The following is a 53,494-nucleotide window of genomic DNA, read 5'->3' on the forward strand; positions in this document are numbered from 1 at the left end:
CGGAAATACAGGGTTACTTCAGACCTTCCCTAGGGATTCATAAGCAAAAACGCTGTTGTTACTCGTATCGACAATGGGTTGGAACGCCATCGTGAAGTCGAAACCGATGTGTGAATTATCCCGGCAGCTGCGGCAACCATGGGGCCTTTGAGGTTCGACAGGTATGCGTTGTATAGACATCTTGGGAGCCTCACAGGTAGGGGAACGGGGGTAGGGCTCCATGCCGGCATCTTGGAGAGCTCAAAAGCGCTTCTCAGTGTCGGCAGTATTGCGCCAATACCTATACAAAAGGAAGCCAAGTGTATAGATATTTTCACATTTTATGGGGGTGATTATGACAAACAAGGCAGTGAAAATGCCGCTTATAGCTTTTTTTGTTGTACTTCAGTCGGTTGTTGTACAAATCGGCCCGACTGATGCCTGGTGACCCAAGGCGCTTTGCATAACCGCTGGCGAGTCGGCAGCAAAGCGCCGTCGTTGATCAGGCGAGGCGATTCTTCTCTCAAGCATCAATGTCTTGGTCTTCCCAGCCACGTGGGTTTTCTTCCACCAGCTTGGTCGAGTTCTCGCGTTATGGGCGGTAATGGGGTGTCTGGTCCATTGCCATGAGCATCCTCCTTCAATCCACTGGGCGGCATGTGGACATGCAGTTGGTGGCGCCGCTGCTGCGCCAGTTTGTTCAGAGGTCTCATGATGGGCCTCCCTCTATAGGCGGTTTATTGGTGAGCCAGAGGGCTTGATCACCAGTAAATCCCTAATTGCATGACGTCTGCCCCGAGGCTGACCAGTGGACGTGGCCCTGATGGGCGGAGCCGGTCACACCGACGACCGTTGCGCTTTCCTGCCGATCTCTGATTTAGAAACCGTGCTGCTTGGCGACAGCGTTCTTCAATCATCTCAGCGCGACCATGCACCGTTTTTCCTTAGCTCAGGCGGCAGGGCGCTCTGACAACCTTCCCGCCCATCCAGCATGGATGGAAAGCCAGTAGCGACCTCCGCCGGGCCGTAGTACGGTCCGCCTTCAACAGACCACCCGGTTCGTTGCGTTCACGCCCATGGACCGGGGCGCTCATGACCTGGAGGGTCGAATGGAAGTCGCTCGAAAGATCAATCAAACAGAATTGGATGCTGCCCTGGTAGCGTTTGCCCGCTACAAGATTGGAGAGATAAAGATCTTCGATCTAGAGCAGGCCATGAGCTTCGAAGCGGGTGAAGCGCTTTCCAAGAGCGGGCTGGTCAGGTTCTCCATTACCAAGATGGTGTCCGGTCGTTATCGCATCAGCGATGAAGGGGAGCATGCGATTACAGAGGTTGGCCGGGAGCGGCTGCAGGCGATCCGAGGGTAACGCGGTCGTCGGGCGGTCGCCGGGCAACCCAATACGGTGTGCCGCCAGATGCGACACGTTGGCCCCACGACAATATTAGGTACCTACACAGTGATCCGTGGGACCGAACGTGGTTGAAGCCACTCGTCTAACGCGGGGCACTCTATGCGCACCGATCATTCTCAGTTTTAGGCACAGGCTTCCTGTGCGCCAACGGGAGAATGACCATGGCAATCGAAAGCAACGATCCAGACGTGACACGTCCACCTGTTTCCAACAGCGTTCCCGACTCGGGAGAAGGCCATGGATCGGGTTTGGAGAAGGCCAAATCTGAGCCCAAGCAAGAGGTGGGCGAAGCATGGTCGGATAACCGGCCTGAAGATTGGAATCCTCCCCCTGGCGACCCTGGGACTGGCCAAGGTGTTGGGGCTGCGCAGGATGACGACACGGCGAAAGTCGACGAAAAGCAGAGCGGCGCCGCGCCGCGAAGCAGCGATTCAATACCGCTGGCGGCGGACGACGATGCTCCGGTAGAGCAAGAGATGAAGGATGTGGACGCTAACAATGCGGTGTCCAGTGAGCATCCGAAGCCATAGCCTAAGCGGCTCCTGATTTTTCAAGCGAGTGTCCGGCGGACTTGGAATGCGAATTGCTCCTTCTCGAACACACCTTGCCGTGGGGGCTGCGCGATGCTTCGGGAGGAGATCTATTTCACTGTCGTGGTGGTCTCGATCGTACTGGCCATCGACCTAATGGCTCTGTACGTCTATTTCAAGCGCAGACCGTAGGGACTGTTCGTTCAATGAACCTGGGTATCCCATTACCCAGGTCCGGGGAAAGATCCAAACCATCGGCCGTCAAAAGGTGGGGCAGTCATCACACAGGCCTGGCAGTAACTTAGCGCGTCACTATACCTTTGGTGAAAATCGCCCGGCGCTCCAGTCGATCAATCACCTGATGCTTGGCAACTCCATAGGTCTGGTCAAATGCCTTGCGGTCCACGTGTGGAAAGTACTTCTCAAGGCATTGCGCTACGAGGTCGTCAAAAGCCGATTCTGTGATGTAGCGATAGATATGGCGCAGATACAGGAAGCCAAACTGAAAGCCCAGGGTTTCACTGAAGTATGCAGTCGGTGTGAAGAAGCCGTTTTCCAGATCGATCGCCTGGGCGGGCCCAGAGCCGTGCAAGGGCAGCATGACGTTAGCCGCCCATAGGTCCATGTGGGAGATGCCGTGGCTGTGTAATTCATGCAACAGCTCGGCGGTGGCCTCGATGACGGTGCGAACGGCTTGTGGGTTGGCCCGGATGAGCGCCATGCCATCGATATGGTTGGCCAGGGATCGGCTGATGATGAAAAAGTCCTTCATCAGGCCCAGCTTGCAACGACTGAAGCCGTAGCCAATCAAAGGCGGAACCCGGGCGCCGCGACGGGATGCCTCGCGGGTGTTGATCAGCTCTTCCAGCGGCCAGTCGTACATGCCATTGCGTTTGGCCGTGAAACGTTCCATGCGCCACTTTTTCTTGAGCGAATCAAGCGGCTCGCGCTTGAAGAACAACGCGCTATCGGTGCATTCGAGCGGGGCGCTCATCCGTTTGGCGCCAGAGGGTTGCTCAATCAGGCGTATCAGCGCTTGTCGAGTGGATGACGGGACGGGTGATCGAAAATACAGCGTCGTGCGCTGATGTTTCACGCTGTGGCAGAACTCGTTGAAACAAAACTGAGCATTGCGTAACACGCTTCTTCCTTGATGGTGTCAATAGGCTATCAATTTTCGATTTTCACATTTCTTTCACATTTTTCCTATCCCTGGAACACCTTGGTTTTACCTGTCTAGCCACAACCCAGCCAGGCCATGGATAATCCGGCCGTTCAACGACAAGGTGTTGTATCCGTGGAAACGAAAAGCTTGATGGCCGAAGTGTTCTTCAGCCTGCCAACGCATATCTGGGTTCTGCCAGTGGCGGCTGTTATCGCCTATTTCGGATTGAAAATGGCCGAGGCTTCCACTGAGCGAACGAATGCGCTTCGGCTCGCCACCTATGCAGCCCTGGTGCTGCTGGCAGTGGTCCCCAACGGCATTCATGCCGTCGCTGCTCCTCCTTTGCAAACCACTGGCGGAGCATTGCTACCCAACTATGCAGGGCTGTTCTATCTCGATGCCTTTTTCGTGTTCGCCGGCTGGGCCATCAGTGGCGTGATTCGCACCCGGACGTGAGCCGTGACAAGTGCGATACTGGCTCTTGACGGGTGGCTCACAACGCGGCGCGAACCTTTTCGAGCCGTTGGAGGTCCAGACCCAGGAAGCCGTCAAATCCATTACATAAGGCTTCGTATTGCCCTGTCGTGCACCGCTGGAAGACAAAGCCATGCCTGAAAGAGAAAAGCGCTACCGTGCCTACCACCTTTTGAGAGAACTCGATTCCTTGACCTCCTCGACCATGAACCAGATCGCCTATGGTCGTGTGGGCGGCGCCGAGTGGAAAGGGATGTGCCAGGCGCACCGCAAAGCCTTCGAGGATTGGATGGCGTTCGCCGAATCGTTGCTCGAACCGGGCAGCGACAAAACCCCGGACTCTTCCTGACCTTCACGGCAGGTGCAGCACCGGTTGTCCGATTCTCACCCTTGACCAGTCGCACGTGGTTGCGTGCTGGCAACCATCCGCTATGGTGCCACTACCAACACACATAAGACTAAAGTCGTAGGAGGCGGCATGAGAATTCGCGGTGACGTGTTCTGGTCTTGGGCAGACCCCACTCTTCATCATCGAACGCATGACGAAACGCTCGACAGCGGTTCGTGTATTGACGTGCAGGTTCGATTGTCACGAACCGGTGCGACGCAAATGTTCATCGGCCTTTACGCACCGTCCGGCATGGCCTTGCATGAGGAGGCGTTCGACTCGCGTCCAGGCGAATCGATGACCCGTGCGCTGGCCTGGGGTGTCGGACGCGCCAGGAGGGTGGCAAGCGACCCGGCATTGCAGTCCGGTGGGCGCGCCAGCAAGCCCGCAGTCGTAGCGGTCTGCGGGGGGCGTTGAGTGGTCCTAGCGCATTGGGAGCGTCACCGTTTTAGGGCAGACGGTGACGTCCCGTCACGCATGTCAGTACAACAGCACATTCACCGTGGCGATCACGGTGACCAGAAACAGCACGCCCGCCGCTATTTGTAGCAGCGTCCCCACCACGCGACCGATCCAGGCACTGAGCGTGCCTTCAATGGCCGGACCGGGCGGCACGTGCGATTCACCGCTTGGCAGGGTGCCCAGACGCTCGGTGCGTCCGGTAAGCCTGCTACCGATCTTGCTCATCAGCAACGCCAGGATGAATGCGACCACGCAACCGGTCAGGCCATGGCTTTGGATGGTCTGGTAGAGGCTTAGTAGCAGAAACCAGCATTGACGCAGAAACTCAGCCATGGCGGCCACGTCTGTCGGCATACGGTGGGTTTCGGTTTGCCTTGGGCCAGGGCGCCTTTCTGCCGATGACCCTGCAACAACAAACGCGATGTTTAACCCAGAATAGCTATTACTTTGGTATGTGCCAGTTTTCAGGCAGCGGCCATCGGGGTTTGTAATTGTCTGATGTCATTACAGATAACCGCGTAACCCGTCCAGCGGTAATTCCAAGGCAAGAAAGCTGATGCACCAAGCAGCCTCGAAGGGTAGAGTGCCTTGCACCGGTTTTTTCAAGCGAGCAGCTCCGATGTCCTGCGCCTTTACCTTCATACAGTCTCCCGTTGGGACCCTCACGCTGGTCGCCCGAGGCGATTGCCTGGCTGCGGTGTTGTGGGAGCAGGAGCGGGAAAACCGTGTGCGTCTGGGCGCGCTGCACCGGGACGATGGACATCCGACGCTACGGGAGACAGCTCGGCAGTTAGGCGAGTACTTTGCCGGCAGCCGTCAGGGTTTCGAGCTGCCGCTTGATTTTGTCGGCACGGACTTCCAGCGCCAGGTCTGGGCCGCTCTGCTGACCATCCCCTTCGGGCAGACCCGCAGCTACAGCGATATTGCCCGGCAGATCGGCAACCCAAGCGCCGTGCGGGCAGTGGGAGCGGCCAACGGGCGCAACCCGATTTCGATCATCGCTCCGTGCCACCGGGTGATCGGCGCATCTGGCGGTCTGACCGGCTTCGCCGGTGGGCTGCAGGCCAAACAGTACCTGTTGGCCCTGGAAGGACGAAAGAGCCTCGCGCTGGATCTTTGAGCCCGTTCAACTCACCCAGAGGACGATCAGGCAACCAATCACCGCTGCCGCCGTCCCGACCATCAGGCTGTACTGCCGATGAGCACGCCGGGCGTAGGGTTGTGTTTCTCGCAGGAACTCGCCAGGTGTAGGGGCGTCCGGTCGGTGGCGTAGTCCTTCGGCCATCTCGGCCACTCGGCCATGAATCAACAGACCGACCAGATAATGAGTGCAGGCGTAGCAGGCCAGCGCCGTGGCTAAGTACTTCATGCCGCCAGCGCGCCCAAGGTTATGGCTTGGGCAGTCATCGACGTGGTGTCCAGCAGCACCAGTCCCTGGGCGTGCTCATCCAATGCTGCCAAGAGATTCCCTTGGCAGTCCCAGGCCGCGGTATGGCCGGCGCCGACGAAGGTATCGGCCGGCCCTACACAGTTGGCGAGCAACACCGGCATGCCCAGACGCCGGGCAACGTCTGGGTAATGCCGAAAGCCTTCGTCTATGCCCTTGGTTGTCTTGGCCACGCTGACCATATAGATGTCTGCCCCTGCCGAACGAGCCTGCTCGGCATGCTCGATGAACATCGATTCGTAGCAGATGGCCGGTGCGATGCGCTGGTTGCCCACCGTGAACACCAACGGATGCTCGCCAGCGATGAAGAATGGCAGCTCATCATTGTGCAGGCGTTGTTTGGCATAGAAGTGGGGCGGGGCGCCAGGGCGCAGGATGGGCATGCCAATGCAAATCCCGGTGGGAGCCAGCAACGGTAGACCGACGGCCACCGCGATGTCATGGCGGTCACAGAGCGCTTGCAGCGAATCGAGCAGGGAGGTGTCCGATGGTTGCGCCAATTGTTGGGCCAGGGTGGGTTCATAGCCGCTCAAGGACAGCTCGGGGAATACCACCAGCTCCGCCCCGCGTGCGACTGCCTGCTCGACGCAGTAGCGGTGACGGTCCAGGTTGCCCGGCAGGTCGCCCTTGCCGGAGGCCAGTTGTACAGCACACAGTTTCATGGCGATTCCATCCATGGAGAAAGCGGGAAGGCTGAGAATACTATCGGCCAGCCCGCCCAGGCCACCCCGCGCTGAAGTGATTCAGGAGGCCGGGTGCGGGGCGAAGCGCTGACGGAACCAGTCGGTGAGCATGGCTTTTTCCGCATACAGGCGATCGCTGCTGCTGGCCTGGTGGCCGGGGCGGCTGAGGTACATCTTGTCGCTGACGCGCTCCTGGGCGTGTTGTTCCGGTTGCCCGGGCTGGACGAGGGTGTAGCTCAGGTCGATGCTGGGCCAAGTGATCTCGCGCATGAAGCGCACATCGTAGGCCCGGCTGTGCCACGGCTCGAAGCGCCCTGCCAGGTCGATGTCGCGCACATCGATGCGCAGTTGCTGCCCAGGTTGCAGATAGCGCTGGCCGAGCCTGTGCAGATGCTCGGTGAGGGCCTTCATGACATACGCATCCGCGCCCCGTTCGTAGCCGTGGCTATCGAGGCTCGCATCCCGGAACTGCTCGGGATGATCGAAATGCACGTCCACCTGCGCGGTTGGTGCGCCTTGTGCCATGCTGTTGGAGGCCAGCAGCATCAAGACATAGGAGAGGGTGGTACGCATGATGCACCTCCACGGGCACAGACGGATCGCCCCTCCATTTTACGCCTGCCGCTGGGACAGCAGCAGAGGGTGGAAACAATGAGCCGTTTTCGGCGGGTGACTGCAAATACCCGTGGCCGCGATCTGGCCGTGGGCGACATCCATGGCCATTTCGACCGCTTGCAGCGATGCCTGGACGAGGTGGGTTTCGATCCTGAAGTGGATCGACTGTTCAGCGTGGGCGATCTGGTGGACCGGGGGCCGGCCAGCGAGCAGGCGCTGGACTGGCTGGCGCAACCCTGGTTCCACGCGGTACAGGGCAACCACGAGGCGCTCGCCATCGCCCACCTGCGCGGTGGCAGAGTCGATCTGGAGATGTACCGCTCTGCAGGCGGGGGCTGGTTTCTCGACCTTCCTCGTGCCGAACAACAACGCTACGTCGAAGGCTTCGCGCAGATGCCATTGGCGATCGAGGTGCAGACGTCGCTTGGACTGATCGGCCTCTTGCATGCCGATAGCCCATTTCCCGAATGGTCGACGCTCAAGGCTTTTCTAGAGGCTATGGACGATCCTGAAGTCCGAGAAGTCTGCCAATGGTCGCGTCGACGCCTGCGTGAGGGCGACACCGAGCCGGTCGGTGGCTTGCGCGCCTTGCTGGTCGGCCATACCCCAGTGCTGCGGGTCAAGCAGTTGGGCAACGTCTGGCACCTGGACACCGGCGGCTGGGCCAGCGGCTTTTTCAGTGTGGTGGACCTCAGGACGCTGAGCGTGATCAACCCCAGGCCAGGCGCATGAGCACCGCGCTGGCCAGCAGGATCAACAGCACACCCGAAGCACGCTCCAGCCACGGCAAGACCTGGGCGAAGCGCCGCAGCACCCGTCGATTGCCGATGGCCACCGCCACCAGCAGGTCCCAGCCCAGCACGATCGTGAACATCCACACACCATAGGCGAGCTTCCAGCCTGCACTGCTGGCGGCGAGCATGCTTGCCAGGCTTGCATAGAACAGGGCGTTCTTCGGGTTGAGGATGCCCGAGGTGAAGCCCATTCCCAGGTTTTGTACCCAACCATGGCCAACACCGACCTCGGCCGATTGCAGGTTGCTGCGTCCGGCATGGCGCAGGAACAGCCCGCCGATGTAAAGCAAGTAGGCACACCCGGCCAGTTGCAAGGCGATGAACAGCGCGCTGTCCTCCTGCAGAACGGAGACGCCGGTAAAGGCTGTGGCGATGAACACGCCATTGGCCAGGGCGATCCCCAGGCAAGCACCGCTCGCGGTACGCCAGCCGGCGGTGGCCGAGGCGCGAGCGACGAGGAAGAAATCGGGGCCCGGGGAGAGCAGGGCCAGGAAATGGGCAGCGGCGACGACGAGAAATTGCTCCATGGGTAGGCTTCTGTGGCAAGGAAAGCCGCAGTCTGTCGTCTCAAGCTTTGGGCGGTATTGAAGATAATTGCGCGGCGTGTGCTCCAGAGCGCGGAGCGGGTGGGCGGGTTTACCCGCGCGCTCCGGCGCCGTGTCGATATTGTCCAGGGGTCATACCCGCGTGCGCCTTGAACACCCGCTGGAAATGGCTCTGGTCGGCAAAGCCCAGGCGATAAGCAACCTGTGCAAGGTCCTGGCCTTGACCGAGCAACCCCCGCGCCCGGTTGACCCGCTCATTGAGCAGGTAGGCGTGTGGTGTGAGCCCCGTCGCGGCCCGGAACGCCCGGATCAGTTGGTAACGACCCAATCCAACGCGCCCGGCCAGATGCTCCAGGCTGATTTCTGCCAGCTCGCACGTCTGCAGCATGGCAATCAGCTCGCGCAGGGCGGGGGCGCTCAAGGCAGGGGGCGGGGCAGCATCCAGCGTCGCATGCGCAGCAAAGTCGTGGTCACCGATGAAGGCCACCAACGCGGCTTCCTTCTGCGATGTATCCGCGTCGGAAAACAACAATGCATTGAGCTGGCAGAACTGCCGATACACCTCAGCCGAACGCGTGATACGCGCAGGCGCTCCAGGCTCGGCAGCGCCAACGCCTGACTCCAGTCGCAGGCGTCCCAGCCACTGCGCATCCACATGCACCATCTGATAGCTCCAGGCCTGGCCTGACTCGGGATTGCAGGCATGCACCCGCTGCGCCGGGACCAGTACCAAGGTGCCGGGCGTCAGGCGCGTCTGGCCGTCGCCCGCGCCGGTGAACCAGCTGAGGCCGGCATCTACCGCACCGATGGAGAACGTCGGATGGCTATGGGCCTTGTAGCAGGCGCGGCTATGGCAGGCGCGCCGGCTTTCCACGAAGGGCAGGGCCGGGTCGCGCCAGATTTCGCTGTTCGAGAGGGTCATGCAGGGCCTGCTTCGCCGAGTGCCGGAGCACGCAGTCTAAACTGCTGGCCACTGTTCCGGCCATTCACTGCGCCACTGTACTTGACGCAATGCACACCCGGCGCGAGGCTGCCGAGGTCCTGAAGGAGAAGAAAAATGGACCTGTCGAGCTTGCTGCTGTTCATCCCCGCCTGTTTCGCCCTGAACATGGCGCCGGGCCCCAACAACCTGTTGTCGCTGCACAACGCCAGCCGCTATGGCCTGCGCACCGCCTGCATGGCCGGCATCGGCCGGTTGCTCGCCTTCAGCGGCATGATCGCCCTGGCTGCCATGGGCCTGGCGGTGGTGTTGCACACCAGCGAATACCTGTTCCTGATCATCAAGGTGCTGGGCGCAGCGTACCTGTTCTACATCGCCTGGCAGCTGTGGCGGGCGCCGGTGGGTGAGGCGGTCGTGGCGAGTGACCATCCACGTGGTACCTGGCGCCTGGCCCGTCAGGAGTTCTGGGTGGCAGCGGGCAACCCGAAAGCCATCCTGATCTTCACCGCATTCCTGCCGCAGTTCGTCTCGGTGGGCAGTGCCATGCCGGTCGCCGAGCAATTCCTCTGGTTGGGCGTGATGTTCCTGCTGCTGGAATGGGCGGCGATCGCCATCTATGCGGGCCTTGGGGCGTACATGCAGCGCTGGTTCGAGCGCCCAGGGCCGCGCCGAGTGTTCAACCGGGTCAGTGCGTCGTTGTTGGGGTGTGCGGGGTTGGGGCTTTTGGCGGCGCGGCGCTGAGGTCAGTCGCGATAGAACGTCTGCACCAAGTGATACCCAAACTTGGTTTTGATCGGCCCATGCACCACGCGCAGGGCCTTCTTGAAGATCACCTGGTCGATGGCGCCCACCAACTGACCTGGGCGGACTTCGCCCAGGTCGCCCCCGCGTTTGCCCGAGGGGCAGGTGGAGAATTTCTTGGCCAGCACGTCGAAGGCTTCGCCCTTGGCGATCCGTTGCTTGAGCTGTTCGGCTTCGGCAGCGGTCTTGACCAGGATGTGGCGGGCTTGGGCTTTCATGGGACACCTGTGCTTCGGGCAAAAAAGGGCGCCATTATGCCTGATCGCGCAGCTCTGCGCGGTCTCGGAATTGCGCCAGGGCTTCGGGGTTGGCCAGGGCGTCGGTGTTCTTCACCGGCAGGCCATGGACCACGTTGCGGATCGCCAGCTCCACTAGCTTGCCGCTGATGGTGCGCGGGATGTCGGTGACCTGAACGATCACGGCCGGAACATGACGGGGCGTGGTGTATTGACGGATCACCTGGCGAATGTGCTGGCGTAGGGCATCGTCCAGTTGCAGCCCCTCGCGCAGGCGCACGAACAGGACTACGCGCACGTCGTTGTGCCAGTCCTGGCCGATGGCGACGCTTTCGACCACTTCCTCGACCTTTTCCACCTGGCGGTAGATTTCCGCCGTGCCGATGCGCACACCGCCGGGGTTGAGCACAGCGTCCGAACGGCCATGAATGATCATGCCGCCCTCAGCGTTCTGCTCGGCGTAATCGCCCTGGGCCCAGACGCCGGGGTACTGACTGAAGTAGGCATCGTGGTAGCGGCTGCCGTCGTTGTCACCCCAGAAGCCCACTGGCATGGACGGGAAGTTGCGAGTACAGACCAGCTCGCCTTTCTCGCCGATCACGGGCTGGCCGTGCTCGTTCCACACCTCCACAGCCATGCCCAGGCCCTTGCACTGGATCTCGCCACGGCGTACCGGCAGCACGGGGTTGCCGAGCACGAAGCACGAGACGATGTCGGTGCCGCCAGACATCGAAGCCAGGCACAGGTCGGGTTTGATCTTGCGGTAAACGTAGTCGTAGCTGTGGGGCGAGAGCGGTGAGCCGGTGGACATGATCAGGCGCAGGCTGTTCAGGCGATGGCTTTTGGCAGGGTCGAGGCCTTCCTGTTCCAGGGCGGCCAGGTATTTGGCGCTGGTGCCGAAGGCGTGGATGCGTTCGGCGTCGATCAGGTCGAGCAGACGCTGTGGGCCTGGGTGGAAGGGCGAGCCATCGTACAGCACCAGGGTGGCGCCGACCGCCAGGCCGCTGGCCAGCCAGTTCCACATCATCCACCCGCAAGTGGTGTAGTAGAACAAGACGTCGTCGGCCTTGAGGTCGTTGTGCAGGCCGTGCTCCTTCAGGTGTTGCAGCAATACGCCGCCGGTGCGGTGGACGATGCACTTGGGCACGCCGGTGGTGCCACTGGAGTAGAGGATGTACAGCGGGTGGTCGAACGGCAGGGCGGTAAAGCGCGGTTCACCACCGGGTTGGTAGAAGTCGCCCCACAGGCTGACGCGCGGGGCAACGAACTCTTCGCGGCGGGTGTGCGAGCGGGTGTAGGGCACCACCAGCAGGTGTTCGAGCTGAGGCAGTTGGGCGGTGACCTGGTTGATCTTTTCGACTTGGTCGATGGTCTTGCCGGCGTACTGGTAGCCGGCGCAGGCGATCAGAAGCTTTGGGGCGATCTGACCGAAGCGGTCGATGATGCCGTGAAGGCCGAACTCGGGTGACGAACTGGACCAGATCGCGCCGAGGCTGGTGCAGGCGAGCATGGCGACCAAGGTTTCCCAGGTGTTGGGCATCACCGAAGCGACCCGGTCGCCGGCCTGGATGCCCAGGGCCTGCAGGGCTTTCTGCATGCCAGCCACATGGGCCGCCAATTGTGCGTGGCTCAGCACCTGGCGCTGGCCGTCCTCGCGTACGGCGACCACGGCGGGGCGGTCATCGCGCCGCATCAGCAGGTGTTCGGCGTAGTTCAAGGTGGCACCGGGGAACCAGTGCGCATCAGGCATCTGTGGACCTTCGCTGAGGGTCTGGGCGGGTGGGGTGTGCCACTGGACATGGAAATAGTCGGCAAGGGTCTGCCAGAAGGCCGGGCGTTGCTCGATGCTCCATCGGTGCAGCGCGGCGTAGTCATTGAGCTGGAGGTTGTAGCGCAGGTTTACCTGGCGGCGGAAGGCGTCCATCCGGCTGGCCTGGATCTGCGCCGTGGAGGGGCGCCAGAGCACATCATTCATGCCGAAACCTCCCACTTTCGATGGAATCCAGAGCCCTGTAGGAACGGGCGAACCTGCTCCTACAGGGTTGCGCTAGCTAAAGTGATGATGCGCAGCCCGGGTGGCTTTTACTCCACTTTAGCCTTTTGTACGTCTGGCGATGCGGACCAGACGCGATAACGCACTTCGATGTCCTTGGGTACATACAGCACGACCGGCAGCTTGCTGTTGTAACGCAGCATGAAGCCTTCACCGACCACCGGCACGAAGGCCTCGGTCTTCTTGCCGTCCGGGCAGGCCATCAGGGTGCTGGCGGGGCCGCCGACCTTTTCCAGCCGGTAGTAGCTGTAGCCCCAGCCTTCGAGGTTGTGTTCCTCGAGGCTGCCGGCCAGGCGCTGGCGGTTGCAGTCGACGGTAAGGGTCTTGCCGGCGAGGATTTCCAGCTGATAGGCCGACTCGTCGGCCTGGGCCGGCAGGTGGATGACCTGCCGGGTGAAGCCTTTTTCCGCCCCAGGGTAGGGTGCGACGTCCTTGAGCCCGGCAGCCATCACAGGCGCGGCGGCGGCCAGGGTCAGGGAAAGAATCGCGGTCAGTGGGAATGGGCGCATAGGGCCTCCTTGCAATTGAAAACGAATGCAAGACCGCGCCAGATCCCGGCTGCCCCTCACTGGGCCAGCCAACCGCCATCGACGTTCCAGGCGGCGCCACGGACCTGGCTACCGGCCTCGCTGCACAGGAACAATACCAGCTCTCCCAAGTGCTGGGGCGTTACAAATGCCACGGAAGGCTGCTTTTCGGCCAAAAGATCGTGTTGCGCTTGCTGAGGGTCGACACCGGCTGCGGCGCGGTCGTCGATCTGTTTCTGCACCAGAGGGGTCAGTACCCAGCCGGGGCAGATGGCGTTGCAGGTCACGTTGCTGGTGGCCGTTTCCAGGCCCACGACTTTGGTCAGGCCAACCACACCGTGCTTGGCAGCCACGTAGGCGGCCTTGCCGATGGACCCCACAAGGCCGTGTACCGAGGCGATGTTGACGATCCGCCCCCAGCCCCGCGCACGCATGCCCGGCAAGGCCAGGCGGGTGCCGTGGAAGACAGCCGAAAGGTTCAGCGCGATGATCTTGTCCCAGGTCTGCACGGGGAACTGCTCCACCGGCGCCACGTGCTGGATGCCCGCGTTGTTGACCAGGATGTCCACGCCACCGAACTCGCGCTCGGCCAGGGCGAACAGCGCCTCGATCTGGGCCACGTCGGACAGGTCCGCAGGGTGGTGGATCACCTTGACCCCGTGGCGGGCGATTTCGGCGAGTGCCGGGGCCGGGTCGCCGAAGCCATTGAGCAGGATGTTCGCCCCAGCGCCGGCCAGCACCTGGGCGATACCCAGGCCAATGCCGCTGGTGGAGCCGGTGACCAGTGCTGTCTTGCCTTTGAGCGTCATGCAGTTCTCCTTAGACGATGCCGGTGGCGTAGAAGGTGGCGATGACCACGAAAACCGCCAGGGTCTTGATCAGGGTAATACCGAAAATGTCCTTGTAGGCCTCGCGGTGGGTCAGCCCGGTGACCGCCAGCAAGGTGATCACCGCGCCGTTGTGCGGCAGGGTATCCATGCCGCCGCTGGCCATGGCGGCCACACGGTGCAGGACCTCCAGCGGGATGTTCGCGGCGTGGGCTGCGGCGATGAAGCTTTCGCTCATGGCCGCCAGGGCGATGCTCATGCCTCCGGAGGCGGAGCCGGTGATGCCGGCGAGCAAGGTGACGGTCACAGCCTCATTGACCAGCGGATTGGGGATGGCGCGCAGGGCATCGGCCAATACCAGAAAGCCCGGTAGCGAGGCGATCACCGCGCCGAAGCCATACTCCGAGGCGGTATTCATGGCCGCCAACAGCGCACCGCTGACGGCGCTCTTGGTGCCCTCGGCCAAGCGTTGGCGGATGGCGCCGAAGGCGCATACCAGCACCATCAGGATGCCCACCAGCAAGGCCGCCTGCACTGCCCAGATCGCGGTGAGCTTGGCCACATCGCTTTGCACCGGCGCACTCATGCCTGGCAGCTGCAACGTATGCGTGGCGCCATACCAGTGAGGAATCCAGTGGGTGAACACCAGGTTCATCACGCCCACCATCACCAAAGGCGACAACGCCAGCCAAGGGTTGGGCAGGGCCAGGTCGTCGGCGGTTTCCGGTTCGTTGCGCAGGTCATTGCCATAGCCTTCGCCGGCGCGCTGTGCCTTGTTGCGCTGGCGGCGCAGGTAAAGCATGCCGACGCTGAACACGAACAGTGTGCCGATCAGCCCCAGCCAGGGCGCGGCCCAGGCCGTGGTGTTGAAAAAGGTGCTGGGAATGATGTTCTGGATCTGCGGGGTGCCGGGCAGGGCGTCCATGGTGAAAGAGAACGCGCCTAAGGCGATGGTCGCCGGAATCAGGCGTTTGGGAATGTTGCTCTGACGGAACATCTCGGCCGCGAACGGGTACACCGCGAACACCACCACGAACAACGACACGCCGCCGTAGGTGAGCAGCGCGCACACCAGAACGATCACCAGCATGGCCTGGCGTGTGCCCAGTAAGCCAATGGCGGCGGCGACGATCGAGCGCGAGAAGCCGGAGAGCTCGATCAGCTTGCCGAACACAGCACCGAGCAAGAACACCGGGAAGTACAACTTGATGAAGCCGACCATCTTCTCCATGAACACGCCCGTGAAGGTCGGGGCCACAGCCGCAGGGTCGGTGAGCAGGACGGCGCCGAGGGCGGCGATGGGGGCGAAGAGGATGACGCTGTAGCCGCGATAGGCGGCCAACATCAATAGGGCCAGGGCAGCGAGGGCGATGAGCACAGTCATCGAGGGTGTCTCCAAGTCGTTGTTTTTATGGTTGACCGAGGAGATAGCGGGATTCGTGCCAGATTTGTAACGTATTGATTTGTAAGGGTTTTAGCGAATTATTGCCTGCAGGTGTCTCAGTATCGAGACGGTTGGGGCTGCTGCGCAGCCTATCGCAGGCTTTTCCAACGCCCACAACAGGTGGCGCTTCGTCTCTCTCTGCAGGCACTGGCGAAGCCTGCAATGGACCGCAAAAACGGTCCTACAACAATGTCTCTAGTTGGAGACCTTGGTCTCTTTACAGAGACTGAACCCCCAAGGCGATCATCTTCTTGTACAGCGTAGACCGCCCCAACCCCAGCGCCTTCGCGGCCTGCGGCACATTCCCGGCGCAACTGGCCAGGGCATCGGCGATCAATTTGCGCTCGAATGCCTCGCACGCCTCCCGATACCCCTGAGGTACTGCACCCGTCGGCGCGACGGGGCTCAACGGCCCTAGCGCCGAGCGCACATCGTCCACCCCCAGGCGCGGCTGATCCGCCAGCAGCGTCGCACGCTCCAGCACATTGCGCAGTTCACGGATATTGCCGGGCCAGGCGTGGCGTGCCAGCAATGCCTGGGCGTCGGGCTCGAGCTCGTACTGAGTGCCAAGCTCGGCCAGGATTGCCTCGCACAGCGCCGGCAGATCGTCCAGGCGCTCGCGCAGGGGCGGCACTTCGATGGGCAGCACGTTGAGCCGGTAATACAAGTCGGCACGGAATGCGCCGCTGGCCATGGCCGCCTGCAGATCGATGGAGGTGGCGGCAATGATGCGTACGTCGCTGCGCAGCATCTGGTTTGAGCCGACCGGTTCGTATTCCTTCTCCTGCAACACCCGCAGCAGCTTGCTTTGCAGGGCCAATGGCATATCGCCGATCTCGTCGAGAAACAGCGTACCGCCCTCGGCCAATTGCAGCTTGCCGCTGCGCCCCTTGCGGTCGGCCCCGGTAAAGGCGCCAGGAGCGGTGCCGAAGAATTCGGCCTCCAGCAGCGTTTCGGGAATGGCCGCGCTGTTGATGCTGACGAACGCCTTGTGCGCCCGGGCCGAGGCAGCATGGATGGCGTGGGCCAGCAGCTCCTTGCCGGTGCCGGTTTCGCCCAGTAGCAATACCGGGGAATCGCTGCCTGCACCACGGCGCGCCCTGCGCTTGGCCTCCAGGCTCGCGGCGCTGGTGCCGACGAACTGGGCGAAGCTGTATTTGGCCTGGCGTGCGCGCAGTTGCGAGCGGGTCGAGGCCAGTTCCTGCTGCATGCTCGCGTAGCGCTTGAGCAGCGGGGAGAGGCTGCGCAGTTCATCGAACAGGGCAAAGCCGATGGCGCCGATCAGCTCGTCGCGATCGTCATGGATGGGCAGGCGCATCACCACCAGCGGCTCGTTGGGTGTGTCGAGCATGTCCAGCAGGATCGGCCGGCCATTGCTCACCACATCACGCATCAGGCTGCCCGGGATCACCGCCTCGCAGGGCTGGCCAATGGCGCTGGCCGCATCGGGCAGGCCGAAACGCCGGGCGTAGCGCTCGTTCATCCAGACGATCCGTGCCTGGCGATCGACGATCACCGTGCCTTCGCTGGACTGCTCGATGATCTCGAACAGCGAGCGGATCGCCAGTTGCCGAACCTGGGGATAGTCCTTGAGGCTGTCGCTTTCTTGCATGGGCTGGGCCTTTGAAATGCAGTGGCGGTGATTATGACGACTGTCGGCCAGACTGGCGAAGACCCATCGACCGCTAGGCCCGTGGATCGAACGCCTCACGCAGCGCATCGCCAATGAACACCAGCAACGATAGGATCAACGCCAGGGCAAAGAATGCGGTAAAGCCCAGCCATGGCGCCTCCAGATGCTGCTTGCCCTGGGTCACCAGCTCCCCCAGCGAAGCGCTGCCCGCCGGCATGCCGAAGCCGAGAAAATCCAGGGCGGTGAGGGTGGTGATAGCCCCGGTGAGCATGAACGGCACGTAGGTGAGCGTGGCCGTCATCGCGTTGGGCAGAATATGCCTGAGCATCACTTGCCCGTCCGACAGCCCCAGGGCACGCGCGGCCTTGACGTACTCCAGGTTGCGCCCGCGCAGGAATTCGGCGCGTACCACATCCACCAAGGTCAGCCAGGAAAACAGCGCCATGATCCCCAGGAGCCACCAGAAGTCCGGCTCGACAAAGCCACTGAGGATGATCAACAGGTACAGCACCGGCAAACCCGACCAGACCTCCAGCAAACGCTGGCCCAACAAATCCACCCAGCCACCGTAGTACCCCTGCACGGCCCCAGCGGCAATGCCGATCAGTACGCTGAGCACGGTCAAGGCGAAGGCGAACAACAGCGATACCCGTGTGCCGTACAGCACCCTGGCGAGCACATCGCGCCCTTGATCGTCGGTGCCGAGCCAGTTGCTGGTGCTGGGCGGGCTGGGGGTAGGCACCTGCAGGTCGTAGTTGGGCGTGTCGGCACTGAAAGGGATCGGCGCGAACAGCATCCAGCCGCCCTGGCCTGCGATCAACTGGCGTACGTAAGCGCTGCGGTAATCGGGCTGGAACGGCAACTGGCCACCGAACTGTTGCTCGGTGTAACGCTTGAGTGCCGGCGTGTACAGCTCGCCTTTGTAGACGAGCAGCAGCGGTTTGTCGTTGGCCACCAGTTCCGCGCCCAGGCTGAGCACCAGGATAGCGGCGAACAGCCACAGCGAGCACCAACCCAGGCGATTGCGCCGGAAACAGCGCCAACGACGAAGCGCGACGGGCGAGAACATCAGCGGCCCCTCGCGTCGAAGTCGATGCGCGGGTCGAGCACGGTATAGCTCAGGTCACCGATCAAGCGAATCAACAGCCCTGCCAGGGTGAAGATGAACAGGGTGCCGAACACCACCGGATAATCCCGCGAGACCGCGGCCTCATAGCTCAGTCGGCCCAGGCCATCGAGGGAGAAGATCACCTCGATCAGCAAGGAGCCGGCGAAGAACACCGTGATCAACGCCTGGGGCAGCCCGGCCAGCACCAGCAGCATGGCGTTGCGCAGTACATGCCCGTACAGCACCCGGCGCTCGCTCAGGCCCTTGGCCCGCGCGGTGATCACGTACTGGCGGGAGATCTCGTCGAGAAAGGCATTCTTGGTCAGCAAAGTGAGGGTGGCGAAGCCGCCGATCACCAACGCCCCGACCGGCAGCACCAAGTGCCAGAAATAGTCGGCGACCTTGCCCAGCAGGCTGAGCTGGTCGAAGTTCTCCGAGACCAGCCCGCGCACCGGGAACCAGTTCAGCGAGGTGCCCCCGGCGAACAGCACGATCAACAGCAAGGCGAACAGGAACGAGGGCAGGGCATAGCCGATGACGATCAACGCGCTGCTCCAGGCATCGAAGCGGCTACCGTGGCGCACGGCCTTGCGGATACCCAGCGGTATCGACACCAGGTAAGTGATCAAGGTGGCCCACAGGCCTAGCGAGATCGTCACTGGCAGTTTGTCGAGAATCAGGTCGGTGACCTTGGCGCCGCGGAAGAAGCTTTGGCCGAAGTCCAGCCGGGCGTATTGGCCCAGCATCAGCCACAGGCGCTCGGGGGCCGACTTGTCGAAGCCGTACTGGCGCTTGATCTCTTCGATGAGCTTGGGGTCCAGGCCGCGGCTTGCGCGGGACTCGCCATGCACAGTCTCGACCCGCGCCCCCGGCGTGCTGCCACCGATACCTTGCAGACGCGCCACGGCCTGTTCCACCGGCCCACCGGGGGCGGCCTGGACGATCACGAAGTTGACCAGCAGGATCGCCAGCAAAGTCGGAATGATCAGCAACAGGCGACGCAGGATATAGGCCGTCATGGGCTGGCCTTCTGGCGCTCGGCCATCTGTGCGTTGGTCAGCGGCGTCGGGCTGATCTCCCACCAAGTATCCAGGCCTTCATCGTAGGCCGGCTGGACCTTGGGCAGGCCGAAGCGGTTCCACCAGACGGTCGAACTGCCCGGTGGGTAGTAGTTGGGAATCCAGTAGTAGTTCCATTGCAGCACCCGGTCCAGAGCATGGGCGTGGCGCAGCATGTCGGGCTGGGTGTCGGCCCGCACGAGGCCGTCGAGCAGGGTATCGACGGCCGGGTCGCGCAGCACCATGAAATTGTTCGACCCGGGGTCTTCGGCCGAGGCCGAGCCGAAGTAGTTGTACAACTCGCTGCCCGGGGAGAGCGTGACCGGATAGCCGGTGACGATCATGTCGTAGTCGCGGGCCATCAGGCGGTTGACGTACTGGGCGGAGTCGACATTGCGGATGTTCAGGGTGATGCCGATCTGCGCCAGGTTGCGTTTCCAGGGCAGCAGCAGGCGTTCGAGCCCCGACTGGCCATTGAGAAAGGTGAAGCTCAGCGGCTCACCATTGGCGTTCACCAACCGATCACCGTCGGGGCGCCAGCCGGCGGCCTCGAGCAGGGCCAGGGCCTGCAGCTGTTGGGGGCGGATGATGCCCGAACCGTCGGTGACCGGCGCGGTATAGACCTGGCTGAAGACTTCATCGGGAATTTGGCCGCGCAACGGTTCGAGCAGTCTCAGTTCCTGGGCGTCGGGCAAGGCGCGGGCGGCCAGCGGGGTATTGGAGAACACGCTTTGCTGACGGATGTACAGGTTGCGCATCATCTGCCGGTTGCTCCATTCGAAGTCCCAGAGCATGGCCAATGCCTGGCGCACGCGCCGATCCTGGAACATCGGCTGCTTCAGGTTGAACACGAAGCCCTGGGCCGTCTGAGGCTTGGACGGGCCGAGGTGGGCGCGTTGCAGGCGCCCATCGTCCAGCGCGTCGCCCTTGTAGCCCAAGGTGAAGGCCGTGGCGGAGAACTCGCGGTTGTAGTCGAACCCGCCGCCGCGCAAGACCTGGCGGGCGACCTCGGTGTCGCCGAAGTACTCGATGCGGATGCTTTGGAAATTGTAGCGGCCTCGACTGGTCGGCAGGTTGGCGGCCCACCAGGTGGGGTCGCGCTCGAACGTGATGCTGCGGCCGTTGTCGATCCGGCCGATGCGGTAGGGCCCGCTGCCGACGGGGCTGTCGAAGCCAGCGCCGTTGGTGAAATCGCGGTGCTGCCAGTCGTGCTCGGGCAGCACCGGCAGGGTGGCGAGGTCCAGGGCCAAGGTGCGGCCATGGGGTTGTTTGAAATCGAAACGCACCTGCCGCGGACCCTCGATCGTGACCTGGGTGACCTCGGCGAACTGGGTGCGATAGCGCAGGCTGCCTTTTTTCATCAGCAGGTCGAAGGTAAAGCGCACGTCCTCGGCGCGCACCGGCTTGCCATCGGCGAACGTCGCGCGCGGATCGATCTCAACGCGCAGCCAGGCGTCCTGTGGACCACGCTCCATGCGCCGAGCAATCAAACCATAGACGGTGTAGGGCTCATCGAATGAGCGCTCCGCCAGGGGCGCATACAGCCAGCCATCGACTTCGCTGACGCCGATGCCTTTGTCGATGTACGGCAGGACATGGTCGAACTGCCCGATCTCCAGGGCTGAACGCCGCAGGCTGCCACCCTTGGGGGCATCGGGGTTGACGTAGTCGAAGTGGCGGAAGGATTCGGGATAACGCGGGGCCTCACCGTAGGCAGTGAGTGCATGAGTGGGGGCGGCGTGGGCTGCGAGTGCCGTGCACAGCAAGAGCAGACCCCACATGCACTGTAGGAGCAGGCTTGCCCGCGAAGGCGTCCGTGGTGGCAACCTGGTTGCCGACGGGACGACGTTCGCGGGCAAGCCCGCGCCCACAGAGGACATCACCGGGACCGCAGGCTCAGTCCTGACGGCTGGTCACTTCGAGCAGGTGGTAGCCGAACTGGGTCTTGACCGGGCCTTGCACGGTGTTGACCGGGGCGCTGAAGACGACGGTGTCGAATTCCTTGACCATCTGGCCTGGGCCGAAGGAGCCCAGGTCGCCGCCTTGGCGGCTGGATGGGCAGGTGGAGTTGGCCTTGGCGACTTCGGCGAAGTCGGCACCAGCTTCAATCTGTGCTTTGAGTTCGTTGCACTTCTCGAGGCTGCTGACCAGGATGTGGCGGGCGGTGGCACGGGCCATGGGGTACTACTCCTTGGGTGAAAAAAACAAGCCTAGCGCACTTGTTCGGCAAATGTCTCGCCAGGCTTGGTGTACCGGTCACAAACGCTCGGCCGCCCGGCGCAGCAGCGCCTCGGTGGCGTCCCAGCCCAGGCAGCCGTCGGTGATCGAAACGCCGTACTTGAGCGGGCCCTTGCCCAGCGCCTGGCAGCCATCGAACAGGTGGCCTTCGAGCATCATGCCGATGATCGCCCGATCACCTTGCAGGCGCTGCTCCAGCACCTCCTCGAATACCGCGGGCTGGCGGGCCGGGTCCTTGCCGCTGTTGGCGTGGCTGCAATCGACCAGGACACGCCCGGTCAGGCCGGCCTTGGACAGGCCCTGGCGTGCCTGGGCAATGCTCGTGGCATCGTAGTTCGGACCCTGGTGGCCGCCGCGCAGCACCAGGTGGGTGTCGGGGTTGCCCATGGTTTCGATGATCGCCGGGTAGCCCTGGGCATCCATGCCGAAGTGGCGGTGCGGGTGGGCGGCGCTGCGCATGGCGTCGCAGGCGATGCCGACGCCCCCGTCGGTGCCATTCTTGAAGCCCACGGGCAGTGCCAGGCCGCTGACCATTTCGCGGTGGATCTGCGATTCTGTGGTACGCGCGCCGATGGCGGCCCAGCTGAGCAGGTCGTCGAAGTAGCCGGCGGCCATCGGTTGCAGCAACTCGGTGGCGATCGGCAGGCCGCGCTCGATCATGTTCAGCATCAGCCCACGGGACAGCGCGATGCCGCCGTGCATGTCATCGCTGCCGTCCAGGTGCGGGTCGTAGGCCAGGCCTTTCCAGCCGACCGTGGTACGGGGTTTTTCGACGTAGGCGCGCATCACCAGCAGCAGCTTGTCATCGACTTCGCGGCTCAGGGCGGCCAGGCGGTCGGCGTATTCCAGGGCCGAACGTGGATCATGGATCGAGCATGGGCCGACGATCACCAGCAAGCGCGGGTCGAGGCCGTCGAGGATGGCGCGCACGGCTTGGCGATGTTGCTGTACTTGCTGGGCGAGGGCAGTGCTGAGCGGCATCTGTTGCTTGAGCAGGTGCGGGCTGGGCAGACGTTGGCTGACGGCGGTGTTGGCAGCCTGGGGTTGGGTCAGGGGCAGGGCGAGGTTCGACGATTGCATGGCGTTTTTCCCTGGGCGGACGGCGGGTTCAGGCCCGCGCGGTCGGCCCTATCGAGGTGTTCGACAGATATTCGGTTTATGACTGCGTGCAGCATTGCCACCAGTGGACGACCGAACGGAGGCGGCAGGCTGGCCCGAACGGGATTGGCTAAATCGCCAGGCGTAGGTGTCGGCGTAGTAATAAGCGATGGTGTTCATGTCTGTTTCCTCAATGTGAATCGGTGTTTTCTAGAAGCCTGAAACGCAAAACCCCCGGTCGGGGGGCCGACCGGGGGTTTGAGTATTCTCGTGTTCGGCGGCCCCTCGAAGGTGGGCGCCGTGTGGGTATCAGCGGCGCCTAGTGGCTAAACCAATACCCAAAATAAAAGCTGGCAACGGCCTGGCAGCCAGCAACGGCCAGCACTGGGCGCGCGGTGCGACCGGTGTGGTTGGCGTGGTTGCGGATGCTGTGGGTCATGTTGCTCTCCAATGAATGAGCCCGAGCTTACTGCACCTCAAACAGGATGTTCAATGACTAAATGCTATGGCTCCGATCATTTTTGCAGCCCATCCAAGGCTCGGTCAGCAAGCGGAGCTGGCGAAGCCTGCGATGGGCCGCATCCCTCGATGAATCTCAAAGGGCGTAATGCTTGAGCTCCCGTGCGATCAGCATCCGCTGGATCTCGCTCGACCCCTCGTAGATCTGCGTGATCCGCGCATCACGGTAGTAACGCTCAACTGGATAGTCCTCCAGATAGCCGTAGCCGCCATGCACCTGGATGGCCATGGAGCACACGCGCTCGGCCATTTCCGAGGCGAACAGCTTGGCCTGGGAGGCTTCGGACAGACACGGCTTGCCGGCACTGCGCAGGCGTGCGGCATGCAGGATCAACAGGCGCGTGGCGTTGATCTGCACCTGCATGTCCGCCAGCAGGTTGGCGATGCTCTGGTGTTCGTTGATCGGCTTGCCGAACTGAATGCGGTCGCGCGAATAGACCAGGGCCGCTTCGAATGCCGCCCGGGCGATACCCAGCGCCTGCGCTGCGATGCCGATGCGTCCGCCCTCGAGATTGGACAATGCGATGGCCAGGCCCTTGCCCCGTTCGCCCAGGATGTTGGCGGCGGGGATACGGCAATTGTCGAGGGTCACCGCGCAGGTATCGGAGGCACGGATCCCCATCTTGTGCTCGCTGCGGTCCACCTTGAAACCCGGGTTGTCGGTCGGCACCAGGAAGGCCGACAGGCCTTTCTTGCCAGCCTCAGGGTCGGTCACGGCAAAGACGATGGCCAGCCCTGCGCGGCGGGCATTGCTGACGAACTGCTTGGCGCCGTTGATGACCCAATGGCCCTCGACCAGCTCCGCGCGGGTGCGCAGGTTGTGGGCTTCGGAACCGGCCTGGGGCTCGGTGAGGCAGAAGCAGCCGATCACCTCGCCGCTGGCCAGGCGCGGCAGCCAGGCCTGTTGCTGTTCGGGCGAGCCATAGGCCAGCAGCGGGCCACAGCCAACCGAGTTGTGGATGCTCATCATCGCGCCGGTGGCGCCGTCACCAGCGGCGATTTCTTCCACGGCCAGGGCATAGGCCACGTAGTCGGTATAGCTACCACCGAAGTCTTCCGGCACGACCATGCCGAGCAGGCCCAGCTCGCCCATCTTGCGCACCACGGCATCGTCGATCCAGGCGGCCTTTTCCCAGGCCTGGGCATTGGGCGCGATTTCGCCACGGGCAAAATCCCGGGCCATGTCGCGGATCATGATCTGCTCTTCGCTCAGTTCCAGGTCTTGCATCTGTGTACTCCCCGGCTCACAGGCCTTCGAAGAATTGGTTCACCCGCTTGGGATCGAGCCCGGTGAGGGTCGGCGGGTTCCAGCGTGGCTGCTTGTCCTTGTCAATGATCAGGGCGCGCACGCCCTCGATGATGTCGCCGTACTCGAACCACTGACGGTCCAGGTGCAGCTCCATTGCAAAGCATTCCTCCAGGCTCAGGTGGCGGCCGCGACGCAGCATCTCCAATGTAACGGCCATGGCCAGGGGCGAGCGGCTTTCCAGCTGATCGGCGGTGGCCAAGGCCCATTGGTGGCTGTCGCCGATGCTCACGGTGCGCAGCTGCTCGAGCATGCTGGGCACGTCGGGCAGGGCGAAAAAATGGTCGATTACAGGGCGCAAACGGGCCAGTGGGGCATCGTCGAGTGTCTGGGTACCGAGCTTGGCCAGCAGGCCCTGGAGGTCCTTGAGGGGGTGGTCGCCGAATGTCAGTTTGTCCAGGCCAGCGTCCAGGGCGGCGATCTTGTCGCTCTCCAGGAACCAGTCGGCCAGGCCACAGTACAGCGCGTCGGCGGCCTGGATCTGTGCGCCGCTCACACCCAGGTAGGTGCCCAGCTCGCCGGGTACGCGCGAAAGGAAGTAACTGCCGCCGACATCGGGGAAATAACCGATGGCCACTTCCGGCATGCCCAGGCGGCTGCGCTCGGTGACGACGCGCATGTCGGCGCCTTGGGCCAGGCCCATGCCTCCGCCGAGGGTGAAGCCGTCCATCAGAACCAGCACCGGCTTGCGGTAGTGGTGGATGCACAGGTCGAGGGCATATTCCTCGACGAAGAAGTCTTGATACAGGCTGCTGCCGGCCTTGTAGCTGTCGTGCAGCGAGCGGATGTCGCCGCCGGCGCAGAAGCCCTTGGGCCCTTCGCCGCGCAGCACCACAGCATGGACCTGGGGATCGGCCGCCCATTGGTCCAGGTGATGCTGCAGGCTGCGCACCATGTCGAGGGTGAGGGCGTTGAGGCCGGCAGGGCGGTTGAGCGTCAGGTGGCCGATGTGATTGCGGATTTCGGCCAGGACATGGGCCTCGGAATGAGCGTGCGCGGTCATGATCGCGGTCTCCCTGCTTTGTTATTGATTTTCCAAGTGAAGTCTGGAAGTTGTGCTGGAGGATCGCAGGATCCTGTCATGCGAATATGCCATGCACAATTGGTAAATCTGCAGTGGGTTTCTGCATTTTTACCTGATGCGCTCCCTCCAGAGGCGTTTCTCCACAGCAAGCAGGGGCCGTCTCAGTCGCCGGTCGCCTGCTCCGAGGTGCTGCCTGTGGCTTCGGTTTGCGGCCGTGTGCGGCTGACCCACCAGCCGAACACGGCGGCGGTGAAGAACATGATCAGGCTATAGAGCGCTGCAGGCACGGCCATGGTCGGGTTGTTGAGCAGCGACGGGCTCAAGGCCAGCGCGATGGCCAGGGTACCGTTATGGATGCCGATTTCCATGCCGATCGCGATCGCCTGACGTCGGGGAATGTTCAGCAGACGTGGGACCCAGTAGCCCACGCCGAGGCTCAGCAGGTTGAACAGCAGCGCCGCGCCGCCGACCACCGGCGCGTACTGGACGACGGTCTGCCAGTCCTTGGCCAAGGCCAGCACGATGGTGAAGGCCAGAAACAGCGCTGCCAGCAGTTTCATGGGTTTTTCCATGCGGGCGGCGAATGCGGGCGCGGCGCGGCGGATCAGCATGCCCAAGGCGACCGGCAGCAGGACGATGGCGAACACCTGCATGACTTTGGCAAATTGCAGAGGGATGGCCTGGTCCGAGGCCATGAACCAGGCCAGCGACAGATTCACCAGCAGCGGCATGGTCAGGATGGCGATCAGCGAGTTGACCGCCGTGAGGGTGATGTTCAATGCCACATCGCCGTGGGCCAGATGACTGAACAGGTTGGCCGTGGTCCCGCCCGGGGAGGCAGCCAGCAGCATCAGGCCTACCGCCAGGGCCGACTCGAGGCCAAAACCATTGGCGATCAGAAAACACACCAGCGGCAGCAGCACGATCTGGCAGGCCAGGCCGATGATCACAGGTCTTGGGTATTTCACCACCCGGGTGAAATCGGCCAGGGTCAACGACAACCCCAGACCCAGCATGATGATCCCCAGGGCGATGGGCAGGATAGCGGTGAGCAATGGCGAGGCGGTCATGGCGGCATTCCTTTGGCAAGTTCAAAGGAGTCTAGCCGCAAGTTGGCGACAGCCCGATTGCAGGCCAAACGTCGATCACCGAGGCGATTTGCCGCTTGAAGCTTGCCTGCTGCCCCTCTAGCATGCCCGTTTTTACCGAGGATTAGCCCCCTATGCCGTTCCAGCAAGGTCTGCTCGCCAAACCCGTGCCGGCCCACGCCCGTCACCTGTTCTTCTCCCTGCACTCGGTCGAGGCGCTGCCCGCCGTGCTGGACGCCTTGCTGCCGCAAGTCGATGGCCAGAGCCTGATCCTTGGTGTGGGTACCCCCTTGGTCAAGGCGCTGGGCCGCGACGTGCCGGGCCTGCGCGCCTTCCCGCAGTTGGATGCCGTGGTCGAGAACCCCAGCACCCAGCACGCCCTGTGGCTGTGGTTGCGTGGCGCGGAGCGTGGCGAGCTGTTCCTGCAGGCCCAGGCGTTGGAGCAGATGTTGGCCCCGGCGCTATGCCTGGTCGATAGCGTCGACGGCTTCCTGCACCGCGGTGGCCATGACCTGAGCGGCTATGAAGACGGCACCGAGAACCCGGTGGATGACGACGCCGTCGAGGCTGCCATCGTCGCCAGCGAGCAGCCGGGTCTTGCCGGCTCCAGCTTTGCTGCGTTCCAGCTGTGGAAGCACGACCTGAACTACTTCAAGTCGCTGCCCCAGCAAGAGCAGGACAACATCATTGGCCGTCGCCTAAGCGACAACGAAGAGCTGGACGACGCCCCCGCATCGGCCCATGTCAAGCGCACCGCCCAGGAAAGCTTCGCCCCTGAAGCTTTCGTCGTGCGTCGCTCGGTGGCCTGGGCGGACGAGCGTGGCGCCGGCCTCGCGTTCGTGGCCCTGGGCCATTCGCTGGATGCCTTCGAGGTGCAGCTGCGACGCATGAGCGGGCTGGAGGATGGCATCATCGATGGCCTGTACCGCTTCAGCCGTCCGCTGACCGGTGGCTACTACTGGTGCCCGCCGATGGGCGAGGCGGGGCTGGATCTGAGCCTGTTGCTGCAGGCCTGACGGCAACGGCCGCCGGCGAAGCTCGGCGGCCTTTCGTTACGCGCATCCTCCATCGGTGAATTGCGCCTCTTCGCCCCTTAGCCTGATCCCGTGCACTCTCTAGTGCTGCTGAGGGCTTTCCCCTGCATAGAAACAAGCTTGGCGCGCCAAATAAGCGCTCGCCGCTTATTTAATGCCACCGGTCTGGCAAGTGTCCTAATAAAGCGAATCCCCTTAAGTGGCCGTACTCCCACGTTATGTACGGCCCGGCGCCGTGCATCCCTTCAGCCACAAAAGGTGAAAGACCATGGCTAACAAAGAGACCAGCAAAAGCGGCAGCCAGGGCGGATCGAAAAACCCAGGCAACTTCGCTAACGACCGGGAGAAAGCCTCCGAAGCCGGCCGCAAAGGCGGGCAGCAATCCGGCGGTGGCCGGTCGAGCGACTCCAGCCGCAAGGGCGGCCGCTCGTAAGCAAGGCAACGCAGTGCCGGGCCTGCCTGGCACTGCGATCAACTGGCCAGGAGGACACGCCATGCGAATAGCTCCAATGCTTTGCCTGTTGTGCGGCCTGACGCTGCTCGGCGGCTGTTTCGATCGCGACGACGACCACCCGGCGAAGGATGCTGACCCCAGCAAGCCTTCGTTGCAAATGCAACAACCTGACAAGTCGGCCACCGAGCCTGCTCCCCAATCGCAACCGATGCCATCCCAGGATCCAGACAATTGATCGCGAGGAGTAAGGCATGAGGGTGATGACCTGCGAGACCGCCGTCCCGGTGACGCCGGCCCCGGTCCCGAGCCAGAGCCTGGAGCGGCGCTACCAGGCCTTGTTGGCGGGGCGATGCACCGATGGCCAGCAGTGGCTGGAAGACCAACTCGATCGCGCCGACGCGCTGTCGGATGATCTGCCTGCTTCTCCTGCGCAGCTGGACCACTGGTCCGCCTGCCGTGCCGCCAGCGTGGCCGAGCAGTACGCGTTGTATCTTCAGACACGGCGTCAAGGGGGGGCGCGCCGCTACTTTGCCAATCGATCCCAGGCTTTGTGGTTTTTGCAACAGGTTGCGCCGACCAAGGCTGTCGACGGTGCTTGGCTGCAGGGTGTCCTGCATCATTGGCATGACCCGCGCTACCACGGCCTGATCCGTACCTACCTCGAAGAACTCGGCGAGGGCGACCCGCGTTGCAATCATGTGCTGATCTACCAGCGGCTGCTCAGTCGTGTGGGGTGTCAGGAGCTGTTGCCCTTGCCCTCGGCGCGTTATCTGCAAGGCGCCCTGCAATTGGCTTTGGGACAGCACTTCGATGCCTTCCTGCCTGAGGTGATCGGCTACAACCTGGGCTATGAGCAACCCCCGTTGCATCTGTTGATCACCACCCATGAACTGGCGGAACTGGGTATCGATGGCCACTATTTTCAACTGCATGTGACCATCGACAATGCCGCCAGCGGTCATGCCCGCAAGGCGATCCATGCGCTACGCCAACTCTGGCCGGGGCAAGAGGATGAGGCGTTCTACCGACGCGTCCGGCGTGGCTACCGCCTGAACGACCTTGACACCGACACGCCCAGCCTGATCGCCAGCTTCGACCTGGAGGGCGAACTGCTCGCTGCCTTGGAGCGCAAGCGCCTGTTCGGTCAGCGCATGCATTCAGACCATTGCCGGTTGCAGGGGCGCACCCTCAACCAGTGGCTGAGCGCTCCGGGCGCCATGCCGGGCTTGCTCAAAGCGTTCGAGCAGCACGGTTGGGTGCGCCGCGGCGAAGATCCAGCCAACAGCCGCTTGTGGAAATTGATCGAGGGGCCTGACGCGGCCATGTTCGGCGTGTTCAGCGCCTACGAGAAGCAACTGTGGCACGACTGGATCGCCCAGCACTGGGAAGGCAACGCTGTGCGTCGCGTACTGCCAGGCAGTTGGCAGCTCGACTTCGCTCCGGATGATGCGTCGCTCGAGCAGGCGCCGGTGCAAGACCTGATCGCGCGCATGGCCGGCAATGGCCACGCCTCGCCCGAGGGGCTGCGCGCCACCCGCGCCTACATCCAGGCCACTGGCCTTGCCCAGGAGGAGCCCTACTGATGCAACTGAACCCGGAACAGGTCCAGGCCGATCAAGCCCTGCTGCAACTGGGGCGACGCCTGCGCGCGGACGGCTATCGCTTTACCTGCGTGACCCCTGCAACCCATGCCCGCAACAACGCCCGTGTAGGCAGCGAGCGGGCCCGCACGCTGCGCGACGTCTTCGGTTGGAGCCGGCCATTTGCGCCTGGGTTGATCTCGGCCGATGAGTTGCAGCAGTTGCAGGCGGCCCAGGTATTGGTGGGCGAGGGCGATCTGCTGCGCAGCACCGTGCGCTGGTCCAGCCTGGACGACTTGCTGCTGGTGCATTCGGCGTTTCCCACCGACGCCAGTGATGCGGTGTTCTTCGGCCCGGACAGCTACCGCTTCGCCCAGGTCATTCATGACCACCTGCAGCGCACCCCGAAACCCGTGCAACATGCTGTGGACATCGGCTGCGGCACCGGCGTCGGCGCCTTGCTCATCGCCCGTGCCGCGCAGCATGCGCAGGTCAGCGCGGTGGACATCAACCCGCAGGCCTTGCGCTACACCGCCATCAACGCGGCGCTGGCCGGTGTGGGCAATCTCTCGGTGGAGCCGAGCGACCTGCTCGACGGTATCAGCGGCACATTCGACCTGATCGTGGCTAACCCGCCTTATATGCTCGATGCCAGCGAACGCGTGTATCGCCATGGTGGCGGGGCGCTGGGCGCGCAGTTGTCCTTGCGGATCGTCGAACAGGCATGTGAGCGCCTCAGTCCAGCAGGCACTTTGCTGCTCTATACGGGGGTGGCCATCGTCGAGGGACGCGATGCCTTGCTCGAAGCCATCCGCCTGCGCCTGGCAGGGCCGCAATGGAGCTGGGTATACCGGGAAGTGGATCCGGACGTGTTCGGCGAACAATTGCTGGAACCGGGCTACGAACGGGTCGAACGCATCGCGGCGGTGGCCCTGACCGTGACACGCAATGGGTGAGGGCGTGCAGCAGCCTTTGAGTTTTGGCATCGAGGAGGAATACCTGCTGGTGGACCTACGCAGCGCGCGGGTGCTGGCCACCCCTTCGCTAGCGGTGGCCAGGCGCTGCCGAGAAGTCATGGGCAAGTATTTTGCCGAGGAGATGTTTCGCAGCCAGATCGAAGTCGCCTCGCCGGTGTTCACCCACCTGCACGAGGCGCAGGGCTTTCTGCTCGACAGCCGGCAGCGCCTTGGCGAGGCATTGGCCCAGGAAGGTATTGGCCTTTACTGCGCCGCCAGCCATCCCAGCGCCCAGTGGTTGCGCCAGCGCGCCCGGGCCACACCGCACTATCGCCAAGTGTTCGATGACTACCAGCACGTGGCCCGGCGCAGCCTGTTGTCCGGGCTGCATGTTCATGTGGGCGTGCCCCCCGGGTGCGATCGGATTCAGCTGATCAATCGCTTGCTGTACTGGCTGCCGCTGTTTCTGGTGCTGAGCACTTCATCGCCCTTGTGGGGCGGCCAGGATACCGGCTTCATGAGCTATCGACGTGTGATCTGCGCCGAGTGGCCGCACATGGAGCTGCCGGAGCCATTGGCGGATTGGGAGGCGTACCAGCGCTACCGGGCTTTGCTGGAGCGTACCGGTGCTTTGGCAAAGGAAGGGGACTTCTGGTGGGCGATTCGCCCGTCGCGGCGGTTTCCCACGGTGGAGTTGCGCATCTGCGACGCCTGTCCACGGCTGGAGGATGTGCTGTGTATCGCTGGCCTGTTCCGTCACCTGGTACAAGGCCTGGCGGTGGACCACTACGACGCCACGCCGGTCAACCGTGAAGTGCGCTGGATCACCCAGGAAAACTATTGGCGGGCCAAGCGCCATGGTCGGCACGTGCAGTTCATTGGCGTCCACGATCAGGCGCAGGTGACTGCCGAGGGCTGGCTGGCCCAGCTGCTGGCGCAGTTCCCGGCGGACACGCTGGATGCCCAGCGTGCAGCGCTAGAGGCCCAGCGCATCCTGCGCGAAGGCACCAGCGCGGACCGCCAGCTTCACTGCCTGGAGCAGGCCCGCAGTAGCGGGCGCGACGTGCGCCAGGCCCTGCACGCGGTGGTCGACCAGGTGTTGGCAGAAGGCGCCCAGCAGAGCGCTTCGCACCCCGTTGGCGGGTAAACCTGCGAAGAAGACGCCGGGTGTTTAAGCAAACGCCAGAGATCTGGCTTATTGCTCTTTGATGATCGAAATCTTGCCGTTGCGTTCGACAATGGCGTAGCGGATCTGCTCTACCGTCTCGATACCCTGGCTGTCGCGCGCCGATTCGAGGACATCATCCTCGGTCAGGCGGGCCTTGCGCATTCGCCCATGCAAAAAACGCCCGTGCTCGACCACCAGCGTGGCATGGCCATCCAGCACCCGGGCCAGGCGCCTGGAATTGAGCTTGGCCAGTGACAGCCCGACGTCCAGCACGATCAAGGTGGCGATCACCAGCATGGCGTTGATGAAGGAAAAGTCTTCGCCCAACAAGGCCTGTTGGGTCGCTTCGCCGATGATCATCAACAAGACGAAATCGAAGGTGGTCAGGTCGCTCAGGGAGCGGCGACCGGCGATGCGAAACAGCAGCATCAAGGCAAGGTACATGCCGGCGGCGCGCAGAATCGAGTCCATGGCAGCCCCCTAGGGATAGATGAAACTGGAAAAGTGCGCCACGCTGTCCGGCCCTAGGCTCACACGGCCTTGCAGACTGCCAGGCGTGTCGGCGCGCAGGGTCAGGTACAACATCGCGGTGCCGTCGGTACCGGTCTCCAACTGCAGCGCAAGCCCCTGGCCCGCGGACCGGGAGCGCAACGGTTGGGGCTGCAGGGTCTCGAGGCTCGCTTCGCGAAACAGCTCTCCATCCAGCAGGACCTGTACCTGCCCGTTATGCGGGCCACGTACCGTGATCTTCAGGTGTTCCGTCACGCCGCTGCGGCTCAAGCGCGCGTATTGCACCTGCACGCGTCCATCGGCGCTGCTGGCCTGGCCCTGGCTCAACGGGCCACGGCCAAACAGCCCCGCCAGGGCCAGCAGCATCACCAGGGACAGCACGTACCAGCCGACCCGCTCGAAGCGCCAGACCCGCTGCTGCATGGCCATGTTTTCCTCGACCGGCTGGTGGCGTGAGCGCTGTTCATCCTCGGTCATGGTCAAGACTCCGCTCAGGCGCGTTCGCCGCGCAACCAGCGTTCGTGGTAGTGCAGCAGCCGCGTCAGGCCATACAGCGCACCCTGGCGCAACACTTCGGTGCGATCGCCGAAAAAGCGCTGGCTGCGGGTGAACACGGCAATCGATTCATCCTGAAACGCCCAGGCAAAGCACAAGGTGCCTGGCGCGATACCGTCGGTGCCGTCCGGGCCGGCCACGCCGGTGGTGGCGATGGCCACGTTGGCAGTGCTGTCCTTGAGCGCGCCGAGGGCCATTTCCCAAGCTACGGCCTCGCTGGTCAGGCCGTAGCGTTCGATGGTCACCGGGCTCACCCCAAGCAGCCGTTGCTTGGCCTTGGGTGAATAGACCACGTAGCCGCTTTCCAGCGATTCCCCCACACCGGGATGTTCCGCTAGCAACGCGACCATGCGCCCGGCGGTGCAGGATTCGGCGGTGGTCAGCACCAGGGCGTGTCGTTTCAGGTAATCCAATACGTGCTGCACAGGGTCTTCGCGCATCGGGGTTGTCTCGTTGGAGCCTTTTGCGATGGACGCCGGCCTCGGGCAAATGGTTCAGACCGTTGCGCCTTACCACCCGTCGGTGCGTATGACGGGCCGAACAAACCTTAGATCCTGACACCGCCTCGAAAGCTGTAGTGACCCATCGATTGGCCAAGTGAGGAGGCGCACCATGCCCAACAAACCCCGCGACCAGTTCAGCATGCAGAACCCGCTGACTCAGTATCCGCACCCGCCATTTCCCGACCAGACCCAGGCCCCACCGGGGCTGGATGCGAACATGCAGCCCAAGCCCGACCACGGCGAAGACACCTACAAAGGCTTCGGCCGCCTGGCCGGACGCAAGGCGCTGATCACCGGTGCCGACTCTGGGATCGGCCGCGCCGTGGCGATCGCCTTTGCCCGCGAGGGGGCTGACATCGCACTCAACTACATGCCCATCGAGCAGGCCGACGCGCGCGAAGTGATCAAGCTGATCGGGGCCGAAGGGCGCAAGGCCATCGCTCTGCCGGGCGATCTGAAAGACCAGCGTTTCTGCAGCGAACTGGTCGATCAGGCCCACGAGCAGTTGGGCGGCCTGGACATCCTGGTCAACGTTGCCGGCAAGCAGGAGGCCCGCAAGGACATCAGCCAGATCAGCCACGAGCAGTTCGATCACACGCTCAGGACCAATGTCTATGCGTTGTTCTGGCTGTGCCAGGCAGCGGTGCCGTTGATGCCGGCCGGCGCGACCATCATCAACACCGCCTCGATCCAGTCCTACCAGCCGTCGGCCACCTTGCTGGACTACGCCACCACCAAGGCTGCCATCGTGGCTTTCACCAAGGCCTTGGCCAAGCAGGTGATCGAGCGCGGCATCCGGGTCAATGCCGTGGCTCCGGGGCCGATCTGGACCGTGTTGCAACCTAGCGGTGGCCAGCCCCCAGAGAAAATCCCAGAGTTCGGCTCGCAGACCCCGATGAAGCGCCCCGGCCAGCCAGCGGAGTGCGCGCCCCTGTATGTGCTGCTGGCTTCCCAGGAGTCGAGCTACATCACAGGTGAGGTGTTCGGTGTCACTGGCGGCAACCCGCTTCCATGAGCCGGCGCGAGTAAACCTTCCCGGCGCCGTGCAGTCCTTGAAAGTAAGGGCCCTGTAGGTGCTCAGGGCCAAGGAGGTGGCTGATGAGCTTCATCTGCCTATTGCGCGGCTGCCAGTGGGGCGCCGTCCTGGCCTGTGAATTCCCCGGGCTGCAGTGCCAATGTTGCGAGCGCTGTGGCGCGTTGCGCTACTGCCGGCCCGGGCAACCGTTTGAACCTGGAACCTAGGAGCTAAGCCATGGCCCGGGCAATCTGGAAAGGCGCGATCAGTTTCGGTCTGGTGCACATCCCGGTCAGCCTCAACACGGCGGTGCGCACCGAGCGTGTCGACTTCGACTGGCTGGACAAACGCAGCATGGAGCCGGTGGGCTACAAGCGCGTGAACAAGGTCACCGGCAAGGAAATCGACAAGGAACACATCGTCAAGGGCGTGGAGTACGAAAAAGGCCGTTATGTGGTCATCAGCGAGGAGGAAATCCGTAACGCCCGTCCCGAGGCGACCCAGACCATCGACATCTTCTCGTTCGTCGATGCCTCCGACATCCCGTTGCAACACTTCGACACCCCGTACTACCTGAGCCCCGACCGGCGCGGCGGCAAGGTCTACGCACTGTTGCGCGAGACCCTGGAGAGCACCGGCAAAGTGGCCTTGGCCACCGTGGTGCTGCATACCCGTCAGCACCTGGCACTTCTGCGGCCGCTGGAGGAGGCACTGGTGATGATTACCTTGCGCTGGCCTGAAGAGGTCCGTGGCCTGGAGACCTTGGAACTGGACAAAAGCGTCACCGATGCCAAGGTCGACAAGCGCGAGCTGGAGATGGCCAAGCGCTTGGTCGAAGACATGAGTGGGCCCTGGACGCCTGAGGACTATCACGATGCGTTTCGCCAGACCATCCTGGACCTGGTCGAGGAAAAAGCCGCCAAGGGCAAGATCAGCGTGGTGGAGAAGGGCGAAGGCGCGGCGGTGCAGAAGGGGGCCGATATCGTCGATCTTACCGAACTGCTCAAGCGCAGCCTCGGTGGTGGCAAGAAAGCCGCACCGGAGAAAAAGCCGGCCAAGCGTTCGCGCAAGGCCTCCTGAACGGGGGCCGCATCGCGGTCCATCGCAGGCTACGCCAGCGCCCACGACAGCTGAGTTCGCGCACCTTCGTGGCGAGCCCTGCAATGGTGCGCGAAGTGGCCCTTGTCATCCGGGGACCGAACCCTCCAGGCTCGCCAGGTAATCCCCAAACCCTTCTCGGGCCCTGCTATCGCGCCGGCTGCTGGTGGCTACGCTATGTCGGGCCGTCCAGACGATCTGCGCGCCGCTGGCCTCCAGAGCCCGCACCAAGTGTACGTCCTCATGGGCGGGCAACGGCGCGAACCCGCCTGCGCGCTCATAAGCCTGGGCACACACACCCAGGTTGGCGCCATGGACATGCCGGTGGCCCTCCCTAGCTTCGTAGCGGTTGCGGTAATGCTGGCGCAAGGCAGCGCTTTGCCATGGTTGCCAGCGCTCGACGTGCACGGTGCCGCACACTGCATCGGCTGCGAATTGCAGTTGAGACAGTAGCCAGTGCGCCGGTACCCGGCTGTCGGCATCGGTGAACGCAAGCCATTGCGCGTCGCGCTCGAGCATCCATGCCGCGCCCGTGCGGCGGGCGATGCCGACGTTGCCCGCATCCACCGCCAGGGTTGCCACACCATGGCGGAAGGCAATCGCGGCACTGGCGTCGTTGCAGCGGTCGAGCACCACCAGTATCTGCACCGTGCGGCCAGTGCGTTCGGCCTCGAGGGCGGCGCGTTTCACTGCGCGCAGGCAATGCCCCAGGCGCCGCGCCTCGTTGTGGGCGGGGATGACTACGCCGATCATGGGCAGGTCTCGTCCAGGTCCACCACGCTGGGCTGGCACGACCAATATTCGAGCAGAAAATCCGCCTCTTCATGACGCAACACTGGGTACAGCGGTAGGTGACGGGCGATCAGCTCGTGCACTTCGCGACCATCCTGCGGGCAGCCGACGATCGGGTGGCGCCAATGGCAGGCGAGCAAGCCGCCGTCATGGCTGAGGCTGGCCACCGATTGTTCGATTACCTGCAGCCAGTCGGTCGGGTCCAGGTAATAGCCGATCTCGCTCAGGACGATCAGGTCGAACTGGCCGCCGGGCCAATCGCCCGGCAGGCGGCCTTGTTCGACCTGAACGTGGGTGGCAGTCGCCAGGCGTTCGCGGGCAAGGCTCACGGCCGTGGCGTCGATGTCCTGGCACAGGAGCGTGGCGCAACGCTCAGCCAGCAGAATGCTCAGCTCGCCGTTTGCGCAGGCGGGCTCGAAGATGCGCCGATAACACTGTTGCGGCAGGCTGGCGAGCACCAGCTCGCGCTTGCGCCGCTCGTACCAGCGGGTGCGGAAAGCCCAAGGGTCGTCGCTGGTGGCGTACAGGTCGGCGAAATACTGCGCATCGAGGCTCATGGCGACTCCGTTTCCATTCAAAGCAGAACCAGTTCAAAAGGCTGCAACAGGCACTCCAGCAAGGTGGGCTTCAATACTGGCGCTCGTTCGCCGTCAGGCTGCAGTTGGCTCAGGTGCGCGGACAGCGCCTGGCGCTTGCGGGCCAGGCGGGTTTCATCCAGTGCGATGCGGTGCGCACGCGGCCAAGGCAGGCTAGGATCGTCTGCGCGGGCCCAATGCCACGCCCAGATAGGCACCTCGGCCAGTTGTACCTTGCGGGCCTGGCAGGCCTGGGCGGCAGCGCGACCGACCGCTTCGTGATCGGCATGCCCGTCACCGCGCCAGGTCGTCAACAGCAGGTCGTCGGCCTTGAGCAGCTGACCAAGGTGATTGACAAGAAAAGCTTCGTCGCGGGGCACTGCACCATCCTTCAGGTGCAGGCGCTGCCAGTCCAGCTGGGCAAGATCTAGGCCCAGCAGCTGCAGTGCCTGACGGCTTTCCAGCGGCCGATGCCGGCGCAGGCGGTGCTCGGTCCACTGGCTGGAGCCAGGGTGACTGGCCTCGCCGTCGGTGACGGAGATCAACAGCAAGTCGTGCTCGCGCCCGGAAAAGCCTGCGAGTAGGCCTCCGGCCATGAGGATTTCGTCGTCCGGGTGAGGGGCCACCAGTACCAGGCGCCGCCCGGGTGGGCACAGTTGATCAGGCGTGATCCACGTGGCCCGGGCCAGATGCGCGGCCTGTTGCCACTGACTCCAGGGTGTGCCGCTGCTGCTACTGATCGGGTCGTCGGTCATAGCTGCCATGCTCCGGCCGGCACCTGGGCCAGTTGTTGCCCGAGCGCTGCCAGGTCCCGTTCGGCATGGCTCTGGCGCAGGAACACCGGCAGGTCGGCGCTCAACCGGGCGAAGTGGCTGCTGCGGCAAAAGGGTGTGGCACCCAATGCTCGGCCTACATGGTGGATGACCTGCTCGACCGCGTGCTCGACCTGGGCGCGGGTGCGGCGCACCTCGAAGCTGGCGTCGGCGGTCGGCTGCCGGTCGATCCATCCGGCGCATTCGCGCAGCGCAGCGCGAGCGCCGTACAGCGCGGCATCCACCGCACCCAGGTGTGCCTGGGCGTGAGCGTCCGGTGTCGGCTTGCGGCAATGCTCGCGCAGGTAATCCGCCAAGGCCTCGGCTGCGCCGTACCAGCAGGCGGCGATCCCAGCGCCGCCGTGCCAGAACCCAGGACGCTGGAGGTATTGCCCGGGGCGGCCCACGGCAATCCCCGGTGCATCGTCGAACCTGATCTCCACGCTGGTAGTGGTGGCCATGCCCACGGCTTGCCATTGTTCCACCTGGATACGCTGGTTGGGATGGGCCAGTTCGATCGCTACCAGCTGCGGTTGGTCGTCATCACCCCAGGCCGTGATCAGTGCCCGGTCGATCTGCAACGCACCGGAACACCAGGCTTTACATCCACCCAGTCGTACCTGATCGTCATGACGGGCGAGGATGCGGGCCCGGGCATCCGGCGGCTCTGCGGCCCACACGCCCCAGACGCCGTCGCCGACCAGGTGCGGCGCACCACATTCGGCGAGGATTGCCAGGGCATCGGTGTGCCCTTCGTAGAGCTTGGCCAGGGCCAGGTCGCAGCCGGCAATGCGGGCGAGGGTCTGCCAGCGCTGTAGCGTGTGTCCTTGACCGGGCAGTGGCAGCAGGTCGAGATGATCGGCCTGCAAGGCCTGCATCAGTACAGGCAATTGGGTATCTAGGTTCAACGCCTGTGGGCGTTCGGTGAACGTGCGCAGCAGGCGGTCGAGGTTGGTCAGGTCGAAATCCTGGATGATGCTCATGCACTGGGCTCCCCCGTGGTGTTCTTCTTCCAGCCGCGCAGGTTCATGGCGCACAGGCAGAACTGCAGCACGATCAAGGCCCAGGCCTGTACTTGCCAACCCCAGATCACCCACAGCACGTTGCTGCTGATGAAGCAGCAAAAGCCCGCCCGGCGTCGACGTGGCTGCCGGGAACCGATGCACCAGGCGGCCAGCACGGTCAGCAGCATGGCGGGCCATTGCAGAAGATCGAGCAGCACCGCCATCAGTTCAGCCCCATCTGCTTGCGCATGCGCGCGGTGATCGACTGGCGTGTCTTTGCAAGATCAGCCCAAGGGTCGTCGACTTCGGCCAGACGCTCGGCCAGGTTGCCGATGTGCCATTGGTTGGCGCCCTTGAGCTGCGGTAACTCCTCGCGCCAGATCGGTACAGACACCGGCAGGCCCTCGCGAGCGCGCAGGGAGTAAGCGCTGACCGTGGTCGCGCCTTTGCCGTTGCGCAGGTAGTCGATGAAGATGCGCCCGACCCGGTTCTTGGGGCCGGACACTGCGCTCAGGCGCTCGGGGAAGAGCCGGGCCAGGTATTGGACGATGGCGTGGCTGAAGTCTTTGACCTCATCCCAGCCTGCGCGGCGCGTCAGCGGCACCACCAGGTGCATGCCTTTGCCACCGCTGGTCTTGAGAAACACTTTCAGCCCCAGTTCGTCGAGCAGGGTGAGGGTCAGTTGCGTGGCTTCCAGCATGGCCTTCCAAGGCAGCGCCGGGTCCGGGTCCAGGTCGAGGACGAAGCGATCAGGTTTGTCGAAGTCCTTGTCGGTGCCGTTCCAGGTGTGCAATTCGAGCATGTTCATCTGCACCGCACCCAGAAGGCTTTCGGCACTGTTGAGGATCATCGCCGCCTGGCCAGCCTGGGCCTTGCTGTAGCTCACCACGTCTGGAATGTGCAGTTGCCCGGCGTTTTTCTGGAAGAACAGCTCGCCGCCCAGGCCCTCTGGGGCACGCACCAGGGCCACGGGGCGATCCTTGAGCTGCGGCAGGATCCACGGCGCGACCTGGGCGTAGTATTCGGCGACCTGGCGCTTGGTCACGCCGCTGCTGGCATCGATCACCCGGTCCGGATGGGTCAGGCGCAGGTCGCCGAGCGTGGTCTCGGGTGAGGGCTTGGCGACGCGGGTCTTGGGCATGGCGCGCTCCAGGTCGATGGCGGTGGCGGGCTTGTCATCGCGCAGGCCATGGAACACCGAGTGGCGCACCACGCCGTCACGGGTCATCTGGGCATAGGCGACCTCGGCCAGCAGCTGGGGTTTGAGCCAGTGCACCCCGCGGGCATCGGCACCGGTCGGCGGCTTGGCCAGGGCGGGCTTGTCCACCTCCAGCGGCTTGAGTCGGGCGTGGATGCTGTCCAGTGTGGTGGTGCTAAAGCCGGTGCCGACCTTGCCGGCGTAACGCAGCTGGCCGCTGTCGTTGTCATGCAGGGCCAGGAGCAGGGCGCCAAAGCCGTTGCGACTGCCCTTGGGTTCGGTATAGCCGACGATCACGAACTCCTGGCGTTGTTTGCACTTGAGCTTGATCCAGTCGCTGCTGCGCCGGCCGCTATAGGGGCTGTCGGCGCGCTTGCCGATCAGGCCTTCGAGTTCCAGGCGACAGGCGCTGTCGAGCAGCGAGTCGACGGGCTGGTCGAAGTCGGCCGAATACTTGACCTGCTCCGACTCACGGCCCTCCAGCAATTGCCGCAAGGTCTCGCGTCGATCCTGCAACGGCACTTGGCGCAGGTCCTGGCCGCCGAGAAAGGGCAGGTCGAACACGTAATAGGTGATGCGCTCGTCATGCTCGGTATCGAAGGCGTTCTGCAGCGCCTGGAAGTCGGCCAGGCCGTTTTCTCCGGCCACCACCACCTCGCCGTCGAGCCAGGCGGACTTGAGCTTTAGATCGCGCAGGGCCTGCACCTGGTGCGGCATCTTCGCGCTCCAATCGTGGCCATTGCGGGTGAACAGGCGCACCTGCGACCCCTCGATACGGGCGAGGATGCGGTAGCCGTCGAACTTGACCTCGTAGCGCCAGTCGCCGGCCGGCGGAGCATCCACCAGCGTCGCCAGTTGCGGTTGCAGATGGTCGGGTAACTCGGCTTTCTTGGCGCTGGCTGCCCGTGCTCGGGGGCTGGCCGCGCGCTTGGCTGGCGTTGCCTGGGCCTTGGCCCGGCGCGGAAGCAACGTGCGCTCGCTGAGCACGCTGTCGGGCTGGGCTTCGACGATGCTGTAGTCGCTTTCGCTGCGGGCTTGGTCGTCGTCGGACTTGACCAGCATCCACTGCTCCTTCTTGCCGGCCAGGTGGGTGCGGAACAGGTTCCAGACCCCGGCGAGCTTCTCGCCTTGCAGGCGGAAACGCAGCTTGCCCTTGGCATAGGCACTGCGAGGATCACCTTCCGGCTCCCAGACACCTCGGTCCCAGACGATGACATCGCCGGCCCCGTAGTGCCCTTCGGGGATATGTCCTTCGAAATCGGCGTAGTCGAGCGGGTGGTCCTCCACATGGATGGCCAGGCGACGGACCTTGGGGTCCAGCGAGGGGCCCTTGGGGATAGCCCAGCTCTTGAGGGTGCCGTCCAGCTCCAGGCGAAAGTCGTAATGCAGGTGGCTGGCGTCGTGTTTCTGGATGCAGTACTGCAGGGCATGCGCCGGCTGCCGCCGGGAGCGGGTGCCAGCCGGCTCGGGCGTGGCGTTGAAGTCGCGCTTGCGCTGGTACTCCTGCAGGGGCTTGGCCATGACGGGCTCCGGAGGGTTCGCGGGTCTCTAGAGGTGGGAGGGAGCGTCGCGCTTGAGAGTTCAGATTTTTTACCGCGACTGCGCCGCCGGGCAGAAAGTCTGAATCATTGTCCGGCCCCGGCAGTCGACCGCATGAACCCACCTGACGGAGAGCCCAGATGCCCCAGCCAGACGATCCGAAAACCAGGACCCCGGTTGAAATCGACGACACCGAGGACCGGATGGGCAGTGTGCGTGAGCTGGATTTCAGCGACCGCCAAGACGAGCGCGAAGGCCGCGCGGGGGACGAGCGTCCGGCCCAAGAAGTCGCCCAGGAGTACCCACCAGAACGCGTGGCCGAAAGCGGCATGACCGGCGGCGAAGCCCTGAGCGACAGCCTCCATGAAGACAACGTCACCCTCGACGACCTGAGCCCGGACACGCTCTACGACCAAACCGGCGCCCGTGACCCGCACGAACCCGGCGCCGGCGACCCGGCAGACAAGACCCTGCGCAGGGTGCAAGAGCACGAGATCGGTGGTGGCATTGGCCTGGACGAGGCCGAACTGGCCCGCTCCGCCCCCCTGGATGGCGAGCCATGGACCGACGAGGTTTCGCCGATCGATGAAGACGATGAAAGGAGCTGACCATGACCGAGCAACGTTGTGCCTGTAATCATTGTTCCTGCACCGTGGATGCCAATGCGATCCTGCAGGATGACAAAGCCTACTGCTGCCAAGCCTGCGCCACCGGCCACCGCAATGGCGAGCCATGCCGCATGGCCGATTGCAACTGTGCCGAGATGGTCCAGCCCAAGGAAACCAACGTGGATAACGCGCTGGACGAAACCTTCCCGGCCAGCGATCCGATCTCGCCTTGACCGTCGTGGGGGGGGCCGCCAGGCGGCCCCCTTGCTCAGGCCGCCCGCCGCAACGCGTCGATCAGCTCAGCCTTGCGCATGGTCGAGCGCCCCGGGATGTGCTGCTTGCGCGCTCGGTCCATCAGTTCGGTCTTGGTCATGTCTTCCAACTGCTGCCCAGGCCGAGGCACGCCACGGCGCGTTGCCGCAGCGCGTTTGGCCGACGATTCACGGGACTTTTGCTTGGCCTGAGGGCTTTTCTTCTGGCCGGAGCCGCCCTTGCGCTCCCCACCGCCCGACTGTTTGTTGACCGTGGCCCAGGCGCGGGACTCGGCTTCGTCCTTGGACACGCCCTTGGCTTCGTAGCTTTCCTCGATGTGCTCGGCCTTGCGTTTCTGTTTGTCGGTGTATTTGTCTTTGTCTCCACGTGGCATGGCGGTTATCTCCCTGGTATTGGAAATCGCTGTCGACTACTACGGCTGAACGCTCGCCAAGCCCCGTCGTTCCTCGGTTTCGACCGACGGTCAATGGGTTTGCCAGATCCCGTCATGGCGTTCGCAGTCGGCGCGTGCCTGGCCCAGGCTCGGTGTGTCGTAGTAGTAGGTGATCACTCGGGCGTCCTTGGGCAGGGCCGGGCGTGTCGAAGGTTGGTCGCGCCCGGCAGCGTTGGGGTTGGCCAGCGACTCTTGAGTCAGCGGCGCGATGCAACTACCGACGCTGCCATCGGCGCAGCGGGCGACGGAGCGCTTCTGGGTACTGAGCATGTCCTTGCTCTCGTTGCTGCACGACCAGGCGATGGCTTCGGCGGGCATGTTGCTGTAGCTGTAGCAGGTGTGCCGCGCCACCGGCTGTACCGCGTCGCTGGAGGAGCGGGTGAGCACGTCGCAGGCCTCGGCCAGCGCCTGGGTGCTGGCCAGGCTGGCGAACATCAACAGCACAAAGGGAAAACGCATCGGACACCTCCCGGCCCGGGGGCCTTCGTCAGGTCTTGCGCAAGGCGGCCTTGCCACGTTGGCGCAGGGTCTTGGCGCGTTTTTCCAGCACCAGGTAGATGACCAACGCCAACAACAAGGGAATCAGGTAGTAAAGGGTGCGATAACCCAGCAGTGCGGCCACCAGGCTGCCTTGGCCGAGCTGGCCATGCAGCAGCGCGAGGAATACCGCCTCGAGCACACCGAGCCCGGCGGGAATGTGCGCGACCACCCCAGCCACGCAACTGATCAGCAGAATGCCAAGGATCGATGGGTAGAACAGGTCATGGGGTAGCAGCCAGTAAATCAGCGCCGCCATCAACGCCCAGTTGCTCATGCCCAAGGCCACCTGGCACAGCGCCAGGCGCAGGGAGGGCAGGGTCAGCTCGTGGCCGCGCAGGCTCCAAGTGCGGCGTTTGGCGAAGCCGCAGGCCAGCAAGTAGCCCAGCGCCAGAGCCAGCAAGGCGATGCCGATCAGTTGTAGCCCGGTGGCGCCTACCGCCCAGTTTTCCGGGAGCTTGACCAAGCGCAGGGCGAACACGCTGCCGGCCAGCAGCATGTAGCCGACCCAGTTGGTCAACAGGCCCAAGGTGAGGATTCGGGTAATGGTCGGTGTGTCCAGGCCCAGCCGGCTGTACAGCCGATAGCGCAGCGCCACGCCGCCCACCCAGGTGGTGAAATTGAGGTTGAAGGCGTAGCACACGAACGCCACCGGCAACACCTGGCGCGCCGGCAGGTGGTGGCCGGTGTAGGCGCGGCCCAGCAGGTCATAGCTGGCGAACGCCAGGTAGCTGGTGAACGCCAGTACCAGCCCCACGGCCAAGGTGCCGGGTTTGTAGGCCAACAGCGACTGGCGCACTTCGTTCCAGTCCAGGTTGCGCGCAAGGCTGTAGAGCAGCACGGGTATCAGGACGACGAACAACAGGGTCAGCAGGCGTTTGCCCCAGGTGTGCCAGGCTTTGCGTTCCATCAGGTGTTGCCCTCGTGATAGGTGCCTGAAGCCTGCGCGCCCGGCGTCAGCGATTGCAGTTTCTGGCGGTGGGCAGGGAACCAGCCGGCAATCTTCGGGAAACGCCGGATCACGTGGAAGCACAGGAAGATCAGCGGTGCCCGCCACCAATAGCCCCGCACCATGCGCTCCAGCGTCACCGCCTTGCAGTGTTGATGGGCCAGTTCGTCAAGGTGCTGGTAAAGCCGCTGGTTGAAGGCGCGGTCGCGGATCAGCAGGTTCGCTTCCAAGTTGAACGACAGGCTCAGCGGATCGAGGTTGCTCGAACCCACCGTGGCCCACTGGTCGTCGACCAGCGCGACCTTGCCATGCAGCGGGCGCTGGCAGTACTCGTGGATCTTCACGCCGTCGCGCAGCAGGTAGTTGTACAGCAGACGCGACAAGGCCCGGACCCAACGCATGTCAGGCTGGCCCTGCAGGATCAGCCTGACCTCGACGCCACGCCGGGCGGCATTGCGCAGCTCGCGCATCAAGCGGTAACCGGGGAAGAAATAGGCATTGGCCACCACGATGCGCTGACGCGCCAGACGAAAGCCTTCGAGGTAGTAGGCCTCGATGTCGTTGCGGTGGCGGCCATTGTCGCGCTCCACCAGCACGGCGCTGGCCGGACCGCAAGGGTCGGTGACCGGCCGCACCTGGCTCGGTGGTTCCAGCACCGGGGACAACAAACGACGACTCGACGCATGCACCTGGGCGACCACCGGGCCTGTGACCTCCACGGCGTAATCCTGCTTGGCCATGGGGCCGAAGTCGCCCAGGTGATCGGCGCTGTAGTTGATGCCGCCGATGAACGCCCGCTCACCGTCGATCACGACGATCTTGCGGTGCAGGCGGCGGAACAGGTTGGTGCGCATACCCGCCAGGCGAGGCTGTGGGTCGAAGGCATGAAAGCGGACACCGGCTTCGGTCATCGCCGAGATGAAGGCGTCCGGCAGATCGGCCGTGCCGTAGCCATCGGCGGCGATTTCCACGCGAACACCGCGCCGGGCGGCATCGATCAGCACCTGCTGAAGCCGTTGGCCGACTTTGTCGTCATAGATGATGAAGGTCTCCAGCAGGATCTCTTCCCGGGCCTGGGTCATGGCCTGGAACACCCGTTCGTAGTAGGCCTCGCCGTTGATCAGCAGCTCGACCTGGTTGCCATCCACCCAAGGCCGCTTCATAGGCTGATCTGCGCGGCGAGTGGGGCGTGGTCGGAGAGATGCGACCACGGGTATTTGGACAACACCTGGGCTTTGCTCGAGGTGGCGTTGCGCAAGTAGATGCGGTCCAGGCGCAGCAATGGCAGGCGCGCTGGGAAGCTGCGGGCGGGTGTACCGAACGCCTCCACCAGGCGCTGCGAGAGCAGCGCATCGGCCTTGCGCCGCCAGTCGTTGAAATCCCCGGCAACGATCACCGGGGCGTCAGGCGGCAGGCTGTCGAGCAGCTCCAGCAGCAGGCGTACCTGGTTCTGCCGATGGGCCTCGCGCAGCCCCAGGTGCACGCACACTGCATGCACCTCTTCGTGCCCGGGCACTTCCAGCTGGCAATGCAGCAGGCCGCGTTGTTCGTTGCCGGCAATGGAGACGTCGAGGTTGTGGTAGCGGGTAATGGGGAATTTGGACAACAACGCGTTGCCGTGGTCGCCGTGGGGGTAAACCGCGTTGCGACCATAGGCGAACTGCGGCCACATGCTGTCGGCGAGGAATTCATATTGCGGCGTCACCGGCCAGGCGGGGTGTCGCTCGGCGTGGTGCTGATGACTGCCGTGGACTTCCTGGAGAAACACCAGGTCGGCACCGGTGGCGCGCACCGCCTCGCGCAGTTCGGGCAGGATGAAGCGCCGGTTGAACAGGGTAAAGCCTTTGTGCACGTTGATCGTCAGCACGTTCAGCTGGCGCACGGCAGTGACCTTGTCGATGATGCAGCGGGGAGCAGGCATGGTCTTGTTCACAGTTCGACCTCCGGTTCCACCCCGGGCTCGGTCACCAGCTCGCCGGCAAGGCCGAGCTTTTCCAGCAGCCGCCGGGCGTCGTAGGGGGCATGGACTTTCTGGTCATTGTCGAAATAGCAGTAGATGTCCCGCGAGGCTCGCTTGTGCGGCGCGCGCTGGACGATCAACTCGGCGTCATCGGGCTGGCCACCCTGGCTCCAGGCCAGGATGCGTGTCTTCCAGCGCCGCAAGGCTCGGGCGGTATAGCCGCTGCTGTAGAGCTCCACGTCCCCGTGCAGGCGCATGTAGACGAAATCGGCGGTGACGTCCTCGGCATAGGGCCACTTGCCGGCGCTGTCGGCCACCACCAGCGCCACGTTGTGGGCGCGCAGCAACTCGACGAAACCTTCGCAGAGAAAACTCGGGTGACGGATCTCCACCGCGTGGCGCAGCGGTGCATTGCCGTCGATATCGGTGCCGCCATTGTCGCGCAGGCGTTCGGCGCAGTGTTTGGCACAGGCACATGCTGCGGCGCGGTCGTGGGGCAGCTGTTGGAAAAAATCGGCAAAACGTGCTTCGTCGTACTTCATGCTCGCAGGAAACTGCCAAAGCACCGGGCCGAGCTTGTCGCCCAGCAACAATGGGCCTGAGGCGAAGAAGTTGGCCAGCGGCTCTTCGATGTCCTTGAGCCTGCGTACATGGGTGATGTAACGCGGCGCTTTGACCGAAAAGACGAAGTCATCAGGTGTCTCGTCGCGCCAGTTGCAATAACGCTCGGGCGTTTGCAGGGCATAGAACGAGCCATTGATCTCGATGCTGTTGACCGCACGCGAGGCGAACGCCAGTTCGTCGTCCTGACGTAGGCCTTTGGGGTAGAAGTCCTTGCGCCATGGGCCATAGCGCCAGCCGGAAATACCGATACGGATATCGCTCACGGTGCCTTCCTTCGCTCAGGGTGGTTTTGCGCGACGTGTGCCGCATCACTCTTGATGTGCGACCGGCAAGCCCTGGCGAGGGTTCAGGATGTTTGACGAGTGGCGCACGCTAGCTCAGCAAAGGGTGCAGGGCGCGGAACCCTTCGGCTTCTTCGACCAGCCAGTCATGCACGGCGCGTGCGCCTGGCTGGCTCAGCCCGCCAGGCGGGTAATGGAGCATGTAGCGCTTGTGGTTGGCGATCGGCACGCCGAAGGGCACGATCAGTGCGCCCCGCTCCAGCTCGTCGTTGAGCAGGGTGCGCCGGGCAATGGCCACACCGACGCCGGCGATGGCGGCTTCGATGGTCAAGTGGTTGCGATTGAAGGTGTGCCCACGGCGCACATCCAGGCTGCCTGCGCCGATGCCTTCGAGGTAGAACTCCCATTCGGCATATTCCGAGCTGCCACGCCAGGCGGTGATGTCGTGCAGTAACGGGTAGTGCACAAGGTCTGCTGGGCCATGCAGCGGCGGGCGGCCACGCAGCAGGGCGGGGGAGCAGACCGGAAAGATCTGCTCGTCGAGCAGGGGTGTCGAGAGCATGCCGGGGTAGCTGCCATCGTTGAGGTCGATGGCCAGGTCGAAATCCTCTGGGTTCAGGGCTTGGTTGCTGTCCTCAGCCACCAGGCGCAATTCGATGTCCGGATAGCGCTGCTGGAAGCGGGGCAGGCGAGGGGTGAGCCATTTGGCCAGGAACGAGGGGATCGAACGCAGGCGCAGGGTGCCGCGGATTTCGCCGGCGTCCAGGCGCAGCAGTTCGGCCTCGATGTTGCCATAGGCCTCGGCCACGGTCTGCGCCAGGCGCTGGCCTTCAGCGCTCAGCTCCACGCCCCGAGCCCGACGCAGGAACAACCGATAGCCCAGGCGTTCTTCCAGTTGGCGCATCTGCTGGCTCACGGCACCGGGGGTGATGTGCAACTCCTGCGCGCAGCGGGTGAACGACAGATGCCGTGCCGCGCAGGAGAACACATGCAGCCAGACGAACGTCTGGCCATTGAGTTGTCGATTCATCGTTTAGCCTTGCTAAAGCCTTGCTTAGGAACTTTCGTTGGTCATTACCCGACGGACGAGTCAGTATCACGCAATATCGCAGTCTCGTTCAATTTTCGCGGAGGGGCGGTCGACGGCTGAACACCCCGTCGCGCCCAGGTATTAGCATGGCTATCAGTGTTTTCGACCTCTTCAAAATCGGTATTGGCCCGTCCAGTTCCCACACCGTGGGCCCGATGCGCGCGGCGGCGACTTTCGCCCAGGCGCTTCGCGAACGGGGTGTGCTGACGCAGGTGACGCGGGTCGAGGTGCGGCTGTATGGCTCGCTGTCGGCGACGGGCGTCGGCCATGCCACCGACCGCGCCTGCTTGCTCGGATTGATGGGCCAATGGCCAGATCGCATCGATCCGCAGAGCATCGAGCCGCGCATCGCACAGGTGTTGCAGGAGCAGTGTCTGATACTCGATGGCAGCCATCCCGTAGCGTTCGAGTATGCCCGGGACCTGCTGCTGCTCGACGAGAGCCTGCCTTACCACCCTAATGCCATGAGCCTGGAGGCGTTCACCGAACAGGGCAGCCTGTTCTCCCAGACCTATTACTCCGTCGGCGGTGGCTTCATCGTCGAACAGGCCGAAATCGATGCGCCCCAAGGCGATACCGACCTGGTCAAATTGCCCTATGAATTCAACAGCGCGGCTGAGCTGCTGGCCCTGTGCAAGGCCCACCAACTCAGCGTTGGCCAGCTGATGATGGCCAACGAGTGTGCCTGGCGGCCTGAGGCCGAAGTCCGGGAGGGGCTGCTGAAGATCTGGGCAGCGATGGGCGAATGCGTGAACAACGGCCTGCGCAACGAAGGCATCCTGCCAGGCGGGCTGCAGGTCAAGCGCCGTGCCGCCAAGCTGCACCGCAGCCTGCAGGAGCTGGGCAAGCCCAATGTCATCGGCTCGACCTTGAGCGCCATGGAGTGGGTCAACCTGTATGCCCTGGCGGTCAATGAAGAAAACGCCGCGGGCGGGCGCATGGTCACCGCGCCCACCAACGGCGCGGCGGGGATCATTCCGGCGGTTCTGCACTACTACATGAAATTCAACCCAGGCGCCTGCGATGACGATGTGGTCGCGTTCCTGCTGGCGGCCGCGGCGGTGGGCATCCTGTGCAAGAAGAACGCGTCGATTTCCGGCGCGGAAGTCGGCTGCCAGGGCGAGGTCGGCTCAGCCTGCTCCATGGCGGCCGCGGGCCTGGCCGAAGTGCTCGGCGCTACGCCCGCGCAGCTGGAGAATGCCGCCGAAATCGCACTGGAGCACAACCTGGGGCTGACCTGTGACCCAGTCGGTGGCCTGGTCCAAGTGCCGTGCATCGAGCGCAACGCCATTGCCGCAGTCAAGGCGATCAACGCGGTACAGATGGCCCTGCGCGGCGACGGCGAGCACTTCATCTCCCTAGACCGGGTGATCCGCACACTGCGCGACACCGGGGCTGACATGCATGCCAACTACAAGGAAACCTCCCGCGGCGGGCTGGCCGTGGCGTTTGTCGAGTGCTGAGGCAGACCCTGCATCCATCCTTTATTCGCGGGTAAACCCGCTCCCACAGGGATTGCGCAAGCCTTGAGAGCGGCGCAATCCCGGTGGGCGTGGATTTACCTGCGACCGTTCGCTCTCCCAGGTACGGGCTTACTTGAGCAATACCCGGCGCTTGGTCAGCTCCCCGTCATCCCCGCCCGGCCAGTGCAGTTCCACCAGCACTTCGGTCTGGCTACCGTCCAGCGACGGCCGCACCTGAAGCATGGCGAAGTTCTTCGAGCCGGCCATGGCGTACCAGCGCTCGCAGACGATGTCCTTGACGCCGGGCATGCTGCCGCCTGCGCTGATCGCGAGCTTCAGCACGCCAGGGGCCGGCATGCGAGAGATGGCACTGGAGGTGACCTGGAACACCTTGGCCGCTGGATAGCGCTTGTGCAGCAAGCGGAACACCGCCGCGCAATGCACATCGCCGCTGAGGAACACCACCGGCTTGCTGCTGTTGCCCAGGGCCTCGAACACCGCATCCAGCAAGCGTTTACGTTCGGCCTGGTTGCTCTCGTGGTCCCATTCGTCCATGCAATCGTCCTTGAACGATCCGATGTCGGCATAGTTGGTCACGGCATTGCGCCAGTGCATGACCGGCACCGGTGACACCACGAACACTGCGTCGGCTTTTTGCACCGGTGCGCTCTTGAGCCAGGTGGCAAAGCGCGCCATCTGCTCGCTGCCAAGCAACTTGCAGGGGTCTTTGGCCTCGATGTCGTGATGGCCGCGCATGTCCAGCACATAGAACGCCGACTGGCCTTGCTCGAAGGCATAGTCCCACTGGCAGGCGTCGGGATTGTCCAGGTCGATCGGCGTGGGTGGGTTGTGGCTGTGCTCGTACTCGTAGTACACCCGGCAAGCGGCGCGCCACATGAGATCCACCAGCATTTGGTTGGTCGTGGTGTTGTTGCTGCGCTCGAACAGCAGTGAGATGCGCTTGCGCCGTTCGACTTTGGTCAGCGAGCCCCAGCCGTCCATGATTTCGTGATCGTCCCAGATCATGTACTGGGGCAGGCGTTCATAGATCTCCCGTTGGGCCGGCACGTTCCAATAGACCCGGTAGAACCAGCGGTAAAGGTTGCATAGGTAGCGCTCGATGCCCGCCTTGTCGTAACCCTTGCCTTTGCCCTTGCTGTACGCCTGTAGCAGCGCGTCCTTGTTGTCCTTGAGCCATTCCCAGATATCCAGGAAGCCGTTCTTCTTGTTGGTGTCCACGTACACCTGGTCGCCACCGCCGATGACGAAGCTGGCGCGCTGGTCGGCCAGTTGCTGATGCATCAGCGGCCAGGCACCGGCACTGCCGTCGGCACTGATCGGGTCGTGGCAGCTATAGAACCCGAAGGTGAGGGTGTCGGACGCCTTCGGAGGGGTCACGAAGAAGCGCGGCCGGTCGCCACCGATCTCGGTGCGCCGACCGACCTTGCCGGCGTCGGTTTCGTCGCTGATCAGCGCGTAGTAATAGGTGGTGCCGGGCTTCAGGCCAGTGACGTCGAAGACGCCGGTGACATCGGTATCGAAGTCCAGCGTCTTGGCCTGCAGATAAACAGGCGTGACGCCTTGGTCTTTGAAGTACCGAGGGACGGGCAACTCGCCGAGGCGGACCATGTCGCCGCGCATCGGCTCGGTGGTGACCGCCAGGTACCAGGTGCCGGGCCGGTACAGGCGTACCCACAGGCGGGTACTGTTGGGTGTGGTGGCGCCGATCAAGGCGGCGCTGGAGAGTTTGGGGTATTTGCTTTCGTTGGAGGTGGGGTCAAGCAGGGGCATGGATCCATCCTGGGTTCTCACGGTGTTACCGGCCAGTAAAGCCGAGTTTTGCCGTTTCGCTTGTTCCGGAACTGGCCGGTGTCATGCCATTGTTCAATGCCCATAGTCCCGCCACGTCGTGGGCAAGCCCACAGATCGGGTGCAAGTCGACCAGGCCTGCACCTGTTCTGCGGGGCCCTAGAGGGCGGTCAACCCAGCACTTCCCGCAACCGGTACCACAGCATCCCCAGGGCCAGCAGCGGCGAGCGCAGGGCCTTGCCGCCGGGGAAGGTCAGATGGGGCACGGCGCTGAACACATCAAGGCCCTGGCTGTGGCCCACGGCGATGGATTCGGCCAGCAGTTTCGCGGTCCAGTGGGTGACATTCAGGCCATGGCCGGAATATCCCTGGGCGTAGTAAACGTTGGGATGCTGGTTCAACCTGCCGACCTGGGGGAAGCGGTTGGCGGTGATGCCGATCATGCCGCCCCACTGGTAATCGATGCGCACCTCGCCCAGTTGCGGGAACACCTTGAGCACCTTGGGCCGCATGTAGGCCGCGATGTCCTTGGGATCGCGGCCGGAGTAGTGGCAGGCGCCGCCGAACAGCAGGCGGCGGTCGGCGGTAAGACGGTAGTAGTCCAGGCCGACCTTCTGGTCGCACAGCGCCATGTTCTGCGGGATCAGCGCCTTGGCGACGTGTTCGGGCAGGGGCTCGGTGGCGACCACGTAACTGCCGGCCGGCAGCACCTTGCCGCTCAGGCGTGGTTCCAGCTCGTCCAGGTGTGCGTTGCAGCCGAGCACCAGGCTGTTGGCGCGTACCTTGCCGCGCGCGCAGTGCAGGGTCACGGTGGGGCCGTGCTCAATGCGCTGCACCGGGCTCTGCTCGAAAATGCGCACGCCCAGTTGCTGGGCCGCGCGAGCTTCGCCCTGGACCAGGTCAAGCGGATGCAGGTGACCCGAGCCCATGTCCACCAGGCCGCCGGCGTACTGGTCGCTGGCGACCACTTCGTGGATCTGCTCGGGGCCGACCAGGCGGGTTTCGTGGCGGTAGCCCAGCGCGGCCAGATCGTCTTGCTCATCCTTGAAGGCGGCGAACTGCGCGGGGGTGTTGGCCAGTTCGCAGAAGCCCCAGCGCAGGTCGCACTCGATGCCGTAGCGGGCAATGCGATCGGCCACCAGCTCCACCGAATCGATGCCGGCCTGCTTGAGGTAGCGCACGCCGTCCTGACCGACGTAGCGGGCGAAGCCGCTGACGTCATGGCCAATGCCGCGGATCAATTGCCCGCCGTTGCGCCCGCTGGCGCCCCAGCCGATGCGCCGGGCTTCGAGCAGGATCACCGAAAGGCCGCGCTCGGCGAGCTCCAGCGCGGTGTTGACCCCCGTCAGGCCGCCGCCGACCACGCAGACATCTGCGCTCAGCTCGCCTTCGAGCGTGGGGTAGGGCGTCGAGCTGCGTGCGGTGGCAGCGTAGTAGGACGCGGTGTGTTGAGTAGTAGGCATGGCTCGTGCTCGGCTCAGCGGTTGGACTTGATCTTGCTCCAGGAGCGGGTCATGACGCGCATGATCTTGGGGCTCGGGGTGCTGGAGACATACAGCTTGTCCAGCACGTCCTGGGACGGATAGATCTCGGGGTTGTGGACCAGGGAGGCGTCCATGTAGGCCTTGGCGTCCGGGTTGGCGTTGGCGTAGCCGACGGTGGCGCTGACCTTGGCGATCACCTGCGGGTCGAGCAGGTAGTTGATGAAGGCCAGGGCTTGCTCGGGGTTGCTGCTGTCCTTGGGGATGGCCAGCAGGTCGAACCACAGGTTGCTGCCTTCTTTGGGAATGCTGTAGGCGATCTTCACACCGTTTTTGGCCTCCACCGCGCGGCTGGCGGCCTGGAACACGTCGCCCGAGTAGCCGAAGGCCACGCAGACATCGCCGTTGGCCAGGTCCGAGACGTACTTGGAGGAGTGGAAATAGGTGACATAGGGGCGCAGCTGCATCAGGCGCGCTTCGGCCTTGGCATAGTCGGCGGCGCTTTCGCTGCGCGGGTCCATGCCCAGGTAGTTGAGCACGGCTGGGAAGAGTTCGTCAGGCGAGTCCATGAAGGCCACGCCGCATTGCTTGAGCTTCTTGAGGTTCTCCGGCTCGAACAGCACGGCCCAGGAGTCGACCTTGTCGATGCCCAGCACCGCCTTGACCTTCTCGACGTTGTAGCCGATGCCGTTGGTGCCCCACAGGTAGGGCACCGCGTAGCGGTTGCCCGGGTCGTTCTGCTCCAGTTGCTTGAGCAGCACCGGATCCAGGTGCTTCCAGTTCGGCAGTTTGTCGCGGT

The 53,494-nt window shown here is 63.7% G+C and carries 59 protein-coding genes and 1 pseudogene (1 of these 60 cut by a window edge); 20 read left to right on the top strand and 40 right to left on the bottom strand.

Features of this window, described 5'->3' with window-relative positions; all coding sequences use genetic code 11:
• The first annotated feature begins 1,088 nt into the window (after window positions 1-1,088).
• Window positions 1,089-1,346: a hypothetical protein gene (locus tag HMPREF3173_RS12390; protein ID WP_070573428.1), complete on the top strand. Its 258-nt coding sequence runs from the start codon at window positions 1,089-1,091 to the stop codon at window positions 1,344-1,346.
• A gap of 206 nt (window positions 1,347-1,552) precedes the next feature.
• Complete coding sequence (locus tag HMPREF3173_RS12395; protein WP_070573430.1) at window positions 1,553-1,921, top strand: hypothetical protein; 369 nt, start codon at window positions 1,553-1,555, stop codon at window positions 1,919-1,921.
• Window positions 1,922-2,222: 301 nt separating this feature from the next.
• Here the strand turns inward: HMPREF3173_RS12395 and HMPREF3173_RS12400 are convergent, their stop codons facing one another.
• Window positions 2,223-3,062 (bottom strand): lipopolysaccharide kinase InaA family protein, encoded by an 840-nt coding sequence (locus HMPREF3173_RS12400; protein WP_070573432.1) that lies wholly within the window; start codon window positions 3,060-3,062, stop codon window positions 2,223-2,225.
• 174 nt (window positions 3,063-3,236) lie between these two features.
• Between HMPREF3173_RS12400 and HMPREF3173_RS12405 the strand changes: the two genes are divergently transcribed.
• The 3 genes from HMPREF3173_RS12405 (at window position 3,237) to HMPREF3173_RS12415 (ending at window position 4,365) form a co-directional block, all read left to right on the top strand.
• Window positions 3,237-3,542: a hypothetical protein gene (locus tag HMPREF3173_RS12405; RefSeq protein WP_371906671.1), complete on the top strand. Its 306-nt coding sequence runs from the start codon at window positions 3,237-3,239 to the stop codon at window positions 3,540-3,542.
• 151 nt (window positions 3,543-3,693) lie between these two features.
• Complete coding sequence (locus HMPREF3173_RS12410; protein WP_070573434.1) at window positions 3,694-3,909, top strand: hypothetical protein; 216 nt, start codon at window positions 3,694-3,696, stop codon at window positions 3,907-3,909.
• Window positions 3,910-4,038: 129 nt separating this feature from the next.
• Window positions 4,039-4,365 carry a hypothetical protein gene (locus tag HMPREF3173_RS12415; protein ID WP_052352471.1) on the top strand — a complete coding sequence of 109 codons (327 nt, stop codon included), beginning with the start codon at window positions 4,039-4,041 and terminating at the stop codon, window positions 4,363-4,365.
• A 63-nt stretch (window positions 4,366-4,428) separates the two neighbouring features.
• Here HMPREF3173_RS12415 and HMPREF3173_RS12420 read toward each other — a convergent pair whose 3' ends face one another.
• Window positions 4,429-4,743, bottom strand: a complete 315-nt coding sequence (locus tag HMPREF3173_RS12420) for a hypothetical protein (protein ID WP_139146849.1) — start codon at window positions 4,741-4,743, stop codon at window positions 4,429-4,431.
• Between the two features lie 286 nt (window positions 4,744-5,029).
• On the opposite strand from HMPREF3173_RS12420, the gene HMPREF3173_RS12425 reads away from it, so the two are divergent.
• Window positions 5,030-5,530, top strand: a complete 501-nt coding sequence (locus HMPREF3173_RS12425) for a methylated-DNA--[protein]-cysteine S-methyltransferase (protein ID WP_070573853.1) — start codon at window positions 5,030-5,032, stop codon at window positions 5,528-5,530.
• 6 nt (window positions 5,531-5,536) lie between these two features.
• On the opposite strand, the gene HMPREF3173_RS23965 is transcribed toward HMPREF3173_RS12425, so the two are convergent.
• From HMPREF3173_RS23965 to HMPREF3173_RS12435, 3 genes are all read right to left on the bottom strand, one after another.
• Window positions 5,537-5,779: a hypothetical protein gene (locus HMPREF3173_RS23965; RefSeq protein WP_083300027.1), complete on the bottom strand. Its 243-nt coding sequence runs from the start codon at window positions 5,777-5,779 to the stop codon at window positions 5,537-5,539.
• The gene (locus HMPREF3173_RS12430) at window positions 5,776-6,519 is read right to left on the bottom strand and encodes a carbon-nitrogen hydrolase family protein (RefSeq protein ID WP_070573438.1); all 744 of its coding nucleotides are present in this window, start codon (window positions 6,517-6,519) and stop codon (window positions 5,776-5,778) included. The genes HMPREF3173_RS23965 and HMPREF3173_RS12430 overlap by 4 nt, the downstream gene beginning before the upstream one ends.
• An 81-nt stretch (window positions 6,520-6,600) precedes the next feature.
• The gene (locus HMPREF3173_RS12435; RefSeq protein ID WP_070573440.1) at window positions 6,601-7,113 is read right to left on the bottom strand and encodes a DUF3016 domain-containing protein; all 513 of its coding nucleotides are present in this window, start codon (window positions 7,111-7,113) and stop codon (window positions 6,601-6,603) included.
• A gap of 78 nt (window positions 7,114-7,191) precedes the next feature.
• Here HMPREF3173_RS12435 and HMPREF3173_RS12440 point away from each other — a divergent pair, with 78 nt between their 5' ends.
• Window positions 7,192-7,887, top strand: a complete 696-nt coding sequence (locus HMPREF3173_RS12440) for a metallophosphoesterase (RefSeq protein ID WP_070573442.1) — start codon at window positions 7,192-7,194, stop codon at window positions 7,885-7,887.
• On the opposite strand, the gene HMPREF3173_RS12445 is transcribed toward HMPREF3173_RS12440, so the two are convergent.
• Both HMPREF3173_RS12445 and HMPREF3173_RS12450 read right to left on the bottom strand, forming a co-directional pair.
• Window positions 7,865-8,476 (bottom strand): LysE family translocator, encoded by a 612-nt coding sequence (locus tag HMPREF3173_RS12445; protein WP_070573444.1) that lies wholly within the window; start codon window positions 8,474-8,476, stop codon window positions 7,865-7,867. The genes HMPREF3173_RS12440 and HMPREF3173_RS12445 overlap by 23 nt on opposite strands.
• Before the next feature lie 109 nt (window positions 8,477-8,585).
• Window positions 8,586-9,416 (bottom strand): AraC family transcriptional regulator, encoded by an 831-nt coding sequence (locus tag HMPREF3173_RS12450; protein ID WP_070573445.1) that lies wholly within the window; start codon window positions 9,414-9,416, stop codon window positions 8,586-8,588.
• Between the two features lie 135 nt (window positions 9,417-9,551).
• Here HMPREF3173_RS12450 and HMPREF3173_RS12455 point away from each other — a divergent pair, with 135 nt between their 5' ends.
• The gene (locus HMPREF3173_RS12455) at window positions 9,552-10,175 is read left to right on the top strand and encodes a LysE family translocator (RefSeq protein WP_043211899.1); all 624 of its coding nucleotides are present in this window, start codon (window positions 9,552-9,554) and stop codon (window positions 10,173-10,175) included.
• Between the two features lie 2 nt (window positions 10,176-10,177).
• Here HMPREF3173_RS12455 and HMPREF3173_RS12460 read toward each other — a convergent pair whose 3' ends face one another.
• The 14 genes from HMPREF3173_RS12460 to HMPREF3173_RS12525 all read right to left on the bottom strand — a co-directional run bounded on the left by HMPREF3173_RS12460 (window position 10,178) and on the right by HMPREF3173_RS12525 (window position 26,376).
• The gene (locus HMPREF3173_RS12460; protein WP_043211902.1) at window positions 10,178-10,453 is read right to left on the bottom strand and encodes a peptidylprolyl isomerase; all 276 of its coding nucleotides are present in this window, start codon (window positions 10,451-10,453) and stop codon (window positions 10,178-10,180) included.
• A 34-nt stretch (window positions 10,454-10,487) separates the two neighbouring features.
• Window positions 10,488-12,446 carry an acetoacetate--CoA ligase gene (locus tag HMPREF3173_RS12465; protein ID WP_070573447.1) on the bottom strand — a complete coding sequence of 653 codons (1,959 nt, stop codon included), beginning with the start codon at window positions 12,444-12,446 and terminating at the stop codon, window positions 10,488-10,490.
• 107 nt (window positions 12,447-12,553) lie between these two features.
• Entirely contained in the window at window positions 12,554-13,033 is a 480-nt protein-coding gene (gene eco / locus HMPREF3173_RS12470; protein WP_070573449.1) for a serine protease inhibitor ecotin, read from the bottom strand.
• Window positions 13,034-13,089: 56 nt separating this feature from the next.
• Complete coding sequence (gene hbdH, locus HMPREF3173_RS12475; RefSeq protein ID WP_070573451.1) at window positions 13,090-13,860, bottom strand: 3-hydroxybutyrate dehydrogenase; 771 nt, start codon at window positions 13,858-13,860, stop codon at window positions 13,090-13,092.
• A 10-nt stretch (window positions 13,861-13,870) separates the two neighbouring features.
• Entirely contained in the window at window positions 13,871-15,262 is a 1,392-nt protein-coding gene (locus HMPREF3173_RS12480) for a GntP family permease (protein ID WP_070573453.1), read from the bottom strand.
• A gap of 277 nt (window positions 15,263-15,539) precedes the next feature.
• Complete coding sequence (locus HMPREF3173_RS12485; RefSeq protein ID WP_070573455.1) at window positions 15,540-16,934, bottom strand: sigma-54 interaction domain-containing protein; 1,395 nt, start codon at window positions 16,932-16,934, stop codon at window positions 15,540-15,542.
• A 73-nt stretch (window positions 16,935-17,007) separates the two neighbouring features.
• Window positions 17,008-18,024, bottom strand: coding sequence for an ABC transporter permease (locus tag HMPREF3173_RS12490; protein WP_043214529.1), 1,017 nt, complete (start codon window positions 18,022-18,024; stop codon window positions 17,008-17,010).
• The gene (locus tag HMPREF3173_RS12495) at window positions 18,024-19,082 is read right to left on the bottom strand and encodes a microcin C ABC transporter permease YejB (RefSeq protein WP_070573457.1); all 1,059 of its coding nucleotides are present in this window, start codon (window positions 19,080-19,082) and stop codon (window positions 18,024-18,026) included. Before HMPREF3173_RS12495 ends, HMPREF3173_RS12490 begins: the two co-directional genes overlap by 1 nt.
• Window positions 19,079-21,001, bottom strand: coding sequence for an extracellular solute-binding protein (locus HMPREF3173_RS12500; RefSeq protein WP_070573459.1), 1,923 nt, complete (start codon window positions 20,999-21,001; stop codon window positions 19,079-19,081). The genes HMPREF3173_RS12495 and HMPREF3173_RS12500 overlap by 4 nt, the downstream gene beginning before the upstream one ends.
• A gap of 16 nt (window positions 21,002-21,017) precedes the next feature.
• A complete protein-coding gene (locus HMPREF3173_RS12505; RefSeq protein WP_043214523.1) occupies window positions 21,018-21,299 on the bottom strand; it encodes a peptidylprolyl isomerase in 282 nt (93 codons plus the stop codon).
• A 78-nt stretch (window positions 21,300-21,377) separates the two neighbouring features.
• On the bottom strand, window positions 21,378-22,439 hold the full coding sequence (locus HMPREF3173_RS12510; protein WP_070573461.1) for a 3-deoxy-7-phosphoheptulonate synthase: 1,062 nt from the start codon (window positions 22,437-22,439) through the stop codon (window positions 21,378-21,380).
• Window positions 22,440-23,052: 613 nt separating this feature from the next.
• Complete coding sequence (locus tag HMPREF3173_RS12515; RefSeq protein WP_070573464.1) at window positions 23,053-24,204, bottom strand: acyl-CoA dehydrogenase family protein; 1,152 nt, start codon at window positions 24,202-24,204, stop codon at window positions 23,053-23,055.
• 16 nt (window positions 24,205-24,220) lie between these two features.
• The gene (locus HMPREF3173_RS12520; RefSeq protein ID WP_043214518.1) at window positions 24,221-25,285 is read right to left on the bottom strand and encodes an enoyl-CoA hydratase/isomerase family protein; all 1,065 of its coding nucleotides are present in this window, start codon (window positions 25,283-25,285) and stop codon (window positions 24,221-24,223) included.
• A 182-nt stretch (window positions 25,286-25,467) separates the two neighbouring features.
• Entirely contained in the window at window positions 25,468-26,376 is a 909-nt protein-coding gene (locus tag HMPREF3173_RS12525) for a bile acid:sodium symporter family protein (protein ID WP_070573466.1), read from the bottom strand.
• Window positions 26,377-26,528: 152 nt separating this feature from the next.
• Between HMPREF3173_RS12525 and HMPREF3173_RS12530 the strand changes: the two genes are divergently transcribed.
• The 6 genes and pseudogenes from HMPREF3173_RS12530 (at window position 26,529) to HMPREF3173_RS12555 (ending at window position 31,565) form a co-directional block, all read left to right on the top strand.
• Window positions 26,529-27,410 carry a Dyp-type peroxidase gene (locus HMPREF3173_RS12530; RefSeq protein WP_070573468.1) on the top strand — a complete coding sequence of 294 codons (882 nt, stop codon included), beginning with the start codon at window positions 26,529-26,531 and terminating at the stop codon, window positions 27,408-27,410.
• Between the two features lie 331 nt (window positions 27,411-27,741).
• Window positions 27,742-27,861, top strand: a pseudogene (locus tag HMPREF3173_RS12535) (KGG domain-containing protein); the annotation flags it as partial.
• A gap of 61 nt (window positions 27,862-27,922) precedes the next feature.
• Complete coding sequence (locus tag HMPREF3173_RS12540) at window positions 27,923-28,117, top strand: hypothetical protein (protein WP_070573470.1); 195 nt, start codon at window positions 27,923-27,925, stop codon at window positions 28,115-28,117.
• Between the two features lie 16 nt (window positions 28,118-28,133).
• Window positions 28,134-29,465, top strand: a complete 1,332-nt coding sequence (locus tag HMPREF3173_RS12545; protein WP_070573472.1) for an iron-containing redox enzyme family protein — start codon at window positions 28,134-28,136, stop codon at window positions 29,463-29,465.
• Complete coding sequence (locus tag HMPREF3173_RS12550; RefSeq protein ID WP_070573474.1) at window positions 29,465-30,418, top strand: methyltransferase; 954 nt, start codon at window positions 29,465-29,467, stop codon at window positions 30,416-30,418. The genes HMPREF3173_RS12545 and HMPREF3173_RS12550 overlap by 1 nt, the downstream gene beginning before the upstream one ends.
• A 4-nt stretch (window positions 30,419-30,422) precedes the next feature.
• Window positions 30,423-31,565 carry a carboxylate-amine ligase gene (locus HMPREF3173_RS12555; protein ID WP_070573855.1) on the top strand — a complete coding sequence of 381 codons (1,143 nt, stop codon included), beginning with the start codon at window positions 30,423-30,425 and terminating at the stop codon, window positions 31,563-31,565.
• Between the two features lie 48 nt (window positions 31,566-31,613).
• On the opposite strand, the gene HMPREF3173_RS12560 is transcribed toward HMPREF3173_RS12555, so the two are convergent.
• The 3 genes from HMPREF3173_RS12560 to HMPREF3173_RS12570 are packed head-to-tail and all read right to left on the bottom strand — an operon-like array spanning window position 31,614 to window position 33,091.
• Complete coding sequence (locus HMPREF3173_RS12560; protein ID WP_043214504.1) at window positions 31,614-32,057, bottom strand: DUF421 domain-containing protein; 444 nt, start codon at window positions 32,055-32,057, stop codon at window positions 31,614-31,616.
• A 9-nt stretch (window positions 32,058-32,066) separates the two neighbouring features.
• The gene (locus HMPREF3173_RS12565) at window positions 32,067-32,573 is read right to left on the bottom strand and encodes a hypothetical protein (protein WP_070573476.1); all 507 of its coding nucleotides are present in this window, start codon (window positions 32,571-32,573) and stop codon (window positions 32,067-32,069) included.
• Between the two features lie 14 nt (window positions 32,574-32,587).
• Window positions 32,588-33,091, bottom strand: a complete 504-nt coding sequence (locus HMPREF3173_RS12570; protein ID WP_043214498.1) for a CinA family protein — start codon at window positions 33,089-33,091, stop codon at window positions 32,588-32,590.
• Between the two features lie 172 nt (window positions 33,092-33,263).
• Here HMPREF3173_RS12570 and HMPREF3173_RS12575 point away from each other — a divergent pair, with 172 nt between their 5' ends.
• The 3 genes from HMPREF3173_RS12575 (at window position 33,264) to HMPREF3173_RS12580 (ending at window position 35,249) form a co-directional block, all read left to right on the top strand.
• On the top strand, window positions 33,264-34,169 hold the full coding sequence (locus tag HMPREF3173_RS12575) for an SDR family oxidoreductase (RefSeq protein WP_070573478.1): 906 nt from the start codon (window positions 33,264-33,266) through the stop codon (window positions 34,167-34,169).
• An 83-nt stretch (window positions 34,170-34,252) separates the two neighbouring features.
• Window positions 34,253-34,396 carry a PSPA7_2676 family Cys-rich small protein gene (locus HMPREF3173_RS25190; RefSeq protein ID WP_305885080.1) on the top strand — a complete coding sequence of 48 codons (144 nt, stop codon included), beginning with the start codon at window positions 34,253-34,255 and terminating at the stop codon, window positions 34,394-34,396.
• 10 nt (window positions 34,397-34,406) lie between these two features.
• Window positions 34,407-35,249: a non-homologous end joining protein Ku gene (locus tag HMPREF3173_RS12580; RefSeq protein WP_070573480.1), complete on the top strand. Its 843-nt coding sequence runs from the start codon at window positions 34,407-34,409 to the stop codon at window positions 35,247-35,249.
• 105 nt (window positions 35,250-35,354) lie between these two features.
• Here HMPREF3173_RS12580 and HMPREF3173_RS12585 read toward each other — a convergent pair whose 3' ends face one another.
• From HMPREF3173_RS12585 to ligD, 6 genes are read right to left on the bottom strand one after another with little or no spacing between them, the layout of a single operon-like run.
• On the bottom strand, window positions 35,355-36,020 hold the full coding sequence (locus HMPREF3173_RS12585) for a glycosyltransferase family 2 protein (RefSeq protein ID WP_070573482.1): 666 nt from the start codon (window positions 36,018-36,020) through the stop codon (window positions 35,355-35,357).
• Complete coding sequence (locus HMPREF3173_RS12590; RefSeq protein WP_043214493.1) at window positions 36,017-36,616, bottom strand: class I SAM-dependent methyltransferase; 600 nt, start codon at window positions 36,614-36,616, stop codon at window positions 36,017-36,019. The genes HMPREF3173_RS12585 and HMPREF3173_RS12590 overlap by 4 nt, the downstream gene beginning before the upstream one ends.
• 17 nt (window positions 36,617-36,633) lie before the next feature.
• On the bottom strand, window positions 36,634-37,389 hold the full coding sequence (locus HMPREF3173_RS12595; protein WP_070573491.1) for a PIG-L deacetylase family protein: 756 nt from the start codon (window positions 37,387-37,389) through the stop codon (window positions 36,634-36,636).
• The gene (locus HMPREF3173_RS12600) at window positions 37,386-38,429 is read right to left on the bottom strand and encodes an acyl-CoA dehydrogenase family protein (protein WP_070573493.1); all 1,044 of its coding nucleotides are present in this window, start codon (window positions 38,427-38,429) and stop codon (window positions 37,386-37,388) included. The genes HMPREF3173_RS12595 and HMPREF3173_RS12600 overlap by 4 nt, the downstream gene beginning before the upstream one ends.
• Complete coding sequence (locus HMPREF3173_RS12605) at window positions 38,426-38,674, bottom strand: hypothetical protein (protein ID WP_070573495.1); 249 nt, start codon at window positions 38,672-38,674, stop codon at window positions 38,426-38,428. Before HMPREF3173_RS12605 ends, HMPREF3173_RS12600 begins: the two co-directional genes overlap by 4 nt.
• Window positions 38,674-41,169, bottom strand: a complete 2,496-nt coding sequence (ligD, locus tag HMPREF3173_RS12610; RefSeq protein ID WP_070573498.1) for a DNA ligase D — start codon at window positions 41,167-41,169, stop codon at window positions 38,674-38,676. The genes HMPREF3173_RS12605 and ligD overlap by 1 nt, the downstream gene beginning before the upstream one ends.
• A 158-nt stretch (window positions 41,170-41,327) precedes the next feature.
• Here ligD and HMPREF3173_RS12615 point away from each other — a divergent pair, with 158 nt between their 5' ends.
• Together HMPREF3173_RS12615 and HMPREF3173_RS12620 are read left to right on the top strand one after the other, a co-directional pair.
• Entirely contained in the window at window positions 41,328-41,795 is a 468-nt protein-coding gene (locus tag HMPREF3173_RS12615) for a phosphotransferase system, HPr-related protein (protein WP_070573500.1), read from the top strand.
• A 2-nt stretch (window positions 41,796-41,797) separates the two neighbouring features.
• Window positions 41,798-42,028 (top strand): metallothionein, encoded by a 231-nt coding sequence (locus tag HMPREF3173_RS12620; RefSeq protein ID WP_070573502.1) that lies wholly within the window; start codon window positions 41,798-41,800, stop codon window positions 42,026-42,028.
• 35 nt (window positions 42,029-42,063) lie between these two features.
• Here the strand turns inward: HMPREF3173_RS12620 and HMPREF3173_RS12625 are convergent, their stop codons facing one another.
• The 7 genes from HMPREF3173_RS12625 to HMPREF3173_RS12655 form a co-directional block, all read right to left on the bottom strand.
• Window positions 42,064-42,441, bottom strand: coding sequence for a Rho termination factor N-terminal domain-containing protein (locus HMPREF3173_RS12625; RefSeq protein WP_043210592.1), 378 nt, complete (start codon window positions 42,439-42,441; stop codon window positions 42,064-42,066).
• 90 nt (window positions 42,442-42,531) lie between these two features.
• Window positions 42,532-42,960, bottom strand: coding sequence for a hypothetical protein (locus HMPREF3173_RS12630; protein WP_070573505.1), 429 nt, complete (start codon window positions 42,958-42,960; stop codon window positions 42,532-42,534).
• Between the two features lie 28 nt (window positions 42,961-42,988).
• Window positions 42,989-43,948 (bottom strand): lysylphosphatidylglycerol synthase domain-containing protein, encoded by a 960-nt coding sequence (locus HMPREF3173_RS12635; protein WP_043210588.1) that lies wholly within the window; start codon window positions 43,946-43,948, stop codon window positions 42,989-42,991.
• On the bottom strand, window positions 43,948-45,150 hold the full coding sequence (gene clsB / locus HMPREF3173_RS12640; RefSeq protein ID WP_070573506.1) for a cardiolipin synthase ClsB: 1,203 nt from the start codon (window positions 45,148-45,150) through the stop codon (window positions 43,948-43,950). The genes HMPREF3173_RS12635 and clsB overlap by 1 nt, the downstream gene beginning before the upstream one ends.
• The gene (locus tag HMPREF3173_RS12645) at window positions 45,147-45,920 is read right to left on the bottom strand and encodes an endonuclease/exonuclease/phosphatase family protein (RefSeq protein ID WP_043210585.1); all 774 of its coding nucleotides are present in this window, start codon (window positions 45,918-45,920) and stop codon (window positions 45,147-45,149) included. The genes clsB and HMPREF3173_RS12645 overlap by 4 nt, the downstream gene beginning before the upstream one ends.
• On the bottom strand, window positions 45,917-46,834 hold the full coding sequence (locus HMPREF3173_RS12650; protein WP_070573508.1) for a DUF72 domain-containing protein: 918 nt from the start codon (window positions 46,832-46,834) through the stop codon (window positions 45,917-45,919). Before HMPREF3173_RS12650 ends, HMPREF3173_RS12645 begins: the two co-directional genes overlap by 4 nt.
• Before the next feature lie 109 nt (window positions 46,835-46,943).
• Window positions 46,944-47,882: a LysR substrate-binding domain-containing protein gene (locus tag HMPREF3173_RS12655; RefSeq protein WP_070573509.1), complete on the bottom strand. Its 939-nt coding sequence runs from the start codon at window positions 47,880-47,882 to the stop codon at window positions 46,944-46,946.
• Between the two features lie 146 nt (window positions 47,883-48,028).
• Between HMPREF3173_RS12655 and HMPREF3173_RS12660 the strand changes: the two genes are divergently transcribed.
• Window positions 48,029-49,405 (top strand): L-serine ammonia-lyase, encoded by a 1,377-nt coding sequence (locus tag HMPREF3173_RS12660; RefSeq protein ID WP_043210579.1) that lies wholly within the window; start codon window positions 48,029-48,031, stop codon window positions 49,403-49,405.
• Between the two features lie 129 nt (window positions 49,406-49,534).
• On the opposite strand, the gene HMPREF3173_RS12665 is transcribed toward HMPREF3173_RS12660, so the two are convergent.
• The 3 genes from HMPREF3173_RS12665 to HMPREF3173_RS12675 form a co-directional block, all read right to left on the bottom strand.
• Window positions 49,535-51,196 (bottom strand): alkaline phosphatase D family protein, encoded by a 1,662-nt coding sequence (locus tag HMPREF3173_RS12665; RefSeq protein WP_070573510.1) that lies wholly within the window; start codon window positions 51,194-51,196, stop codon window positions 49,535-49,537.
• A 188-nt stretch (window positions 51,197-51,384) separates the two neighbouring features.
• Complete coding sequence (locus tag HMPREF3173_RS12670) at window positions 51,385-52,677, bottom strand: NAD(P)/FAD-dependent oxidoreductase (RefSeq protein WP_070573512.1); 1,293 nt, start codon at window positions 52,675-52,677, stop codon at window positions 51,385-51,387.
• A gap of 14 nt (window positions 52,678-52,691) precedes the next feature.
• Window positions 52,692-53,494 carry the 3' portion of a polyamine ABC transporter substrate-binding protein gene (locus tag HMPREF3173_RS12675; protein WP_070573514.1) on the bottom strand. The gene runs 286 nt beyond the window's last position, so the window shows 803 of its 1,089 coding nt (coding positions 287-1,089); the start codon falls outside the window, past its right edge; its stop codon occupies window positions 52,692-52,694.

Source organism: Pseudomonas sp. HMSC08G10, from assembly GCF_001808425.1.
Taxonomy (GTDB): domain Bacteria; phylum Pseudomonadota; class Gammaproteobacteria; order Pseudomonadales; family Pseudomonadaceae; genus Aquipseudomonas; species Aquipseudomonas guariconensis.

Coding starts and splice junctions, on each gene's coding strand:
- HMPREF3173_RS12395 (WP_070573430.1), top strand. CDS start 1,553: ATGGCAATCGAAAGCAACGATCCAGACGTGACACGTCCACCTGTTTCC.
- HMPREF3173_RS25190 (WP_305885080.1), top strand. CDS start 34,253: ATGAGCTTCATCTGCCTATTGCGCGGCTGCCAGTGGGGCGCCGTCCTG.
- HMPREF3173_RS12585 (WP_070573482.1), bottom strand. CDS start 36,020: ATGATCGGCGTAGTCATCCCCGCCCACAACGAGGCGCGGCGCCTGGGG.
- HMPREF3173_RS12550 (WP_070573474.1), top strand. CDS start 29,465: ATGCAACTGAACCCGGAACAGGTCCAGGCCGATCAAGCCCTGCTGCAA.
- HMPREF3173_RS12425 (WP_070573853.1), top strand. CDS start 5,030: ATGTCCTGCGCCTTTACCTTCATACAGTCTCCCGTTGGGACCCTCACG.
- HMPREF3173_RS12465 (WP_070573447.1), bottom strand. CDS start 12,446: ATGAATGATGTGCTCTGGCGCCCCTCCACGGCGCAGATCCAGGCCAGC.
- HMPREF3173_RS12665 (WP_070573510.1), bottom strand. CDS start 51,196: ATGCCCCTGCTTGACCCCACCTCCAACGAAAGCAAATACCCCAAACTC.
- HMPREF3173_RS12420 (WP_139146849.1), bottom strand. CDS start 4,743: ATGGCTGAGTTTCTGCGTCAATGCTGGTTTCTGCTACTAAGCCTCTAC.
- HMPREF3173_RS23965 (WP_083300027.1), bottom strand. CDS start 5,779: ATGAAGTACTTAGCCACGGCGCTGGCCTGCTACGCCTGCACTCATTAT.
- HMPREF3173_RS12430 (WP_070573438.1), bottom strand. CDS start 6,519: ATGAAACTGTGTGCTGTACAACTGGCCTCCGGCAAGGGCGACCTGCCG.
- HMPREF3173_RS12605 (WP_070573495.1), bottom strand. CDS start 38,674: ATGGCGGTGCTGCTCGATCTTCTGCAATGGCCCGCCATGCTGCTGACC.
- HMPREF3173_RS12450 (WP_070573445.1), bottom strand. CDS start 9,416: ATGACCCTCTCGAACAGCGAAATCTGGCGCGACCCGGCCCTGCCCTTC.
- HMPREF3173_RS12600 (WP_070573493.1), bottom strand. CDS start 38,429: ATGAGCATCATCCAGGATTTCGACCTGACCAACCTCGACCGCCTGCTG.
- HMPREF3173_RS12485 (WP_070573455.1), bottom strand. CDS start 16,934: ATGCAAGAAAGCGACAGCCTCAAGGACTATCCCCAGGTTCGGCAACTG.
- HMPREF3173_RS12620 (WP_070573502.1), top strand. CDS start 41,798: ATGACCGAGCAACGTTGTGCCTGTAATCATTGTTCCTGCACCGTGGAT.
- ligD (WP_070573498.1), bottom strand. CDS start 41,169: ATGGCCAAGCCCCTGCAGGAGTACCAGCGCAAGCGCGACTTCAACGCC.
- HMPREF3173_RS12530 (WP_070573468.1), top strand. CDS start 26,529: ATGCCGTTCCAGCAAGGTCTGCTCGCCAAACCCGTGCCGGCCCACGCC.
- HMPREF3173_RS12570 (WP_043214498.1), bottom strand. CDS start 33,091: ATGCGCGAAGACCCTGTGCAGCACGTATTGGATTACCTGAAACGACAC.
- HMPREF3173_RS12505 (WP_043214523.1), bottom strand. CDS start 21,299: ATGGCCCGTGCCACCGCCCGCCACATCCTGGTCAGCAGCCTCGAGAAG.
- HMPREF3173_RS12405 (WP_371906671.1), top strand. CDS start 3,237: ATGGCCGAAGTGTTCTTCAGCCTGCCAACGCATATCTGGGTTCTGCCA.
- HMPREF3173_RS12435 (WP_070573440.1), bottom strand. CDS start 7,113: ATGCGTACCACCCTCTCCTATGTCTTGATGCTGCTGGCCTCCAACAGC.
- HMPREF3173_RS12490 (WP_043214529.1), bottom strand. CDS start 18,024: ATGTTCTCGCCCGTCGCGCTTCGTCGTTGGCGCTGTTTCCGGCGCAAT.
- HMPREF3173_RS12460 (WP_043211902.1), bottom strand. CDS start 10,453: ATGAAAGCCCAAGCCCGCCACATCCTGGTCAAGACCGCTGCCGAAGCC.
- HMPREF3173_RS12495 (WP_070573457.1), bottom strand. CDS start 19,082: ATGACGGCCTATATCCTGCGTCGCCTGTTGCTGATCATTCCGACTTTG.
- HMPREF3173_RS12510 (WP_070573461.1), bottom strand. CDS start 22,439: ATGCAATCGTCGAACCTCGCCCTGCCCCTGACCCAACCCCAGGCTGCC.
- HMPREF3173_RS12565 (WP_070573476.1), bottom strand. CDS start 32,573: ATGACCGAGGATGAACAGCGCTCACGCCACCAGCCGGTCGAGGAAAAC.
- HMPREF3173_RS12390 (WP_070573428.1), top strand. CDS start 1,089: ATGGAAGTCGCTCGAAAGATCAATCAAACAGAATTGGATGCTGCCCTG.
- HMPREF3173_RS12595 (WP_070573491.1), bottom strand. CDS start 37,389: ATGACCGACGACCCGATCAGTAGCAGCAGCGGCACACCCTGGAGTCAG.
- HMPREF3173_RS12540 (WP_070573470.1), top strand. CDS start 27,923: ATGCGAATAGCTCCAATGCTTTGCCTGTTGTGCGGCCTGACGCTGCTC.
- HMPREF3173_RS12635 (WP_043210588.1), bottom strand. CDS start 43,948: ATGGAACGCAAAGCCTGGCACACCTGGGGCAAACGCCTGCTGACCCTG.
- HMPREF3173_RS12615 (WP_070573500.1), top strand. CDS start 41,328: ATGCCCCAGCCAGACGATCCGAAAACCAGGACCCCGGTTGAAATCGAC.
- HMPREF3173_RS12415 (WP_052352471.1), top strand. CDS start 4,039: ATGAGAATTCGCGGTGACGTGTTCTGGTCTTGGGCAGACCCCACTCTT.
- HMPREF3173_RS12410 (WP_070573434.1), top strand. CDS start 3,694: ATGCCTGAAAGAGAAAAGCGCTACCGTGCCTACCACCTTTTGAGAGAA.
- HMPREF3173_RS12445 (WP_070573444.1), bottom strand. CDS start 8,476: ATGGAGCAATTTCTCGTCGTCGCCGCTGCCCATTTCCTGGCCCTGCTC.
- HMPREF3173_RS12655 (WP_070573509.1), bottom strand. CDS start 47,882: ATGAATCGACAACTCAATGGCCAGACGTTCGTCTGGCTGCATGTGTTC.
- eco (WP_070573449.1), bottom strand. CDS start 13,033: ATGCGCCCATTCCCACTGACCGCGATTCTTTCCCTGACCCTGGCCGCC.
- HMPREF3173_RS12575 (WP_070573478.1), top strand. CDS start 33,264: ATGCCCAACAAACCCCGCGACCAGTTCAGCATGCAGAACCCGCTGACT.
- HMPREF3173_RS12525 (WP_070573466.1), bottom strand. CDS start 26,376: ATGACCGCCTCGCCATTGCTCACCGCTATCCTGCCCATCGCCCTGGGG.
- HMPREF3173_RS12560 (WP_043214504.1), bottom strand. CDS start 32,057: ATGGACTCGATTCTGCGCGCCGCCGGCATGTACCTTGCCTTGATGCTG.
- HMPREF3173_RS12545 (WP_070573472.1), top strand. CDS start 28,134: ATGAGGGTGATGACCTGCGAGACCGCCGTCCCGGTGACGCCGGCCCCG.
- hbdH (WP_070573451.1), bottom strand. CDS start 13,860: ATGACGCTCAAAGGCAAGACAGCACTGGTCACCGGCTCCACCAGCGGC.
- HMPREF3173_RS12455 (WP_043211899.1), top strand. CDS start 9,552: ATGGACCTGTCGAGCTTGCTGCTGTTCATCCCCGCCTGTTTCGCCCTG.
- HMPREF3173_RS12480 (WP_070573453.1), bottom strand. CDS start 15,262: ATGACTGTGCTCATCGCCCTCGCTGCCCTGGCCCTATTGATGTTGGCC.
- HMPREF3173_RS12515 (WP_070573464.1), bottom strand. CDS start 24,204: ATGCAAGACCTGGAACTGAGCGAAGAGCAGATCATGATCCGCGACATG.
- HMPREF3173_RS12630 (WP_070573505.1), bottom strand. CDS start 42,960: ATGCGTTTTCCCTTTGTGCTGTTGATGTTCGCCAGCCTGGCCAGCACC.
- clsB (WP_070573506.1), bottom strand. CDS start 45,150: ATGAAGCGGCCTTGGGTGGATGGCAACCAGGTCGAGCTGCTGATCAAC.
- HMPREF3173_RS12625 (WP_043210592.1), bottom strand. CDS start 42,441: ATGCCACGTGGAGACAAAGACAAATACACCGACAAACAGAAACGCAAG.
- HMPREF3173_RS12520 (WP_043214518.1), bottom strand. CDS start 25,285: ATGACCGCGCACGCTCATTCCGAGGCCCATGTCCTGGCCGAAATCCGC.
- HMPREF3173_RS12500 (WP_070573459.1), bottom strand. CDS start 21,001: ATGTCCTCTGTGGGCGCGGGCTTGCCCGCGAACGTCGTCCCGTCGGCA.
- HMPREF3173_RS12440 (WP_070573442.1), top strand. CDS start 7,192: ATGAGCCGTTTTCGGCGGGTGACTGCAAATACCCGTGGCCGCGATCTG.
- HMPREF3173_RS12590 (WP_043214493.1), bottom strand. CDS start 36,616: ATGAGCCTCGATGCGCAGTATTTCGCCGACCTGTACGCCACCAGCGAC.
- HMPREF3173_RS12580 (WP_070573480.1), top strand. CDS start 34,407: ATGGCCCGGGCAATCTGGAAAGGCGCGATCAGTTTCGGTCTGGTGCAC.
- HMPREF3173_RS12660 (WP_043210579.1), top strand. CDS start 48,029: ATGGCTATCAGTGTTTTCGACCTCTTCAAAATCGGTATTGGCCCGTCC.
- HMPREF3173_RS12670 (WP_070573512.1), bottom strand. CDS start 52,677: ATGCCTACTACTCAACACACCGCGTCCTACTACGCTGCCACCGCACGC.